This is a genomic window from Vibrio sp. Vb0667 (assembly GCF_033391095.1).
Window position 1 is genome coordinate 1 of the sequence record NZ_JAWPOL010000026.1, and the last position, 54,875, is coordinate 54,875.

The window sequence follows — 54,875 nt, forward strand, 5'->3', positions numbered from 1 at the left end:
GCGGGGTGGAGCAGCTTGGTAGCTCGTCGGGCTCATAACCCGAAGGTCGTCGGTTCAAATCCGGCCCCCGCAACCAAATACAAGACGATAGATTGAGTACTTATTTAGTATACAATTGTTAAGTCGTCTACGGATGCGCCGCTTGATTCAACGCCTGCTTCTCGCAACCAATCACATCGCTCTTTTCATAATGCTGCGAAGCATGAATCCCCAAAAGCTAAACTTTTATCCGCATCATATGATGTCGGACGATTTCGTTTGTGTTTAAAACACGATATGAATCGGCTGACGTACAGTATGATGAGGCTTCGCGTGTTTTATCTACTTTAATTAACAGAGTTATCCACATACGTCGTTCTGTGGATAAGTTGGTTGATAAAGTGTTTTTAGCTTGACTTTTTATGATGGGGAAGAAAGATCTTTTCTCTAAAATGAAGTTGAAACAACAAAGAAATACCAATTAAATCTTTGTTATATAAAGAAAAAATAAGTTTTTTGTCGGATCGAGTACGTTAAAATACGATCATTAACTGGTATTTTTTTGATCCTAGTCATTTCTCCGAGCTGTGTTTAACTTTTTTCTGTTAGCTTGTTTTTCTTGAATCTCAAATTTTTTTCCACATTACAAAATTGAGAACAAGGTCATGAATTGAACATGCAAAAGTACTTTCAATCTCTTGCATATAGACTACGCTCTATGCGTCTCTCGGCAGTCCCTTCTCGACTATCCTTATTAAGCGTTGCTTTTTCGTCTCTATAGATGAATTACTCTCAGTGGGGAGTTGATTCAGTTGCTCTGTCAAAGCCCATTTAATGTGCTCATCAAGTAATTTATTTTCACCTTGCCGACTTTCCAGCGCATCTATGATTCGCTGACTATATTCTGCATTACCAAGTGCGACAGCGATGTTACGTAGCCACTGTATATGACCAATACGACGGATAGCGGAGCCTTCCATATTTTTTAGAAAAGTCGCTTCATCCCAGTTAAACATGTCGACGAGGTCAGGGTTTTTGAAACTGTCACGACGGTGGAAATCATCTTGCTCCGTTATGTCGGCGTAGCGGTTCCATGGGCAAACCAATTGACAGTCGTCACAACCATAAATGCGGTTACCCATTGGCTTTCGAAACTCTTCAGGAATCACGCCATCGAACTCGATGGTGAGATAAGAGATACAACGCCTGGCATCGACAACTTTGTCTTCAACGATGGCTTGTGTTGGGCATGATGTAATGCATGCTTTGCATTTACCGCACTGATCAACGCTTGGCTCATCTACGGGTAGTGGTAAGTCGATAAGTAGTTCACCTAAAAAGAACCACGATCCACAGTCTTGATCTAAAATCAGGGAATGTTTCCCGGTCCAACCTAAGCCCGCTTTTTGGGCGAGAGGTCGCTCTAATATTGGTGCGGAATCAACGAAAGGTCGGTAACCATATTGACCAACCTCTTGTTCAATAAGTTTGCCGAGCTTATTTAGCTGCTTTCTGACGAGCTTGTGATAATCACGCCCTAGTGCGTAGCGGCTAATATAGGCATGACTTTTATTCGCGAGGTTTGAAGCGAATTGAGCCTCTGGTGGCAGATAGTCCATCCGGACGCTGATAACACGAACGGTTCCCGGGAGTAGCTCATGGGGTCTAGCACGCATCATGCCGTGACGAGCCATCCAATCCATTGAGCCGTGATAGCCTGCATCAAGCCATTTTTGTAGTGCTGCTTCATGTTCACTCAGATCAACGTCGCAGATCCCAACTTTTTGGAAGCCGAGTTCTTTTCCCCAAACTTTGATTTGTTGTGCGAGTTGTTCGTAGTTCATGTTAACCACCGGAATAAAGGGGGGCGGATCTTAACGGATCTCTGGCTTTGGTGCTACCCAGTTAGGTACGTTTTTGATGTTGTGAATACTGCTTATTGAAGTCATTTGCATATATTCTAAATCTAGGTCGATACTAAGATGATTAAGATACCGTTTATTGGATACTTTTTTCGCACATATGACATTTGAAAGCTTGTCTCTCAAAACCAACACGGTTTACTATTCCTGTTCTTTTGATTTTTATATAGTCAACGATCATTAGTTAGAGAAGCATCAATGAGCACGAAACAATTCAATTTAAAAGATGAGCATGAAACGGTTGCACTAGGCACCGCTCTGGCTCAGCTTTGTTCCCAGCAAACCACAATTTATCTGCATGGTGATTTGGGTGCAGGTAAAACAACCTTTAGTCGTGGTTTTGTCCGTGCTCTTGGTCATCAAGGTAACGTGAAAAGTCCAACTTATACTCTAGTCGAACCGTACCAGTTGGATCAGTGGCAAGTATATCACTTCGACCTTTATCGTCTTGCGGATCCTGAAGAGCTTGAGTTTATGGGGATTCGAGACTATTTCACAGACGATGCGATTTGCTTGGTTGAATGGCCTGAAAAAGGGCATGGCTTACTGCCACAACCGGATCTTGATGTAAACATTCGCTACCAAGGTGAGCAACGTGTAGCCGAACTAACAGCTAATAATGATTATGGTGTGCAGTTACTCAGTCGATTGGAGCTATGTTGAGTTTTTCAAATTTTAGAGTGGTGGCGACGTTTGTCGCCACTTTTCTCCTTCTCATCCCCAATTTAGCATTTGCTAACGTCGTTAAGAGTTTTCGAGTTTGGCCTTCACCTGATGAAACGCGTGTTGTCATCGATTTAGGCTCGGAAGCTGACTATTCCTATTTCTCTTTATCAGGGCCGGATCGCCTTGTCGTGGATTTAAAAAGCACGACGATGCAGGCCAAACTACCTGTTACTGTTACGGATAGCCCTGTTTTAAAACTGGTACGAAAAAGCTCGCCTCCAGAGAAGGGCACTTATCGTTTGGTGTTTGAACTAAAAAAGAGCGTTCAAGCGGAGTTATTTAAATTAAGCCCAACACCAGGTGGGCAGTATGGTCACCGCTTGGTGATTGATTTACCGCACGGTAAGAAGGCATCGACCTCTAAACCGAGTAAGCCAGCTGCGGCCAGCAAAGACATGAGCTCAGTTCAACGAGCTCAAGAAGTGTTAATTGTTATCGACCCTGGTCACGGTGGGGAAGACCCTGGCTCTATTGGCCCTTCACGTCGTAAGTACGAGAAAGATGCGGTATTGAGTATCTCAAGAAAAATTGCTGCTCAGCTCGATGCGACTCCTGGTATTAAAACGCGCATGACTCGTACGGGAGATTACTTTGTAAACTTAAACCGTCGTGTCGCGATTGCTCGTGAAAATGATGCACACTTACTGATCTCCATTCACGCTGATGCGTTTACCTCACCGAAGCCTCGCGGTGGTTCGGTCTTCGTACTAAATACTCGTCGTGCAAATACCGAAATTGCTCGTTGGGTCGAGAACCATGAGAAACAGTCTGAGTTATTGGGCGGCTCGGGTAATGCGTTCTTCACGAAGACAAAAGATCGTAACGTGAACCAAACTTTGTTGGACTTGCAGTTTAGTCATTCACAAAAAGAAGGCTATAAGCTGGCAACAGAAATCCTAGGTGAGATGGGACGTGTTGCGCACCTGCATAACACCAAACCGATCAACACCAGCCTTGCGGTTTTGCGCTCTCCACAGATTCCGTCTGTGCTAGTGGAAACGGGCTTTATTTCTAACCCAACAGAAGAGCGTTTACTGTTTCAACGAGCGCACCAAGATAAGTTAGCTCAGGCTATCACTAAGGCGGTCGTCAAGTACTTAAAAGATAACCCACCAGAGGGTACGGTGTTCTCGCCTTCAGCGAAGCCAATGGTACATATTGTAAAGCGTGGCGAGTCATTATCGGTGATCGCGAACAAATATGGGCTTAGCTCTAAAGCGCTGATGTCGGCAAACAACTTGAAGTCGACAGGCTTGGCAATTGGTCAGAAGCTCAACATTCCTTCTGCTGGTACGATTAAAGTGCCAAGTAAACCGATTACTGTTGAGACAGAAACCATTACGCACAAGGTTAAGTCTGGTGAGTTCTTAGGTAAGATTGCGAATCACTATAAAGTGAAGGTTTCAGATATCCGCCGAGAGAATAACTTGAAGTCAGATACCTTGTGGGTAGGGCAAAAGTTGAAGATAACGGTCGCGGTAAAAGATAAACCGATTCGTAAGCACAAGGTTTCTCGGGGTGAGTTCCTTGGCAAAATAGCGTCCAAATACGGCGTTAGCGTATCGAGCATTCGTAAAGCGAATAACTTACGCTCTGATCAGCTAGCGGTTGGGCAAGTCCTGATCATTCCAAACAAGTAGGTGAGCTTCTAACTCATTATGACGATTAAAATTTTGCCAGCCAGACTTGCAAACCAAATCGCCGCAGGGGAAGTGGTCGAAAGACCTGCTTCTGTGATTAAAGAGCTGGTTGAAAATAGTCTTGATTCTGGCGCAACTCGAATCGATATCGATATCGAGAAAGGAGGCGCAAAGCTGATTCGTGTTCGTGATAACGGAAAAGGTATCGCGAAAGATGAACTTGGCTTAGCGCTCAGTCGTCATGCGACATCTAAGATACATACCTTAGATGATCTCGAAGCTATTATGAGTCTAGGTTTTCGCGGTGAAGCGTTAGCCAGTATTAGCTCAGTCTCGCGTTTGACGCTCACGTCGCGTCCTGCGGCACAAGAAGAAGCCTGGAGTGCCTACTCCGAAGGGCGTGATATGCAGGTGAAGCTTAAGCCAGCAGCGCACCCGATTGGCACGACTGTTGAGGTGTTGGACTTATTTTTTAATACTCCAGCGCGTCGCAAGTTTCTTCGTACGGAGAAAACCGAATTTGCTCATATTGATGAGTTATTGAAACGTATTGCGTTAAGTCGCTTTGATGTCACCATCAATGTGCGTCATAACGGCAAGATCATCCGTCAATATCGCGCGGCGAAAAATCAGCTTCAAACCGAAAAGCGTATTGCTGCTGTCTGCGGTAATGCGTTTGTGCGGCATATGCTCAGAATCGAGCTTGAGCATCAAGGGTTAAAGCTACATGGGTGGATTACCACGCCAGAGGGAGCAAGGCAGCAAAGCGATTTACAATATTGCTATGTGAATGGCCGAATGATGCGTGACAAATTAATCAATCACGCGATTCGTCAAAGCTATGAAATGAGCTTAAAGCCAGATCAGTTCGCTGCGTATGTGCTCTTTATTGAGCTAGATCCGCACCAAGTAGATGTGAATGTTCACCCTGCTAAGCATGAAGTGCGTTTCCACCAAGCTCGTTTGGTGCATGATTTCATCTATCAAGCTTTGACGGATGCACTTTCACAAAGCGCCGTGATTGATAGACCACAGGTGAATGAATCGGCATTTCATCGCGTGGAACCGACTGAGTCCGAAGAGATTGAACATTCGCCAGAGCCTGAAAAAGTACAAGAGCCAGCATCTTCACCAGTACCAGAGCGGGTTTATCAAGCGATAGATAGTACACCGGCTTATCCTGGACGCAGTGATTATGAAGTGAAGCCTCGTAATAGCGGTCCTAGTGAAACCTCCGTGCGAGAGGCGCGCGTAGTGGAGTCATTCAAACGTAATGATTGGGTGGAATCCAAACCTGCACCAAAGCCAAGTCACAGTAAAGAGCGCCACGTAGAACCAGCGCCAACTAAACAAGAAGTACGCGCTTATCACGAGCTGTTGAAAACGCCAGAGTTTGAGGCTCAGGCAGTCACTCCAATAGCGCCCCAAACGATAACTTCGCACACATCAATGCCATCGATTACTGCATTAGGCAAAGCGCTGATGGTGGTCGATGAACAATTTGTTTTGATGAGCAGTGACAGTGGGGCGGCGTTAGTCTCGTTACCTAGAGCAGAATTTTATCGTGTAAAAGGCCAGCTTTCTCCAAGCGATGGTGCACTCAAGGCACAACCTCTGCTTGTTCCTCTATCTATTAAGTTAGAGGCCGAATTAGTGAGACTGGCCCAAGATTATCAACAAGATTTGGCATTGCTTGGTATTCAATTGAAAGCGAGAAACGAGCACGCCTTAATGGTGATGGGCGTCCCAGCTCCGCTGCGTCAACAAAACTTACAAAATTTAGTACCAGATCTGTTATCTTACGCGCAATCTTGTGTGAACGAAGGTATAGCAGCGGCTCAGATGCTGTCTGAGTTGATAGATTGGCTCGCATTACAGGTCACGACAGTGAAGAGTCACTATACTTTTTCTGAAGCCATTCAAATTATTGCGGAACTTGAACAGCTAAGACATGGTCAATTGCCATTAGAAGATACAAAATTCGTATCCGCTGTTGATTTCTCTGCCACGATAGCCAAATTAAAACCATGACAGATAAACTACCTTTGGCGCTATTTTTAATGGGGCCAACTGCATCAGGCAAAACTGAGCTGGCGATTCGTCTTCGTCAAAAATTTCCGGTTGAGATCATCAGTGTTGATTCTGCTTTGATCTACAAAGGGATGGATATCGGTACGGCGAAACCGGATGAAAAAGAGTTAAGTTTGGCGCCTCATCGCTTGATAGATATTTTGGATCCAAGTGAATCTTACTCTGCCGCCGACTTTCGTCGAGATGCATTGAAAGCGATGAATGATATTGTTGCAGAAGGAAAAATTCCACTTCTTGTGGGTGGAACAATGCTGTATTACAAGGCGTTACTTGAAGGTTTATCACCACTTCCTGCTGCAAATCCTGAAATTCGTCAGCAAATTGAACAAGAGGCATTGACTAAAGGTTGGTCAGTGTTGCACGATGAACTCAAAGAGGTTGATCCTGTGTCAGCCGCGAGAATCCATCCCAATGATCCCCAACGTTTATCTCGGGCATTGGAAGTTTTTCGCATTTCAGGTAAAACTTTGACTGAATTGACTCAAACGAAAGGTGAAAGCCTACCATACCGAGTCAAGCAGTTTGCAATAGCTCCCAAGGATAGGGCAGAACTTCACCGTCGGATTGAACTCCGTTTCGAGAAGATGATGGAAGCGGGCTTTGAAGAAGAAATGAAAGCGTTATATTCGCGAAAAGATCTTCACCCCGATCTTCCTTCCATACGATGCGTCGGTTACCGACAGATGTGGGAGTATTTAGATGGGGAGTGTACACGTGACGAAGCGGTATTTCGTGGCGTATGCGCGACTCGTCAATTGGCCAAGCGTCAAATCACCTGGTTACGCAGCTGGGATGATTTAACTTGGTTGGATAGCGAGAACATTGAACAGGCATTAGAAACGATGTCGGAAGCAATAGCATCTGATTGACATAGCTGTGTATAATGTGATCGTTTTTGCGTGAACGCACTCTCAAAGGATCTGTTGTTGGCGGTTTTTATACTATGCTGCTAATTACTTAGAGTGCATTTTTGATTCGTTTAGCTCAGATGCAAAAGCCGTATCTTTTGCATTGCACCACTAGCTAAATAATTACAACTACAAATTAAATAAGGAAAATAAAAATGGCTAAGGGGCAATCTCTACAAGACCCATTTCTAAACGCGCTACGTCGTGAGCGTATCCCGGTATCTATCTACCTTGTGAATGGTATTAAACTACAAGGTCAGATCGAATCATTCGATCAATTTGTGATCCTGCTGAAGAATACTGTTAACCAAATGGTGTACAAGCACGCGATCTCAACAGTTGTGCCGGCTCGTCCAGTGAGCCATCACAGCGGTGAACGTCCACAAGGTGAGCGTCCACAAGAGAAATCTGAAGATTAATTCTTCATCGAGTATTTTTAAAATAAGGAGTTGATTGCTTGTTTGACCGTTATGAATCCGGTGAGCGAGCCGTACTTGTTCATATCAACTTCACGCAAGAAGGTGAATGGGAAGATCTGGCTGAGTTCGAAATGCTGGTTTCTTCTGCTGGGGTAGAGGCGCTACAAGTGGTAACTGGTAGTCGTCAATCCCCACACCCGAAATACTATGTCGGAGAGGGTAAGGCCCAAGAGATTGCTACAGCGGTACAATCAACGGGTGCCGAAATTGTGATTTTTAATCACGCCCTCTCTCCTGCCCAAGAACGTAACCTCGAAGCACTGTGCCAATGTCGAGTTCTCGACCGCACTGGTCTTATTCTCGATATCTTTGCTCAACGAGCTCGAACACACGAAGGTAAGCTACAGGTAGAGCTGGCTCAACTTCGTCATATCTCTACTCGTTTGATTCGTGGTTGGACACACCTTGAAAGGCAGAAAGGTGGTATCGGTTTACGTGGCCCGGGTGAAACCCAGCTGGAAACCGACCGTCGCTTATTGCGTGACAGAATCAAAGCCATCCTGCGACGCTTAGACAAAGTAGCGAAGCAGCGTGAACAAGGGCGCCGCGCCCGAAATCGAGCTGAAATCCCAACGGTTTCACTTGTGGGTTACACCAACGCGGGTAAGTCGACACTCTTCAACCGTATTACAGAAGCTGGCGTGTACGCGGCTGATCAATTATTTGCTACTTTGGACCCGACTTTACGTAAGATAGAGTTAGCAGATGTTGGTCCTGCCATCTTGGCAGACACGGTTGGTTTTATTCGACATTTGCCACACGACTTGGTTGCGGCCTTCAAGGCAACCTTGCAGGAAACGCAAGAAGCTGACATTTTGTTACATGTTGTTGATGCCAGTGATGAGCGTTTTCGTGAGAATATTCAAGCTGTTCATGAAGTACTAGAAGAGATCGACGCGCATGAAGTGCCGACTCTGGTTGTCATGAACAAAATCGACAATCTAGATTCGCAGAAACCACGTATAGAACGAGACGAGGAAGGCGTACCTCGCGCAGTTTGGGTTTCAGCAATGGATGGGTTGGGCATTGATGTCCTGTTTGAGGCTCTGACGGAACGTCTGGCGTCACAAATGGTCGAGCATCAGTTGCGAATTCCTCCACAGTATCAAGGACGATTCCGTAGTACCTTCTTCCAAATGAAGTGTATTCAACGTGAGGAATATGACCAGGATGGTAACTTGTTGATCGATATTCGAATGCAGCAAGTAGATTGGTCTAGACTTGAAAAAAGAGAAGGGGCAGTTTTGACTGGCTTTATAGTCACTTAAAGGACTGCTACAGTATAACGTCATATCAAATGATGGAGCTTTCTAATGGCGTGGAATGAGCCTGGAAATAACAACGGCAACAATGGCCGCGATAATGACCCTTGGGGTAATAATAATCGTGGTGGCCAGCGTCCTGGTGGCCGAGATCAAGGTCCGCCAGATTTAGATGAAGTGTTCAACAAACTGAGTCAAAAGCTGGGCGGCAAGTTTGGTAAAAAAGGCGGCGGTGGTTCTCCAATCGGCGGCGGTGGTGGTAGTGCAATTGGCTTTGGCGTGATTGCTCTGATTGCTGTTGCAGTTTGGTTCTTCGCTGGTTTTTACACCATCGGTGAAGCAGAGCGTGGTGTTGTACTGCGTTTAGGTAAATACGATCGTATCGTAGACCCAGGTCTTAACTGGCGTCCTCGCTTTATTGATGAGTACGAAGCGGTAAACGTACAAGCGATTCGTTCACTACGTGCATCTGGTCTAATGCTGACCAAAGATGAAAACGTTGTAACAGTTGCGATGGATGTTCAGTACCGAGTGACTGACCCATACAAATACTTGTACCGTGTAACCAATGCAGACGACAGCTTGCGTCAAGCAACGGATTCTGCACTACGTGCAGTAATTGGTGACTCATTGATGGATAGCATTCTAACCAGTGGTCGTCAGCAAATTCGTCAAACTACGCAAGAAACACTGAACCAAATCATTGATAGCTATGATATGGGTCTGGTACTTGTTGATGTGAACTTCCAGTCTGCTCGTCCACCAGAGCAAGTGAAAGATGCGTTTGATGATGCAATCGCAGCACGTGAGGATGAAGAGCGTTTCATTCGTGAAGCTGAAGCATACAAGAACGAAATCTTGCCTAAGGCAACGGGTCGTGCAGAGCGTTTGAAGAAAGAAGCACAAGGTTACAATGAGCGTGTCACTAACGAGGCTCTTGGTCAGGTAGCACAGTTCGAAAAACTACTACCAGAATACCAAGCAGCGCCTGGTGTAACGCGTGATCGTCTGTACATTGACGCAATGGAAGAGGTGTACTCAAGCACTTCGAAAGTGTTGATTGACTCGGAATCAAGCGGCAATCTTCTTTACCTTCCAATCGATAAGTTGGCGGGACAAGAGGGCAAAGCAGATACCAAACGTAAATCGAAGTCATCTTCAACTTATGATCAAATTCAACTTGAGTCTGATCGTACACAAGAAGACACTTCGAACACGCAGTCTCGTTCAACAGGTTCACGTCAAGGGAGATACTAAGAATGCGTAAGTTAATGATCCCTGTACTGGTAATCGCACTGGCATTAATGTTGATGTCTTTGTTTGTGATTCCTGAAGGTGAGCGCGGTATCGTGGTTCGATTTGGTCGTGTCTTGAAAGACAACAACGACATCACTCGAATTTACGAGCCTGGTCTGCATTTCAAGATGCCTTTGTTTGACCGTGTGAAACAACTTGATGCACGTATCCAAACAATGGATGGCCGTGCAGACCGTTTCGTAACGTCTGAGAAAAAAGACGTTATCATTGATACCTACGTGAAGTGGCGTATTGAAGATTTTGGTCGCTACTACCTCGCGACTGGAGGTGGTAACTCGCTAACGGCAGAGGCACTACTTGAGCGTAAAGTGACGGACGTGCTTCGTTCTGAAATCGGTGCTCGTGAAATCAAACAGATCGTATCTGGTCCACGTAACGATGATGTGCTACCAGAAGACGCAAGTGCCGATGTTGTCGCAACTGAAGCGGCTCGTGAGGCGCTTGAGATTGATGGTGAACGCGACCTAATCATGTCTGAAGTATTGAAAGACACGCGCGAAAGCGCAATGAAAGACTTGGGTGTTCGTGTCGTTGATTTCCGAATGAAGAAAATCAACCTGCCTGATGAAATCAGTGAGTCTATCTACCGTCGTATGCGTGCGGAGCGTGAGTCTGTTGCTCGTAAGCACCGTTCTCAAGGTCGTGAAAAGGCGGAAGTTATTCGTGCTCAAGCAGAACTAGAAGTAGCAACTATTCTAGCTGAAGCTGATAAAACTGCGCGTGTGACACGAGGTGAAGCGGATGCTGAAGCTGCGAAGATTTATGCTGAAGCGTACAACAAAGACCCTGAGTTCTTTAGCTTCCTACGCTCGCTACGTGCGTATGAGAAGTCCTTCAGCTCTAAGAGCGATATTCTGGTGCTTGATCCGAAGAGTGAGTTCTTCCAATACATGAACCAGTCGAAGGGCAGCATGGAGAAATAATCTCCGCGTCTCATTGAAATAAAAGGCTCCTTAGGGAGCCTTTTTTGTATCTGATGCTAAGTGCTAGCTCATCATGATGGCGATGACGGATCCAGCAACTACTAGGCAGCCACCGATGCGTCGTAGCTGATGGTTGGGTTGTTCACTTAATTGAGCCACCATATTCCGCCAACCGTTAGGAGCAATCAGTGGCCCAATGCCTTCCACGATCAAGACGAGCCCAATCGCCAACCATATGGATTCAGACATAGCGCTTTCCAGTCGAATAGAGAAAGCTAAATACTATCAGTGATATGCTGATTTCAAAATGAACAAAGTGGCAAGATGACATTCTGGTAGTAACTCTGTGAACAAAAAATGACTGCAAGAAGCGTGATTCGGTGCTAGAATCCATTTTTAACTAGCAATCAGACTTGGAAAGATGGGAAATAACGTAGTCGTTCTAGGCACCCAATGGGGTGACGAAGGTAAAGGTAAAATCGTAGACCTTTTAACTGAAGATGCAAAATACGTGGTACGCTACCAAGGCGGTCACAACGCAGGTCACACTCTCGTAATTGACGGTGAAAAAACCGTTCTTCACTTAATTCCATCAGGTATCCTTCGCGATAACGTAAAATGTGTTATCGGTAACGGTGTTGTACTATCACCTGAAGCTCTACTTAAAGAAATGAAGCCTCTTGAAGAGCGCGGTATTCCAGTACGCGAGCGTCTTTTCATTTCTGAAGCATGTCCGCTAATTCTTCCTTACCACGTTGCAATGGACCAAGCTCGCGAAATCGCTCGCGGTAAAAAAGCTATCGGTACTACTGGTCGTGGTATCGGTCCAGCATACGAAGATAAAGTTGCTCGTCGCGGTCTACGCGTTGGCGACCTATTCGATATGGCGACTTTCGCAGAGAAGCTAAAAGAAGTCATGGAGTTCCATAACTTCCAACTAGTTAACTTCTACAAAGCGGAGCCAGTAAGCTACGAAGAAGTACTTGAGCAAGCTAAAGGCTACGCTGAACTACTAACGTCAATGGTTATCGACGTAACTGACGAACTAGACGCAGCACGTAAGCGCGGCGACAAGATCATGTTCGAAGGTGCACAAGGTACACTACTTGATATCGACCACGGTACTTACCCGTACGTAACGTCTTCTAACACGACTGCTGGTGGTGTTGCTGCAGGTTCTGGTTTTGGTCCTCGTCACATCGGTTACATCTTGGGTATCGCAAAAGCGTACTGTACTCGCGTTGGTGCTGGTCCATTCCCGACTGAACTATACGACGGTTTAGATAAGCAAGATCCTATTGGTAAGCACTTAGGTGAAGTTGGCCACGAGTTCGGTGCGACAACTGGTCGTCTACGTCGTACAGGTTGGTTCGATGCTGTTGCTATGCGTCGTGCAATCCAAATCAACTCTGTATCTGGTTTCTGTCTAACTAAACTAGACGTACTAGATGGTCTAGAAGAGTTAAAAATCTGTACTGGTTACAAGATGGAAGATGGCTCTGTGCTAGAAGTTTCTCCGATGGCTGCTGAAGCATTCGAAAAAGCAACGCCAATCTACGAAACAATGCCTGGTTGGTCTGAGAACACATTTGGTGCTAAGTCACTAGATGCTCTACCACAAGCCGCTCTTGACTACATCAAGCGTATTGAAGAGCTAACTGGCGTTCCAGTAGACATCATCTCTACAGGTCCTGACCGTAACGAAACTATCATCAAAGTTCACCCATTCGAAGCTTAATTGATAGCCGTTAAAGATTGCAAAAGCCGACCTTATGGTCGGCTTTTTTGTATCTGAACAAAAACAGCGTGACTCTCATATGGCAAGCTTTTGCCGCTGAGCCTAAATCAGAGGCAAAAATTGTCTAAAGCTTAGCTGTTTTTTGCCGATAAGGTTATCAAGCAGAGGAGATCCTTCACCGATCTTTGGTTTCTTAGATACCTTAAGGGTACGTTTATGAAGTTACGAACAGTGGCTGCTTCACTGTTGTTGACCTTGGTTGCTACCACAGTGAAAGCTAATGTTGCTGATGTGGGGGCACCAGTTCCGATCTATACCGAAGCAGAGCTGATAAAGCTTATTGAGCAAAATAAGCACTTACAACGTGTGCGCGCTGATAACTGCCAGCTGGTGGAGGATATCGTAGCTCGTGCGACTCGAATTAACTTACCCGCTTATGAGTTTCTATACGGAGATATGTTAGCTTGGGGTGTGTGTGTCGAGCAAGATGTCGAACTGGGTCTTTACTATATCGAAAATGCAGCGCATCAGGGGTTACCTGCTGCACTAGAGCAGATTGGCCGATACTATTCGCGTGGCACTTTAGTACAGCAAGATAAAGAACGTGCAATTCCATATTTGCGAGAAGCAGCGTCAATGGGAAACCTAAACGCGCGTATTCATCTGGCCGAGTTGCTTTTACGTGATTATGGCAGTCCACTCGATTACGAAGATGCGTATCGTTGGTTATATAACTCTGTCACAGCAGATAAGCGGCAGCATAAGCGCATAACTGTATTGAGAAACGGCCTTGAACAGCGTATGCCACAAAACGTTATTGCTCGAGCTAAACGGCGAGACACCTTTTGGTAACGCTTCAATATTGCAAACAACTTCATACAACAAAGCCCACGTCACGTGGGCTTTGTTGTTTTCCCGATAGTTGGTAGCGCTTAAACCACTTTGTGTGGACCGAAGCATTCGTAATGGAATTGCTCTTCTGGTACGCCAAGTTCTAATAGCTGTTTCGCTACGTGCTGCATAAATCCTACAGGACCACAGAAGTATACCTGCACTTTATCTTGCTTTAATGCAGCTTCAATTTCATACAGATTGACAAAGCCCGTGAAGTGGAAGTCTTCACCTAGCTTGTCTTCTGCCGTTGGTTGGTTATACCAAACGAGCGCGTTCATATTTTCTTTTTCTGCAACGAGTTGGTTTACGTGTTGCTTGAAAGCATGCTGTTGGCCATTTTCTGTTGCATGAACCCAAGTTACAGGTGCTTGATGTGCTGAGAGACTTTCTAGCATTGACAGCGTTGGAGTAAGTCCCACACCAGCAGAAATTAGAACAACGGGTGTTTGTGGTTCGGCATCCATAAAGAAATCACCGGCAGGGGCCGCAAGCTGCACTTTTTCGCCAATGTTCAGGCTATCGTGCAGGTAGTTCGACACTTTTCCGCCTTCTTCACGTTTTACTGAGATACGGTAGGTGTTCTCTTGGACCGCAGAAGACAGGCTATATTGGCGAATTTCTTGGTTTTCTAACTGTTCACTGTTGATGTAGATGCCAAGGTATTGTCCCGGTTTATACGGCGCCACTTTTTGGCCATCGGTTGGCTTGAACACAAAGCTGCAAATGTGTTCGCTCTCAATCTTTTTATCGACTAATTCAAATTCGCGTAGACCGCGCCAGCCGCCTTCCAAAGCTTCATTTTGTTGGTAAATTTGTTCTTCGCGCTGAATAAATACATTCGCAAGTACGCCGTAAGCCTCAGCCCAAGCATCCAACACTTCTTGACCTGGATTAAAAAGCTCATCGATTGTCGCAAGTAAATGCTTACCAACAATTTGGTACTGATCTTCTGTGATCAAAAAGCTCGTGTGCTTATGCGCAATTTTCTCTACTGCGCCAAGCAGAGCTGGCAAATTTTCAATATTGGCAGCATAGGCACAGATAGCGTTGAATAATGCTTCACGCTGATCGCCGTTACGCTGGTTACTCATGTTAAAAATATCTTTCAACTCAGGGTTATGAGTAAACATACGCTCGTAAAAGTGCGCGGTCAGTTTTGGTCCTGTTTCGGCGATGAGTGGTGCGGTCGCTTTGACGATCTCGATAGTTTGATTGCTGAGCATAAGGGCTTCCTACTTTAAGTTGTATTTATAATGCATGTTTAAAGTTGTATCTCAAATGTATCTTTCGATCAAGAAAAGATTTACACTTTTATCGATAGCTCAAGTTTGGGGTTTTAGCATCACCAGCGGGTTATTGAGTCGCACTTTGGGAGAGAATATGCAGTTAACTAGTTTCACTGATTATGCGTTGAGAACCTTAATTTTCTTGGCTTCGTTGCCGGAAGATGAGTTAACCAGCATTACCGAAGTGACGGATTTATTTGGTGTGTCGCGCAACCATATGGTTAAAGTTATCAATCGGTTAGGACAGTTGGGTTATGTCCATACCGTGCGCGGAAAAAACGGTGGTATCCGGCTGATGAAGCCAGCGTCTGAAATCACAGTCGGTGGTGTTGTGCGCGATTTAGAGCCGTTAGATTTAGTCAACTGTGGTGTGGATTTTTGCCATATTACCCCTGCTTGCCGCCTCAAAGATAAATTGGCGAAAGCAAAAAGTGCCTTCCTGGCGGAGTTGGATGATTGCACGATTGAATCCTTGCTCAGTGACAATTCTGAACTTTTGATCTTGCTGGCTCGTCCTTAACTCATTTGCATGCCTAGAGTCGATCTCGATCATTCTTTTTTCAAAGCAATTCTGTAGCTTATCGAGAGACTCAGATATACTAGCCATATACCTTCCTTGCTAGATAGGCGTGCCTATGTCAGACAATATTCCAAACGATCCTTTTGCAGATCGTGAATCCAAAAATTACGAAAATCCAATTCCAAGCCGAGAGTTTATCATCGAGTTTCTAGAGCAAGCGGGCGTTCCAATGAATCGTAACGACTTGTATGAGGCACTAAAGCTTGAGGGCGAAGAGCAATACGAAGGGTTGCGTCGTCGGCTACGTGCGATGGAGCGAGATGGCCAACTGGTGTTTACCCGCCGTCAGTGCTATGCATTGCCTGAAAAACTTGAAATGGTGAAAGGTTACGTGATTGGTCATCGTGATGGCCATGGTTGGGTACGTCCAGAAGGCAGCGTCGGCAAGGATGATGATATTCTGTTACCGCACCATCAGATGAAGAACATCATCCACGGTGATTTTGTCTTAGTGCAACCTACAGACAACAGCAAGCGCGGCCGCCGTGAAGGACGTTTGGTGCGTGTGCTAGAGGAGCGTAATGATCAAATCGTCGGTCGTTTCTTCCTTGAATATGGATACTCCTACGTTGTCCCAGATGACTCGCGTATCAGCCAAGATATCCTGATCCCAAATGAGCACAAAGCGGGTGCACGCATGGGTAACGTAGTCGTAATTGAAATTACTGATCGTGGCTCACGCTCACGCGGCATGATGGGTAAAGTGGTTGAAGTCCTTGGTGAAAACATGGCACCAGGTATGGAAACACAAATTGCGATTCGCACACACCAAATCCCTCACGAATGGCCAGAAGCCGTCGATAAACAAATCGAAAACTTAGGCGAAGAAGTACCAGAAGAAGCGAAAGTTGGTCGTGTGGATCTACGTGATTTGCCACTAGTGACCATTGACGGCGAAGACGCACGAGACTTTGATGATGCCGTTTACTGTGAAAAGAACAAAGAAGGTGGTTGGCGTTTATGGGTAGCGATTGCTGACGTCAGTTACTACGTTCGTCCTGACTCTGCGTTGGACAAAGAAGCGATAAATCGTGGTAACTCAGTATATTTCCCGTCGCAAGTTGTGCCGATGTTGCCAGAAGTACTATCGAACGGCCTATGTTCGCTCAACCCGCAAGTAGATCGCTTGTGTATGGTGTGCGAAATGACCATTTCCGATACAGGTAAGCTGTCTGGTTACAAGCATTACGAGGCGGTGATGAACTCGCACGCTCGTCTCACATATAGCAAAGTGAGCGCGATTCTAGAAGGGGATGAAGAACTACGTGAGCGCTACCAGCCGCTTGTTTCTCATCTAGAAGAGTTGCACAAGATGTACAAAGTGCTGAAAGAAGCACGAGATCAACGCGGTGCAATCGAATTTGAAACCGTTGAAACCAAATTTATTTTCAATGCGGAACGTAAAATCGAAAGCATTGAGCCAGTAATTCGTAATGACGCGCATAAGATCATCGAAGAATGTATGATTTTAGCCAACATTGCTTCGGCATCGCTGGTAGAAAAAGCGAAAGAGCCCGCGCTTTATCGTATCCACGAATCTCCAGGTGAATTACGCCTGCAAGGTTTCCGTGACTTCTTAAGTGAACTTGGTCTTGAGCTAAAAGGTGGTTTAGAGCCTTCACCAACGGACTATGCTGATCTCGCACGTCAAATCTCCGGGCGTCAAGATCAAGAGTTGATTCAGACCATGCTGCTACGCTCAATGAAGCAAGCGGTATACAACGCAGATAACGCGGGGCACTTTGGGTTGGCATTGAAACGCTATGCGCACTTTACGTCGCCAATTCGTCGTTACCCTGACTTGTTACTTCACCGTGCAATCAAGTATCTGATTGCTAAAGAAGAAGGTCGTAATCAAGATCGCTGGACACCAACAGGTGGCTATCATTACTCGTTTGACGACATGGATTTTTACGGCGAACAATGTTCGATGACAGAGCGCCGTGCTGATGATGCAACACGTGATGTTGCGGATTGGCTGAAGTGTGAATATATGCAAGACCACGTCGGTGACGAACTAGACGGTGTTATTGCTAATGTCACTAGCTTTGGCTTCTTTGTACGTTTAACGGATTTGCACATCGATGGTTTGGTACATATTTCTACCCTTGCGAACGACTACTATCAATTTGACCCGATTGGTCAACGACTTATTGGTGAAAGTTTCGGTAACATCTACCGCTTAGGTGATGCAGTAAAAGTAAAAGTACTGGCTGTTAACCTCGATGATAAGCAAATTGACTTTGAATTGGTCGAAACAAGTCGTAAGCTACGCGGCGAAGGTAAGACTGCGAAGAAACGCGCAGCGGAAGCAAAACGCAAAGCGAAAGATAAAAAACGCGCTGCGACTCGCTCTTCATCGAAAGAAGGTGGCGCGGCTCGTGCAATTCCTGCGATAGAGCCAACTAAACGCCCAGAAGAAACGGGCGCAACGAGTAAGCGTAATGGCCCAAAACGTGGTGACGCCGAAGGCAACGAGAAGCCTAAAGTGAAAAAAGCACGTAAAAAGAAGCCGCACAGTAAGCCGAAGAAAACCAAGCGCACTAAAAAAGAAGCGCAGTAGGTTGAAGCGCCAACTTAGTTCAAACTCGGTTGGCGCAGGCAATACGACCAGAACAACAGGTTAAACAATGAGTAACGAATTTATCTACGGCATTCACGCAGTGAAGGCGGTATTGGAGCGCGAACCAGAGCGTTTTATCGAGGCGTACGTTTTAAAAGGTCGTCAAGATGATCGCCTAATGCCAATCCTAAATGATCTTCAGGTTTGTGGTGTTTCTATTCAGCAGATGACACGTAAAACCTTGGATGACAAAGCACGCGGTACAAATCACCAAGGCATCATCGCTCGTGTGAAACCAGCGAAGCAGCTGAATGAGAACGATATTGATGACATCCTTGCAAAGCACGAATCACCACTGCTCTTAGTGTTAGACGGCGTGACCGATCCACACAATCTTGGTGCGTGTTTACGTAACGCAGATGCGGCAGGTGCTGCGGCGATCATCGTACCGAAAGATCGTTCTGCGCCAATGAATGCGACGGTAAGCAAAGTCGCTTGTGGTGCAGCTGAAGTCGTACCATTGATCCGAGTGACTAACTTGGCTCGTACTATGCGTACATTGCAAGAGAAAGGCATCTGGTTTGTTGGTACTGCGGGTGAAGCAACGCACGACATCTACCAAGCCAAACTGACTGGACCTCTTGCTATCGTAATGGGGGCTGAAGGTGACGGTATGCGTCGTCTGACTCGTGAAACCTGCGACGATTTGATTAAGATCCCAATGGCTGGTAGCGTTTCAAGCTTGAACGTATCTGTAGCATCCGGCATCTGTTTGTTTGAGGCAGTTCGTCAGCGTATTGCTGCAAAGTAACGACGAAACAAACAGTTACTGTAGAATCAGACATAATGATAAAAACAAAGGATGGGGTGCCATCCTTTGTCGTTTTCACCGATTTATAAATAAAAATCCTCAGGGAAGTTATGACTCAACAAGACATTAAATTCATCGCCTTCGATCTAGATGGTACTTTGCTTGATAGCGTGCCAGATCTAGCTGTCGCGGCAGACCAAGCAGTACAGGCGCTTGGCTTTCCATCGGTTTCAGAAGAACAAGTTCGTGATTACGTGGGTAACGGTGCAGACGTGCTTATTGGTCGCTCATTAAGCCAAAGCCTGACCATCAACCCGGAGCTGAGTGAAGAGCTTCGTGCTAAAGCGCGTGTATTGTTTGATGATTACTACGAGCAAAGCGGTCACAAGCTAAGTCATCTTTACCCAACGGTAAAAGAGACACTAGCAGAGCTGCACAAAGCGGGCTTTGTTATGGCGTTGGTGACTAACAAACCTTCAAAGTTTGTGCCTGACGTTTTGGAAAAGCACGACATCGCAAAATACTTCGTTGATGTCCTTGGCGGTGATGCATTCTCAGAGAAAAAACCAAACCCAGTAGCATTGAACTGGTTGATGGAAAAGCACCAAATCCAACCAAGTGAAATGCTGATGGTTGGCGACTCGAAAAACGACATTCTCGCAGCAAAGAATGCAGGCTGTGCCTCATTTGGTCTGACATATGGTTACAACCACGGTGAACCTATTTCAGCATCAAATCCAGATTTCGTCGCTGACAGTTTGGCAGAATTATTGGACGTTGTAGCGGTTTCTGCATAACGGCTACAAAAGAGCTTCCAAAATACTCGTTAATGAGTACACTGAGTAAACCGTGCACCTATTACTGCACGGTTTTTTTCATTTAATTAGATTAAGAAGTCAAAGGAATCATTCTAATGAGCAAACCCATTGTATTGAGTGGTGTTCAACCTTCAGGTGAACTAAGTATCGGTAACTACTTGGGTGCTCTACGTCAATGGCAGCAGATGCAAGACGATTATGATTGCCAATATTGTGTGGTAGACCTTCACGCGATTACGGTTCGTCAGGACCCTAAAGCGCTGCATGAAGCAACTCTAGACGCACTGGCAATTTGTCTGGCAGTTGGTGTTGACCCGAAGAAGAGCACGCTATTTGTTCAGTCACATGTACCAGAGCATGCTCAATTAGGTTGGCTTCTTAACTGCTACACTCAAATGGGTGAGCTGAGCCGTATGACTCAGTTTAAAGACAAATCGGCACGTTACGCGAATGACGTAAACGTCGGTCTATTTGACTACCCGGTGTTGATGGCGGCTGACATTTTGCTTTACGGTGCACACCAAGTACCTGTAGGCAGTGACCAGAAGCAACATCTAGAATTAGCGCGCGATATCGCAACGCGTTTCAACAATATTTACTCGCCAGAGCAGCCAATCTTCCAAGTTCCAGAGCCTTACATTCCGACAGTAAATGCGCGTGTAATGAGCCTTCAAGACGCAACGAAGAAGATGTCTAAATCTGATGACAACCGTAAGAACGTTATCACGCTGCTGGAAGAGCCTAAGTCGATCCTTAAGAAGATCAACAAAGCGCAAACCGATACCGAAACGCCACCAAGTATCCGTCATGATATCGAGAACAAGGCGGGCATTGCTAACCTAATGGGTCTGTACTCCGCGGCGACAGGCATGAGCTTCGAAGAGATTGAAGCGAAGTACCAAGGCGTAGAAATGTATGGCCCATTTAAGAAAGATGTTGGTGAGGCAGTTGTAGCAATGCTTGAGCCAATTCAAGCAGAATATCACCGTATTCGCGCTGATCGTGCTTACATGGACGAGGTAATGCAGCAAGGCGCTGAGAAAGCCTCGGCACGAGCGGCTGAAACGCTTAAGAAAGCATACGAAGCAGTAGGTTTTGTAGCTCGCCCATAGTTGCTAAGAACGAATACGAAAAGCTCCACTTTGGTGGAGCTTTTTTTATGCCTGTATTACTGAAATGGTGTGTCTTTCATACAGCGTTCCATGTCGTAATATTCAACACGTCCTCGAGCCCCTAGAAAGGCAGACTTCACAACCATGCCTCTATCAATGAAGTAACTAAGCTGTACGCATGATATATCGTAGCTGAGTTCTTTAATTCTCGCTGGAATCCAGTAGGTTCCTGGCGTTCTTAGACGCTGAGTAAAGGTAATAACACCCTCGTCACTGACTTCTAGCTCTTCAATACCATCCAGTTCATTTTTGGCTGATTCGATGATGTCTTGATTCGCCGTAGGTTGAAGTGGCTCACTGGCGGTCAACTGACACCCCGCTATCAAGCCAAGTAGGGAGAGAGCTAGCACACTGCGTTGAATTTTTTTCATTTGTCGTTCCTGGGTTTACAGCTAATGAGATCTTATTGTCTCGCGCAGGTGTTATATCTTTTGTGTATGTTTTTGGCTAGTGAGTAATGAAAAGTTATTGAATAAATCATGAAAACTTTGAAGTATGAGGGGCCTGTATAAGAGAGAACGAAGCGAGTAATAGATTCTTGGGCTTGAACAGTGATACAAGTGAAAATTAAAGCATTCTAAATTAGTGACTAATTATATTTTTTATTTGTAACAGGAACGGTTGGGTTAATAAGCAACTCAACAAGTGATGTATTTTCTACTCCTTAACATGAAGTGAAAAAGTAAACTGAGTAATCAATCTAAATTCTGATTTGTTTATCAATAGCGCTCTGTATTTATTACAAAAAATGTTTGAATGGGATGCTCTGGCATATTTTCTTATATTCACATGTGATTCATTTCACGGCTTTAATTGCTCATTCTTATTTATTTCATAAATAAACCTGATAGTAGACGCAAATGGCAGGCTCTAACCAGAGCTAAATTTGCATTTACATAAATATCAGGTATGACAATGGACACGTTAATCAAACCCTCAATACTCGCATTAACCATCGCCAGTGCACTTAGTGCAAACGCGAACGCAGAGATTATTATTTCCCAATACGTAGAAGGCGGCGCTTATAATAAAGCGGTAGAGATCGCTAATACGGATGATACTGCGGTGACACTCACTGGCTACGAGTTGGCGAAATCATCAAACGGTGGTGGTACTTGGGGCAGCACATTCGACCTTAGCCAAGTGACGATACAAGCTAACCAAGTGTATGTACTGGCGCATGGTGACGCGAGCGATACCATCAAAGCTATCGCCGATATCACAGATAAAAGCGTTGCGAACTTTAACGGTGACGACCCGATCGCACTGCTGAAAGATGGTGAAGTGCACGACATCATCGGTGTGATGGGTGACGTAGATTTTGGTAAAGACACCACATTAGTTCGTAACAGTGATGCACTAACCCCTTCTGCTACTTATGATGCATCTCAGTGGACGGCATTTGAGAAAGACAACATTGACGGCCTTGGTGAGCTAAATGCGACTGAGCCACCAGCACCATTCGCTTGTGAAGTCGACGGTCAGCAACCTAACTTCACTACCATCCAAGATATTCAAGGTGAAGGCGATACGTCTCCATTCATTGATGGTTACCCATACATTACTGACGAAGATCATTTCGTAACGGGTGTCGTGACTGCTGTTACCACTGGCCTAACCAAAGGTTTCTACCTACAAGCATTAGAAAGCGACAACAACGACAAGACCTCAGAAGGCTTGTTCATTCATACTGACGCGGCAGACACGGCGCTGAAAGCTGGTGACGTTGTTTGTGTGAAAGGTAAAGTTCAAGAGTATTACAGCAATACTCAGCTTGCTTCTGATGCTAACAGCTATGTGAAAACAGGCACCTCTGAAACCTCTCGAGTTACCGATCTTGTTATCAAAGAAGGTGAGACACTACGTGATGCGCTTGAGCGTCATGAAGGGATGCAAGTTGAGTTGACCTCGGCAAGTGACTTGTTTGTAACTCGCAACTTCTCTTACGACTACGATTCACGTCGTAACAATATGATGCTCTCTCATGAAGCGCCATTGTTAAAGCCGACTCAATTACACGCGGCAGAGAGCGATGCAGCCGTTGAGCTAGCAAAAGACAACGCAGCAAACCGCGTATACCTAGAATCAGATGGCAAAGCACCAAACGGCCAAATCCCATACTACCCAGATTTTGCTAAAGATGCAGACCAAGATGGCTCTTCAGAGCAGCACATTCGCCTTGGTTCTCGAGTAGAAGGTCTTCAGGGTGTCGTGGCTTACAGCTACAACGAATACCGCCTGATTGCGACCAATGAAGTCGATAACACCAACTTTGTGACTTCAGGTGAAGGCTTCGATGTGGCTCGTAAAGATGCCCCAGCGATTGCGGACTCAGATTTGCGTATTGCAAGCTTCAACGTACTGAACTACTTCAACTCCGTGGCTGACAGTGGCCATGAAAACCCAACCGGACAAAACCGTGGTGCGACTAATCTAGACGAATTCCTGATCCAGCAAGCGAAAATCGTTGCGGCGATGAACAAGATGGACGCTGACATCATTGGTTTGATGGAAGTCGAGAACAATGGCTTTGGTGATGGCAGTGCTATCCAAAACTTAGTTGATGCCCTAAATGCTGAGATTGATGACGCTGAAGATCATTACACGTATGTCGAAATCGAAGAGCAAGACAAATACCAAGACGAATACTTTGGCAGTGATGCGATCATGGTGGCGATTTTATATCGTGCTAACGCAGTAACGCCAAAAGACGCTGCAAAAGTGATCATCACGCCAGAGCAGCACATTGCAGAAAACACAATTACTCGTAAAGAGGGCACAGAAAGTAACCCTGCTTACGATAAGTACCAACGACACAGTCTACTTCAGACCTTTACGGTGAAAGAGACGGGTGAAGATTTGTCTATTGTCGTAAACCACTTTAAGTCGAAAGGCTCTGAGTGTATTGAAGAGTGGATTGCTGGTGTAGAAGATTCTGAGCCAGCGGACCTGCAAGGCAACTGTAACAACTTCCGCGTTTCTGCTGCGCACGCAGTGGGTGAAGCGTTGAAAGAGGTGAAAGGCGATGTATTGCTCATGGGCGATCTCAATGCTTATGGCATGGAAGACCCACTTCTGACACTGACTGATTACTCGAAAGAGAAATACGGCCGTGACATTTATACTGCTGCTTACACAACCATTGGTGATGGTGAACTTCAAGTAGAGAAGACCAAAATTGAAAAAGGTTACGGTCTGCACAACTTAAACACGTTGCTGCACGGCGCTGATACGTTTTCTTACACCTATTCGGGCGAGCTGGGTAATTTGGACCACGCATTGGCAAGCAGTAGCCTAGCGCAAAAAGTGGTAGCAATTGAAGATTGGCACATCAACTCACTAGAGAGTAACTTGTTCGAATACAGCAGCAAGTACACAGGTGATATGCCGAAGTACAAAGATGCGTTCTCTGCCTCTGACCACGATCCAGTGATCATCGCGATTGATTTACCAGATGATGACATCGATTTACCGAAAGCAGGTGACAACTTAGCCGTCGATGTCCGTTTACCACCAACGGCGGTTGTAGGTGATATTGTTACGGTGAACTTAACGCCATCCACACAAGCGGCTGCGGCAAGCAGCGATACGAAAGCTTACTCGGCTAGCCAAACCTTAGTTCAAGCTGATATTGATGCGCGTAGCGTGAATATTGAGTTTGAACAAACGCCAGAGCAAGGTAATTATCAGTTAGAAGAGAAAGTGACTGACTCGACAGGTAATATCGTGAAGTTTAGCTCTGTTCGTGATGTTTCAATGACGCAAACTGAAACTGGAACAGAAGGGTCGAAGGATTCAGATGGTGGTTCGTTTGGTTTTGGCGCGCTATTTGCGCTGCTAGGTCTCGGCTTATTCCGTCGTCGCCGCTAAGCGAATTTACTTCCTGACAAACAGTTCCTAAATAACTGTAAAGACCAAAGGCCAGCCTATGCTGGCCTTTATGTTCAGAAAAAATATAGAAATGGATAATCATATTGACGTATTAGTTACCAAGTTTGGGTATACTTTTTCAGCAGAGCAAAGGGTGAGACTACTAAATGGACATTAGCTATCGTCAGCTCAAAGCTTTTATCGCCTTGGCTGAGGAACAAAATTTTACTTATGCCGCTGAAAAGGTGCACATCACCCAGTCTGCGTTGAGCCAGATGATGAAAAAGCTGACCCAGCAACTTACCAGCGAACTCTATCAGCGCCAAGGCAGGAAAATCATCCTCACCGAAGCGGGCGAGCAGTTGTATCAGGAAGCGCGATTTATCGTTAATCGCTTGGATAAACTAGTTCAGCAAAACAAAGACCGCCAACACGGCTACAACAAGTCGCTGGTGGTTTCGTCGCTATATACGTTGTGTGCATCCTTAGCGCCGAAAACCCTCAATGACCTGAAAAAGCGCTATCCAGATTTTACTTTTCGCTTAATTGAAGAACGGGTTGATGACATTACCCATTCAGTACTACAAGGGCAGGCAGACATCGGCATCAACACCAATCCGAATCACCCAGAATTGAACTTTGATTTACTGTTTCGCGATTACCTGTGCTTTGTTTGCCGGCAAGACCATCCGCTCGCCGAGCATAAGCAAGTCAGTTGGGAACAAGCGCATCAATACGCGTCGATTGGTGTCAGCCCTGGGAACAGTTTACGCACACTTGCTGACGAAGCGTTTCAACGCATTGGTTTAACCTATGATCCGGAGTTGAGCGCTTCGCATACCTCAACACTATTAGGGATGATTTCCAGCGGACTAGGTTCGACGATTCTGTCTTCCACTATCGGTGAGTTGAGCAACAACGTGGAAGTTCGCTTTATTCCGATTGTTCAACCGGTTCAGTACCGCTCAGTAGGGCTCATTACACGTAAAGAAACTCATCGAGAGTTAGTCGATGAGTTCAGTTTGATTTTGAAAAAGCATGTCAGCGACTGGGGCTTTGCTGAGTTTATCCCCAGTCGTTAAGCGACGTTACATTGGCCCGACGGGTAAACCTGTCAGCATGTAAATCAGGAATAGCCCGCCCCAAACACTAAATAGCACCAGAGCGTATGGCACCATCATCGCGAGGAAAGTACCAAATTTCACTTGCGGGTTATATTTGGCGATCAGCGCCAGTACCATCGGAATATATGGATTGGTCGGTGAAATGATGTTGGTGGTGGAGTCGGCAATACGGTAGCCCATTTGCGTAATTTGCGGGTCTACGCCAAGTAACATAAAGAGTGGGATAAATACCGGGGCCATGATCGCCCATTGCGCCGAACCACTAAACACAATCATGTTCATCACGCCAGCAAGCATCATAAACAGCGCCATCATCGCCAGCTTTGGCATCTCGACAGACGAAATCCATTCCGCACCATTCACCGCAATAAAGATAGCTAAATTAGACCACTTAAACCAAGCAATGAACTGGGCAATCACAAATACCAAGACAATGTAGCCGCCAACGCCCTTGAGCGCTTTGGACATCAAGTCAGGAATATCACTGGCTTGTTTGATCGTACCCGCTTTGACGCCGTAAACCACCGCATTCATAAAGAAGAATGCCATGATGATCGGGATAATCCCTTTTAGGAAAGGTGAAGGTACCAAACCGCCGTCTGCATTACGCAGAGGTGAATCGGCTGGCAGCAGGGCGGCCAAAAGCAAAGCGATAAACACCAAAGACGCTGCTCCAGCCCATTTCAACGCACTCTTTTGCTTAGTGGTAATTTCAAAAGACGGTTCACTATCGGCGTGGTTGGTTGTCACTTTATGCGCGAATTTAGGCTCGATGTATTTGTCGGTGATGAGCGTCCCTGTGACGACTAAAATCGGAACGGAAAGCAACATAAAGTACCAGTTTGCTGCCGGGCTAACTTCGACGTGTTCAACGATGGCAGACGCTTCGGTTGAAATACCGGAAAGTAATACATCGGTGCCAGCAATAAATAGGTTGGCGGTAAACCCAGCCGCGACCGCGACAAAACCTGCGGCGATGCCGACAATTGGGTTGCGGTTGGTTGCCGCAAAAATCAGACCTGCGAGAGGGGGAACCAAAATGAACGCAGCGTCTGAGGCGAGGTTACCGATGATACCAGTGACGAAAATCGACGCGGTGACAAACTGACGCGGCGCGTTGAGCAATGATTGTTTGATTGCACTGTCGGCCAAGCCTACTTCTTGCAATAGCCCCACCGCTAGCATCATACATAAGACCAATCCGAGTGGTTTAAACGAGACGAAGTTATTCACCGTCGATTGCAGGATGTAAACCAGACCTTCACCACTGATTAGGCTCTTAACGTGCACTACTTCACCCGTAGATGGATGGGTCACGTCGCCGCCAATAAACGAGAATAGGCAAGAGAGCAGCATGACGCTGAGGCACAGGAAGATAAACAAATAGAAGGGATGAGGGACTTTATCGCCCAGTCGCTCAATGCGGTCGATCATTGACGCGCCTGAACTTGATTTTTGCGTAATTGCAGTCGACATTGTTAGAACACTCCTTTGTGTAAAAAGGGGAGTCACTTCCCCTCATTTGTTGTTATTGCTGTTCAATCAAATTGATAAAGTAAGCGGCGCCAATCGGCAGCAGCCGATCGTTAAAGTCGTAGGCTTTGTTGTGCAGGCCAACGCTGCATCCTTGCTCCTCAGTGCCGTTGCCGATAAAGCCGTAGCAACCCGGTACTTTGTTGAGGAAAAAGGCGAAGTCTTCGCTGGTTAGCATAGCTTCACAGCTTGGGTTAACGCGCTCAGCTCCAACGGTTTGAGCCGCTGCGTCGATCGCTCGCCGAGTTTCGTTTTCGGTGTTAACCGTCGGTGGGTGAGAAATTGGTCCGAGTTTAAATTCTGCTTGCATCCCGTGCGCCTTGGCGCTGTGAGCTACTAGTTGCTCGAGTCGTTCAACCAAGCTATCTCGTGTTTGTTGAGACAAAGTACGGAACGTACCGCTCATATGAGCTTGGTCGGCGATGGCGTTGGTTGTTTCTCCACAATGCAGCTGTGTGACCGAAACCACTAGTGGATCAAACGGGTCGTAGTTGCGGCTGACCATGCCTTGAATACCTTGGTAAATATGGGTCGCGACAAGTAATGGATCTTGGGTTGTGTGTGGTAAGCCAGCATGACCACTTTTTCCGTCGACAGTGACAAACAGACGGTCAGAGCTCGCCATTATTGGCCCCGTCTTAAATGCGAAATGCCCTTCAGGAATGCCCGGCATATTGTGCAGAGCGTAGCATTCGTCGATCGGGAAGCGCTCTAACACGCCGTCGGTGATCATGGTCTCGGCGCCACCGCGACCTTCTTCTGCCGGTTGGAATATCAGCACCGCTTTGCCTGCAAAGTTACGCGACTGGGCCAAGTAGCGCGCAGCGAGTAACAACATAGTGGTGTGACCGTCATGGCCACAAGCGTGCATTTTACCGTCGTGGCACGAACGGTGGGCAAATGTGTTGGCTTCATGGATGGGTAGCGCGTCCATGTCGGCGCGAAGACCGATGCTCTTTCCGTCCCCGAGCGAGCCGTGAATCACACCCACCACGCCCGTTTTGGCGAAATCAGTACAGATTTCATCGACGCCGTACTTTTCGAGCTCGGCAACCACTAACGCTTGAGTGTTATTTTCTTCAAAACCTAATTCTGGTTGTTTATGAATGGCATGACGGAGACTAATCGCGTCGGCTAACCAAGGTTCTAAGACTTCAATAATGTTCATACATCTCCCCTTTAATTGAGAATGATTTAACACTATTGAAACAATTCAAACAAACCGGATTACTACTGAAACTATTAGCGTTGCTAATAGTTGCTTGGAGAGAGGTTAAACTAAACGCCGCCCAATACTGAGCGGCTTAAATGACGATTACATCCCGTAGGTGAATGGTTTACCAAGCGGCAGCATGTCCTGATGCACTGGTGCTAATGCGCTCGCGTAATAGCTGAGCAGTTTCAAGGTGTATTGGGTGCGAGCGACAAAATCACTGTCATCGCTATTCGCATCTTGATCGATGAGTTTATCGCTGTTGCGCACAATGAGGTGGTCAGGCAAAAAGCACACGTGGTTATTTTTGCTGCCGGTCATGCGCAATTCGCTGATCGGGTAAACACCGTTGATACTCACGCTGACACTCACCAATAGTGCAGGTTTATGTGCCAGTTCGTTTGCTGTCGTCAGCAATAGGAAGTTTTTCAGCGCAGGGGTTGCCATCCCGTGCCATTCCGGTGTGATAAAGACAAACGCGTCAGACTCTTGCAGTTTTTGCGCGATTGGTGTCCAAACATCCCACTCTTGGATACCTTGCCAAACGCCTTCATTCCAAAATGGCAGGTTCAGTTCATGCAGGTCGAGGATCTCCACTTGGTCGAATTCTTGCAAACCGTGCTGTTTGAGAAAACGAGCTACGTTGAGACTTTGTGAATTTGCCCTTTGGCTGCCAGAGACAATCGTTAGTTTCATAATCATTTCCTTTTGAATTTTATATCTTGTTTATTGGAGTTATGCATTTGCAGCTTTAGGACTATGGGAGGCCAAAAAGATCGAAACCAGTATTGCTCCTGCACCTAACAATTGCAGTGGTGTGAGTATTTCATCTAAAAATACGTAGCCCAACACGCTCGCCGAGACGCTACTCAGAAATCCTAGAAACGCGACGTTTGTTGCAGGAAGACGCTCGATTCCTTTAAACCACAGTGCGTAAGCGAGTACCGCGCCCACTATGGTTAGGTAGCTGTATCCGGCCAAGTTTTTTAGCGAAATGGTCTCCGGTAGACCTTCAAACCATAGCGCTGCAGGTAATAAAAGGATGCCTCCGACGAGGAGTTGCCAGCCAGTGAACGCCAATGTCGACATATTCTCCGGACGTCCCCAGTATTTGGTGAGCACCACGCCACTTGCCATGCTTAATGTACCTAGTACCGCCAGAACAATTCCTTGCGCGCTGATCTGCACCGTTTCGTTGATGACGATAAGCGCTACACCAAGCACCCCGAAGATTGCTGCGATGCAGTGGCTCAAGGCGATCTTACTTTTTAATACCAGCCCACTGAGTAGCATCACGATGATCGGTTGGCTCGACATGACCAATGCCGCCGTTCCTCCGGGCAGGTAGCTCGCCGCAAAAAATAAACAGTAGAAAAACAGCCCGATGTTGAGCGTTCCAAGGCAAGCGAGTTTTCCCCACCATTGCTGGTTCGGAAAGCAGCGTGTATACGCGATGAGCAGTAATCCTGCAGGCAGTGCGCGTATCGCAGAAGCGAGCAGGGGACTGTCTGCGGGTAGCAACTCAGTAGTGACGATATAGGTGCTGCCCCAAACGGTGGGAGCAATCGCGGTGAGCAGTATTGCTTGAATCCTTTCTGCGCTGGTCATAATAACTCCTGTAAAAGTATCTTTCGTGAAAGATTGTTTTTTAAAAGTAATGGTGTTTTTTCTTTTGGTCAAGTATCTTTTTGAAAAGATTTTTAGTTAGTGATGATCGTGAGGATGATGTAATGGACGGTGTAGATAAGATTCTTCAGCAGTGGCAGCAAGCACGACCTGACTTAGATTGTTCTTCGATGGGCGTGGTTGGGCGAATTCGTCGCGCGGCAAACTTCTGGGAACAGGCCCATGGCCAAGTGTGCGGTGATGCTGGGATCAGCGCGATTGAGTTCGATATTCTGGCGACGTTAAGACGTAGCGTCGAACCCGTCACTCCGACAACGTTGTACAAAACGTTGATGATTTCGTCTGGTGCGGTAAGTACCCGATTAGAAGGCCTAGTACAAAAAGGTTGGGTGCACCGCGTAGCGAGCGAAAGCGACCGCAGAAGTAATCGAGTGACATTGACGGAAGACGGTGTTGCCTTTTTAGATCAGGTGCTTGAAGCGCATGTCGCGAGCATGGAACAGCACTTAACTTGTCTCGACTCTGAAGAAAGAAATGCGTTGGAAAGCCTGCTGAGTAAGTTCCTGCAAGCCGAGGTGGAATAACTGATCGTACTTGCGTTTAGATAAAAAGGCGGCACAATACTCGCTTTCAGGTTTCCACGATGTAGTCCCATGCTGTTAATTATCGATAATTATGATTCGTTTACCTACAACCTTTACCAATACTTCTGCGAGCTTGGTGCAGACGTAAAGGTGGTGCGTAACGATGAAATCGATATCCAAGGCATTGAGGCGCTCAACCCAACTCATTTGGTGATCTCGCCAGGGCCATGTACGCCGAACGAAGCAGGTATTTCACTGAAAGCGATAGAACACTTCGCTGGTAAGCTTCCAATATTGGGTGTTTGTCTTGGCCATCAAGCGATAGCGCAAGTGTTTGGGGGCAAAGTGGTACGTGCACGACAAGTGATGCACGGTAAGACCTCACCGATTCGTCACAACGGTCGTAGTGTGTTTAAAAATCTGAATAACCCACTCACGGTAACCCGTTATCACTCTCTTGTGGTGAAAAACGGTACTTTACCCGACGTGTTTGAACTGACTGCATGGACAGAACTGCCTGACGGAAGCATGGATGAAATAATGGGTTACCAACATAAAACCTTGCCAATTGATGCGGTGCAGTTCCACCCAGAATCAATCAAAACTGAGCAAGGTCACGAGTTGCTTGCGAACTTTTTAGCACGCAAAACGATCTGATCGCGATCACTTTTCTTAACAAATCATTCATCTTTTTGCTGAGGTGAGCGGATTGCAAAACTATGCGATTCTCTCGAGTCTCTTTGTCTATTCATGTCTTTTTAAACCTTCTATCCCCTGTATTACATAACATTTATAAAAAATCACTTCTCTATTTTACTTTCTTGATGCATAAATAGTCATAAGCAGTGATTAATGGAAGTTGCTTTCGAGAACGAAAAGAATAAATCACTATTGAAATGGTTAATTAAATGTAAATACAATGCCGCAATAGCTTAAATGCAAAACATTATTTGCTGGCAAAGAGAGCCGGTTAAATTCGCTTATCTGCTACGCATGCGGTATCAAGAAGGAATGTGCAATGACAACGGAAATTAAAGTAGAGCGCGGTTTATTCGATGAGGTAATGGTACCTTGCTATAACCCGATGGAAATGATCCCTGTTAAAGGTGAAGGTTCACGTGTTTGGGATCAGGAAGGTAATGAATACATCGACTTTGCTGGTGGTATTGCAGTGAGCTGTCTTGGCCATTGTCATCCAGTAATGGTAAACGCACTAACAGAGCAAGCTAACAAGCTTTGGCACTTAAGTAACGTTATGACGAACGAACCAGCCCTTCGCCTGGCGAAAAAGCTAACAGAAGTGAGTTTTGCTGAGCGTGTGTTCTTTGCTAACTCTGGCGCAGAAGCAAACGAAGCCGCTTTGAAGCTGGCACGTCGTTATGCTGCAGACGTTCATGGCACTGAGAAATCTGAAATCATTGCATTCAAACAAGGTTTCCACGGTCGTACATTCTTTACCGTAACGGTTGGTGGCCAAGCGGCATACTCTGACGGCTTCGGTCCTAAGCCAGGCGACGTGACACACCTTCCTTACAACGATATCGAAGCTTTACAAGCACACATGTCTGATCGTACTTGTGCGGTCATGATGGAGCCACTACAAGGTGAAGGCGGCATCGTGCCACCAACGCCTGAGTTCGCTCAAGCGGTTCGCGAGCTGTGTGACAAACACAACGCCTTACTGATCTTCGATGAAGTGCAAACTGGTAATGGCCGTACAGGTAACTTCTACGCTTACCAAGGTTTAGGTATCACGCCAGATATTCTAAGTACTGCGAAATCACTTGGTGGCGGTTTCCCGATCGGTGCAATGCTAACGACAGCAAAATTGGCAGAGCACATGAAAGTGGGCACTCACGGTTCTACATATGGCGGTAACCCACTAGCGTGTGCGGTTGCAGAAGCGGTTGTAAATGAAGTTACTAAGCCAGAGGTGTTGGCTGGTGTGCTAGAACGCGAAGCAATGTTCCGTGAAGGTCTAGAGAAGATCAACGCGAAGTACAACATCTTCTCAGAAGTGCGCGGTCAAGGCCTATTACTTGGCGCTGCACTAAATGAAGAATGGCAAGGCCGTGCGCGTGACGTGCTGGTTGCTGCAGGTAAACAAGGTCTCATGGTATTGGTTGCGGGTGCCAATGTCGTACGTTTCACACCATCACTCGTTATCACACAACAAGAAATTGAAGAAGGCTTGGCGAAACTGGATAAAGCGATCGCGACTTTAGTTTAAGCGCGATATCAGTTTAAACGTCAACGCAGACACCCCCGTCAAGGATCTCTGATGGGGGAATTGTTCCTACAATATAGTTAGGATCTTCTTGCATCTGGAGGGAGTATTGATGCTAGTAGTTCGCCCTATCGCGATGTCGGATTACGACGCACTGCACACTTGTGCGGTGGAGTCTGGTCACGGATTTACATCTCTACCGGTTAACGAAGAACTGTTAACCAATCGAATCAAACATTCAGAGTACAGCTTTGGTAAGCCAGATGTGGCAGAACCAGGCGATGAAGGCTACCTGATGGTTGGCTTTGACTCTGAAACGGGTGAGGTTGCGGGTACCACCGGAATCGAAGCATCTATCGGCTGGGATGTCCCATTTTACTCATATCACATTAGTAAAGTCGTGCACTCGTCGCCAAAGCTTGGCGTTAACAACGTCGTTAAACTGCTTACTTTTGGTAATAACTACACGGGTAACAGCGAAATTTGTACCTTGTTCTTGCGTGAGAAATTCCGCCAAGGTCTGAATGGTCGTCTAATGTCGAAGTGTCGTTTCCTAATGATGGCAGAGCACCCAGAGCGCTTCTCTGAAACGATCTTTGCGGAGATGCGTGGCGTTTCAGACGACGAGGGTAATTCACCATTCTGGCAATGGCTTCAAGAGCATTTCTTCTCTATCGATTTCACGCTTGCAGATTACCTGACAGGTATCGGCAAGAAAGGCTTTATCGCCGACTTGATGCCGAAACTGCCTATTTACATCAACCTGCTCAGCCCAGAAGCGCAAGCCGTGATTGGTCAAGTACATGACAACACGCGTCCAGCGCTGAAGCTGCTTGAGCGTGAAGGTTTTACCAACCGAGGCTACGTCGACATCTTCGATGGTGGCCCAACGGTTGAGTGTGATCTGCGTAATATTGAGTCGGTACGTCATTCATTCCGTGCGCAAGTCAAAATCTCTGAACATTCCAGCACACAAGACTTCTTGATGTGTAATTCATCTTTCGAGAACTTCCGTGCGACAGTCACTAAGGCGGCGTATGACGCAGAGACACAGAGCGTAATGATCGCACCAGACGTTGCGGATGCACTTTCGGTTGAAGAAGGGGATTTCGTTCGCCTTCTTCCGCAGTAACAGACGACAGAATTTAAGGATAGAAACAATGACACATTGGATTGCAGGTGAATGGGTACAAGGTCAGGGTGAAGCATTTACGTCTCTGTCGCCGTACAACCAAGAAGTGATCTGGCAAGGCAAAGGTGCAACGGCAGAGCAGGTGAACCAGGCGGTATCTGCAGCGCGTGAAGCGTTTATTGACTGGAAAAAGCGTCCATTTTCAGAGCGTGAGGCAATCGTGTTGGCTTTTGCGGAGAAAGTAAAAGAGAACAGCGAAAAAATCGCCGAAGTGATTGCCAAAGAAACTGGTAAGCCGATTTGGGAAACGCGCACTGAAGCAGCAGCCATGGCAGGTAAAATTGCCATTTCGACTCGCGCTTATCATGACCGTACTGGTGAGGCGAGCCGTGAAGCAGCAGGCAACCAAATCGTATTGCGCCACCGCCCATTGGGCGTGATGGCGGTGTTTGGTCCTTACAACTTCCCAGGCCACCTACCAAATGGTCACATTGTGCCAGCGCTACTGGCTGGTAACACGGTAGTCTTCAAACCGTCTGAGCAAACGCCATGGACGGGTGAATTGGCAATGAAGCTATGGGAAGAAGCCGGTCTGCCGAAAGGCGTGATTAACCTTGTTCAAGGCGCGAAAGAAACTGGTATCGCCCTCGCTGACGCTAAAGGCATTGATGGCGTACTGTTTACGGGTAGCGCGAATACGGGGCATGTATTACACCGTCAATTTGCTGGTCAACCGGGCAAGATGCTCGCACTAGAAATGGGTGGTAATAACCCGATGGTGATCTCTGATAAATATGGTGATTTGGATGCCACGGTTTACACCATCATCCAGTCAGCGTTTATCAGTGCTGGGCAGCGTTGTACGTGTGCTCGTCGTTTGTATGTGCCATTGGGTGAAAAAGGCGATGCGCTTATCACTAAGCTCGTCGAAGCGACACGCAATATTCGCGTAGACCAACCATTTGCAGAACCTGCGCCATTTATGGGACCGCAAATTTCGGTCGCGGCAGCCAAGTTTATTCTTGATGCACAAGCTAATCTACAGTCTCTTGGCGGTGAAAGCTTGATTGAAGCGAAAGCAGGAGAGGCGGCGTTTGTTTCTCCTGGCATCATTGATGTAACGAACATTGCTGAGTTACCAGATGAAGAATACTTCGGCCCACTTCTGCAAGTGGTGCGTTACGAAGGGTTAGACAAAGCCGTGGCGCTAGCAAACGATACGCGCTTTGGCTTATCTGCTGGTTTGGTCTCAACCGACGACCAAGAATGGGAATACTTCGTTGACCACATTCGTGCAGGTATCGTGAACCGTAACCGCCAGCTCACTGGTGCAAGTGGTGATGCGCCATTTGGTGGTCCGGGAGCGTCGGGTAACTTGCGCCCAAGCGCTTACTACGCAGCAGATTACTGTGCGTACCCAATGGCATCAATGGAAGGTCAAGAGACTGTCTTGCCTGCAACATTGAGTCCAGGTGTAGCGCTATAAGTTTTAATAATAGAGTCGCAACTATGCATTGCGGCTCACCTTGCCGGCGCATCATTTAGGTATGGGTTGTAGTGATCGTTGGCAGAACACGAAAAGTGAGCAAAGACTCGGAAAAGCGTGTTGACTGACTGGCATTTACCGTCACAGGTTGATGGTTGCTCGTTCATTATTCTGGACAACTTTTGTTGTGAACGAGCAGCCAACTTCCGCTTACCTTTAAACTCTACATCTCGTAACAAGGAGTCGTTATGACGCCCGATGTGTTATTTGAATCGCTATGGCAAGATTACATTCAACGTCTTTGCCCTTCGGCTGCTAAAGTGCATCAGCTGCTTCAAGAAGATGAGCCTCTGATTAATGATCATATAGCTTTACGTACCTTCAATATCGCGCCTCTTGGTATTGAAACTCTAGCTAAGCCATTTGTAGCTATTGGTTACAAGGCGTGTGGTGATTACGTTTTCGAAAGCAAAAAGCTGGTTGCTAAGCACTATGAGCACCCAGATCCGAAGCAACCTAAAGTATTTATTAGTGAGCTAAAAGTTGAAGAGTGCTCGTCTGAGCTACAAGAGATTGTGAAAAATTTGGTGGCACAAGTCGATGCTGACAAGCTGAACGATAGCGCATTCTTACATGGTGGACGCTTGTGGGATTTAAGCTTTGCTGATTACCAAACGTTGGCTAAAGAAAGTGAGTACGCATCTTGGCTTGCGGCGCATGGTTACGGAGCAAACCACTTCACGGTGAGCGTTAACCAGCTCAATGAATATGAAGAAGTGAAGCAGGTAAACGATCATCTGCGTACCGCTGGGTTTACCATTAATGAAAATGGTGGTGAAGTGAAGGGCACTCCTGAGGTGTTGCTAGAGCAGTCATCGACCATGGCAGATAAAGTAGCGGTTCGTTTTAGCGAAGGCACTGAAATTATCCCTGGCGGGTTTTATGAATTTGCTAAGCGCTATCCGATGGAAAATGGTGATTTGTACCCAGGTTTCGTGGCCGCTTCAGCTGACAAAATCTTTGAAAGCACGAATGGCTAAGTTTTAGGGTTAACCTGTTAAGCTTACTCATTAGTGTTCGCTGCACCCTATCTCATTTGGTCATGAGTAAATAAAAAGCCACCAATGTTGCCATTGGTGGCTTTTATAATTTTGTTCGTGTCACTCTAGTTCGAGATTAACGAGTACCGTAAACCACGATGGTTTTACCGTGAGCAGAGATTAGGTTCTGCTCTTCTAGCATCTTCAAGATACGACCTACTGTCTCACGAGAACAGCCAACAATTTGACCGATTTCTTGACGAGTGATCTTGATTTGCATGCCGTCTGGATGAGTCATTGCGTCTGGTTGTTTTGCAAGGTTCAGAAGCGTCTGAGCGATACGACCAGTTACGTCTAGGAACGCCAGGTCACCCACTTTTTGGCTAGTTACTTGAAGACGACGAGCCATCTGCGCAGAAAGACGCATTAGGATGTCTGGGTTTACTTGGATAAGCTGACGGAACTTCTTGAAAGAAATTTCAGCAACTTCACAAGGAGATTTAGCACGAACCCAAGCTGTGCGCTCTTGGTCTTCCTCGAATAGACCAAGTTCACCAATAAAGTCTCCTTGGTTTAGGTAAGAAAGGATCATCTCCTTACCTTCTTCGTCTTTGATAAGAACCGCAACAGAACCTTTAACGATGTAGTACAAAGTTTCTGCCTTTTCGCCCGCGTGAATTAGCGTGCTCTTTGAAGGGTACTTATGAATATGACAGTGTGAAAGAAACCACTCTAATGTTGGGTCGGTTTGAGGTTTACCTAGAACCATAATATCTCACTTCCTCTGCAGGGTACGCTTGCGCTATCCATATTTTAGCTAAGCCTGAATTAGGCCTACTAGAATAAGAGCACTTTTTATATGCTGCAAGCTCTCTTGTGTTTCGGTAAGAAATAGTATCCTTTTTCGAAAACGATTTCTTGATTTTAATCGTGCCATGATTGAGATTTTGTAAGCAAAACTGTGCACATGATCACGGTATGAAAAGTAAACATCTTCGCAGGCAGGTTTTTAGCCAATTTTCCCTGTTTCGATGAGCTGTTGTAGGATAGGCCGAACTATGAGCTCCATTGCAAAGCTCATCTTACCGCCGGGTACGACAATCGTGTTGTGGCGTGACATGAATGAGCCATCAATCATGGCCAGCAGATATGGGAAGTCGACATTCTTGATACCGCGTAGGCGAATCACCACAAAACTCTCATCCAAACTAGGGATGCCTTTTGCATTAAGTGGGTTGGAAGTATCAACGGTCGGTACGCGCTGGAAGTTGATGTGAGTACGAGAAAACTGCGGAGTGATATAGTTGAGGTAATCGTCCATGGATCGCACGATTGAGTCCATTACCGCTTCACGCGAATGGCCGCGATCGCGAGTGTCACGTACGAATTTTTGTATCCACTCTAAGTTCACAATCGGCACCATGCCGATTAAGAAATCCACATGTTGAGCAACATTAACATCGCCATCGACCACGCCACCATGTAACCCTTCATAAAACAGCACGTCGCTGTTTTCGGGTAAGTCTTGCCACGGTGTAAACGTGCCTGGCATTTGATTGTAGGGAACCGCTTCGTCAAACGTGTGCAGATAACGGCGCACGCTGCCAGTGCCGTCATGCCCGAACTTACGGAAAAACTCTTCTAATCCCGGGAAGTCATTAGCTTGTGGGCCAAAGTAGCTAATGTGTCGACCTTGCTCGCGGGCTTTGCGAATTTCGATGTCCATTTCTGGGCGAGTAAAGCGATGGAAGCTATCGCCTTCAACCCATGCGGGTTTAACGTTCATCATATTGAACATTTTACGGAAGGCTTCAGATGTAGTGGTCGTGCCGGCACCGGACGAACCAGTAACCGCAATAATTGGGTGTTTAGCTGACATGACAAACCTTGTCGAAAATTACTTACCTGTAATGTGCAGTAGAGTTACTACTGCACGGTCGATATCCCACTATAGCACGTAACAATACCTTAGCACGTAACAATACCTTGTCATCGAGTGGGATACGGTAAAATGTGAAGGGTCTAAAATTTTGTTTTATGCTGAATATCGACGGTTTCGTGTAGCTCAGAGAACACGATAACCGCTTCACCTTTTTCCAATTGAGCTTTAACTTGATCAATTTTGTCTTGCAAAGAAACCTCGACGGTTCCGTAATCCGTTCCTTCGCGTAAGACGAATTCACGAATTAAGTTTTCCAATGTTTCCGGCGCAATGTCTTGCCATGGAATGATCATAAATACCTCTAACTTTTATGATGAGCGGCTAGTTTACTGCGTTCGTTGCTTGGATACAGCAGAAAGGTAATCTGCGGCGATACTTTCGTAATACGCAGGCAGCGCTTCCTCCAACCAAAACTTAGGTTTTAACGCCGTTCCTGTCAGGAAGCCAACATGGCCGCCGTGCTCAAAGAGACGGTAATCAATGTTATCTGGCAGAACAAACTTCGGGATCACATCGTCGGTCATGAACGGATCGTCTTTGGCATGGATGATCAGTGTCGGTAGCGTGATTTGCTGTAGTTTACTTAAGCCAGAGCATTGGTCGTAATAATCTTGTGCGTCTTTAAAGCCGTGCAGTGGTGCCGTGATCAAATCATCGAATTCATACAATCGTGTGACACGTTTTATTGAGTTGTAAGACAAAGCGAGCTCGCCATGCAACAAGTGATGTTTTTGCAACGCGTTGCGTTTGAGTGAAGAGAGTAGGTAACGGCGATACACTTTCGAAAAGCCTTGTTCAATACGGTTTGCACACGCTGCTAGGTCTAAAGGCGCTGAGATAATAGTCGCTGCATTCAAAATAGGGTGGTCTTTATATTGGGCTAAATAATTCGCCAACATGTTACCGCCAAGAGAAATACCAACCGCAACTTTGGGGTGATCAGGAAAACGTTGTTCAAGGTGCTCTAGGAAGTAACGAGCATCCGTCACTTCACCCGAATGGTAAGCTCGTGCTTTTTTGTTTGGTTTACCGCTGCAGCCACGAAAATGCATCATCACCGACAGCCATCCAGATTGAGCAAATGCATTCATTAACCCATTGGCATAAGGGCTATAGAAGCACCCCTCTAACCCATGAAATAAAACAAAAATCGGCTTTTTTTGTGCAGGCTCTTGGGTTGGGTCCTCGCTCCACGCGAGATCGAGAAAGTCGCCATCGGATGTATCGAGGGTTTGCCAAATCGGCGTAAACAACGCTTTTTTGCGAATAAAACGCGGCAAAAGCGTTTGGAGATGCGGGTTTTTGATCCCGGCGGCTGCGAAAAATTGTGTCATACCTAACTGCTCTTATGCGGTCCTTCGGTGTCCGTTGAAGAACTTATTAATATAATCCTTTATAAAGATTATAGGTATTCTACAGATTTATGGGCGTTTTGGTGGTTGAATGTTTGGCACCGGCATAGCAAAGGCTTGCTGCAAATGCTCCCCACCGAGTTGACGACAGTATCTCAACGTCAGTGGGTCACCATCATTTTTGAGTAGTGCAAGTGAGTTAATGCAGTCCACCAAATCCGCTTGTTGCTGCTTTTCTAGTTGCAGCTCAAACTGCAAGGTCTCACGATACAAAGCGTCATTGACTTGAGACTTAAGGTGGCGACGAAGGTCGCGAAAGGAGTGAAGTAAAGTTTCGCTCCTACCTAGACAGTCTTGCACCAAGGGCCAGTCTTTTTCTTGGAAAATGAGTTGCTGCTCATCGAGCCATCTGAGCAGCAGGAGTAGGTTCACGTTACCGTGGTAGTTGTTCTGTAATGATAAACACGCCTCTTTCACTTCTCGCACACCATAAAATTGCAGACTAAACTGCCAAAGGTGTTCTAGGGTGAGTGTGTATTCAGCGTGTTGATTACTCATTGATTAAACTCTAGCTCCATCTGCTCCAACGTTTCTTGAGCAGACATCCATTCCATTTCAATTTCTTCGAGCTCAGCTTTACTGGAAGCTTGAAGTGCCAGCACTTGGTTAAGTTTAGCTTTATTTTCGGCCGCATACAGTGAGTTGTCCGCCAATTGTTCTTCAGCTTCGGCCAGTGCAGCACCTAACTTATCCATTTTATTTTCTAGTTGTGTCAGCGTTTTGCGAATTGGCGCTGTCTGTTTTCGAAACTCTGCATCGCGACGTTTTTGCTCTTTCTTCGCAGCTGCGCTGTTGGCCGTATCTTTGCTTGGCTGCGCAGCCTGCGCTTCTTTGCGTTCCGCTCTTTGTTGTTCGGTTAACCATTTATAATAGTCATTTAAATCACCGTCGAACGGAGCAACTTGTCGATCATGCACTAAATACAAGTCATCGGTCGTAGCGCGCAGTAAATAGCGGTCGTGCGAAACAATCACCATCGCACCTTCGAATGTTTGCAGTGCCATCGTAAGTGCTTGGCGCATGTCCAAGTCTAAGTGGTTGGTCGGTTCATCAAGTAGCAACAGGTTTGGCTTTTGCCACACAATTAAAGCCAATACCAAACGGGCTTTTTCGCCACCAGAAAACGGCGCAACTTTTTCTAGTGCTTTGTCACCTTGGAAGCCAAAGCTACCTAGGTAATCACGTAGCTGCTGTTCGGTTTGATCGGGTGCGATTTGCATCATGTGTTGCAGCGGCGTTTCTTCAGGATGAAGCGTTTCTAACTGGTGCTGAGCGAAGTAACCAATTTTCACGCCTTGTGAGTAAGTTAGGTCACCACCTTGCGCGTTAAGTTCACCAGAGAGCAGCTTGATTAAGGTCGATTTACCCGCACCATTACGGCCGAGTAGACCAATACGACTGCCAGGAACCAAGTTTAAGCGGATCTTCTCTAAGATGAGGTTGTCACCGTAACCTGCAGATACTTCATCCATCATCATGATTGGGTTTGGCAGCGCAGCTGGCTCACGGAATTGAAAGCTAAATGGGTTATCGAATTGAGCTGGCAGTACTTTTTCCATGCGCTCCAAAGCTTTGATACGGCTTTGGGCTTGGCGTGCTTTTGATGCTTTGTAACGGAAGCGGTCGATGTAGCTTTGCATGTGCGACATCTGCTTCTGTTGCTTTTCAAACATCGCTTGTTGCAGCACCATCTTTTGTGCGCGTTGGTTTTCGAATGACGAGTAGTTACCCGTGTATTCGTTCAGCTGCTGATTCTCGATGTGAATGATGCGACCAACAATTGGATCAAGGAAGTCACGGTCGTGCGAGATCAGAATCAGCGTGCCAGGGTAGTTTTGTAGCCAACGCTCTAACCACATTACCGCGTCCAAATCCAAGTGGTTGGTTGGTTCGTCGAGTAGCAGTAGATCAGAACGACACAATAGCGCTTGAGCCAAGTTAAGACGCATACGCCAACCACCCGAGAATTGGGTCAAACTCCAACTCATTTGCTCTTGGCTGAACCCTAAACCATCGAGCAGTTCTGCCGCGCGAGCGCGAATGCTGTAACCACCAATGGTTTCAATTTTACCGTGTATCTCGGCAACTAGGGTTCCGTTGTCTTGTGTTTCTGCTTCAGCTAACTGCTTTTCGAGAGCGCGGTATTCGCGATCACCATCAATGACGTATTCCAGTGCAGTGCGCTCTAGCGCAGGCGTTTCCTGTGCGACCCAGGCCAACTCCCAATGTTGAGGTTGGCTAAATGAGCCTGCATCAATTGACAGTTCATCTTTCAGTAGGGCAAACAGCGTTGATTTACCGCAGCCGTTTTTGCCCACAAGACCGACTTTATCGCCAGGGTGAATAGTCGCAGATGCTTGGTCTAAAAGAGGTTTACCGCCACGCAGTAACTGAATATCAGAGAAGGTAATCATAAAGTTTTCATTCACTTTGCGCAGTGCGCGTTGCTTGGTTACATAGCGAAGTGGTTTCAATCGTTTTTAAAGCCACTTGGGTATATATCTAGCGGTGAATAGTAGGGGTATTGACCGGAAAAGTCGATTGATTCGCTTTAATTGCATTATGCTGTACAAAAAAGTATAACAATTTGATAACGGATAAAAATAACCACAAGGACGACCATTTGGCTGTTGCACCGTCTATTCTCCCAAAAGTTCTGGTCATTTATGCTCATCCAGAGCCACATAACTCGATTGCCAATCAAGTGATGATAAAAAAAGCTCAGTCGCTTGATCACGTCACTGTGCACGATCTTTACGGTGTTTACCCTGATTTCTTTATTGATGTGAATTACGAACATGAGTTGTTGCTCGCTCACGATGTGATCGTATTTCACCACCCACTTTATATGTATTCATGTCCAGCCCTATTAAAAGAGTGGCTAGACCGAGTGTTAGGTAAAGGCTTTGCGTTTGGCGGAGGTGCGGCGCTAGAAGGAAAATACTGGCGCAGTGTCATTACAACAGGTGGTAAAGAAGAAGCCTTCAGCGCGAAGGGGTACAACAAATACCCACTTGAGCAAATCTTGCAACCGTTTGAACTGACGGCAGCCCTATGCCAGATGCACTGGATTGAACCACTGGTGTTGTATTGGTCAAGAAATGTTTCAGATATTGAACGCTACGAACATGCCGAGTTATACCGTGGATGGCTGAGTAACCCACTTGAAAACTGGCAAGCGGCAGATCGAGGAGGTCAGTATGGCGATCACCAGTGAGTTTCTTCAAAGCAGTGTGGTCTTTCTTTCGGCTGCGGTTATTGCGGTGCCGATTGCTCAGCGCCTTGGGCTTGGCTCGGTTTTAGGTTATTTACTCGCTGGTGTGTTGATTGGCCCATGGGGGCTTGGCTTAATTAGCGACGTTGATGCCATTTTGCATTTTGCCGAGCTTGGGGTTGTGTTGTTACTGTTTTTGATAGGGCTGGAATTAAACCCTAAAAAATTGTGGCAGATGCGAGGGCCGATTTTAGGTTTAGGCGGTGCGCAGGTTGTGGTCACGACCGCCGTGATTGGTAGTGTCGTCAGTATGTTTGGCGTAAGCATGCAAGTGAGTTTGGTGATCGGGATGGGGTTGGCGCTGTCCTCGACGGCGATTGCGCTTAAAGTCATTGAAGAGCAAGGGCTTAATGGTACCGAAACGGGGCAATCTGGTTTTGCGGTGCTGCTCTTTCAAGATATTGCAGTGATCCCGATGCTGGCGATGTTGCCCTTGCTAGCAGGCGGGCATAGTGGTGGAAGTTGGTTGGATGTCTTCACTATTTTAGGCAGTGTGGTAGCACTGTTGATTGGAGGTCACTTTTTACTACGTCCGCTATTTCGTTTTGTCGTGATGAGCGGCGTTCGTGAGCTCTTTACCGTTGCTGCACTTTTAGTCGTGCTTGGCATTTCGGTCGTGATGCAAAAGCTTGGCCTTTCGATGGCATTGGGGACTTTTTTAGCAGGCGTTTTGCTGGCAGAGAGTGAGTATCGCCATGAGCTGGAAATCGCTATCGAGCCATTTAAAGGTCTGTTGTTGGGGTTATTCTTTATTGCGGTGGGCATGGCGGTAAACTTGGGGTTATTGGCATTACACCCTTTAGAGATTCTCGGTGCGGTGGTGGCTTTGGTCGTGGTTAAGGGTTTGGTTTTGTATGCATTGGCGAGAGCTGCCCGTGTCGGAGCCAAAGCGAGAAGCCGTATGGCTGCAATTTTGAGCCAAGGCGGTGAGTTTGCCTTTGTCATATTTACCGCGGCGAGCCAAGAGGGCATTTTGTCCAAAGAGCAAGTGGCGTTTCTGTTGGTGGTGGTCAGTCTATCCATGGTGACGACTCCTCTTTTGCTGATGGGACAAAAGAAGTGGTTTGCTCATACCCTGAATCAAGAAGAAGAGGGCATGACCACGAAAGTCGTGGATCGCCGACCACGCGTTATCATTGCAGGCTTTGGACGTTTCGGTCAGATCGTCGGACGTTTAATGTATGCCAATAAAATCAAAGTGACAGTATTAGAAAGTGATGCCAGCCAAATCCACCTATTACGTAAGTATGGTTACAAAGTGTTTTATGGCGATGCTACACAAATTGACCTATTGAGGGCTGCTGGCGCTGATAAAGCGGAAGCATTGATTATTTGTACTGATTCACCTGATGAGGTGATGGCCATCGTGGACATTTGTCGCGTGCACTTCCCGAAACTTAAGTTGTTAGCCCGAGCAAGAAGCCGTGTCGAGGCTTACCAGTTAATGAGTCATGGTGTAGAGAATTACTCTCGTGAAACATTTTTAGGGGCGCTAGATCTCGGTCGCCAAGCGCTCGTAGAACTGGGTATGCATCCTTATCAAGCAAAGCGGGCAGAAGCACATTTTCGCAAGTTAGATAATGCTATGCTTAAGGACTTATTGCCTCAACACAATGAAGATAAGAAATTAGCTCAAAGAGCGAAAGAGGCCCGCAAAGAGCTAGAAGAAATATTTGGTCGTGAAATGGAGAGCGACCATCAGTCACCTAATCATTGGAAGTAGTACTTGAGCCAAGACTCAAGCTAAGGAAATAGCGTGAAAATCAAGAAACGTTTTATTGCCGGCGCTAGCTGCCCAAATTGCAGCCAGCAAGATACCCTGCGCTGGTGGATTGAAAATAACATCGAATTAGTTGAGTGTGTCGAGTGTGAGTTTACAGAGCAGCGTAAACCACAATCTGTAGAGAAAAATAAACACTCAGATCAGGAAATGATCGGAATTTTTAAGCCGGAGTAATTGAACTTCGATAATTGATCCCCATAATACACCCAGATATCTCAGTACTTAACCCCATTCAGGTTAAGTCAATTAATCTCCCTGGAGTTAGTATGAAAATTGAAAAGAACGTTGTTGCAAGCCTTGCATACAAAGTAATGATGGAAGACGGTGTCGTTGTTGATCAATCAACAGCAGAAGCACCTCTAGATTACCTTCACGGTCACAACAACCTAATCACAGGTCTTGAAAAAGAACTTGAAGGTAAAGTGGCTGGCGACAAGTTCTCAGTAACGGTAGCTCCTGAAGAAGCTTACGGTGAGCACAACGATGCGCTAGTACAGCGCGTTCCTGCGGACGTGTTCCAAGGCGTTGAGCAAATCGAAGTGGGCATGCGCTTCCTAGCTGACACTGACCAAGGTCCAATCCCTGTTGAAGTAACAGAAGTTGACGGCAACGAAGTGGTTGTTGACGGTAACCATATGTTAGCTGGTCAAACACTAACTTTCGAAGTAGAAGTTATGTCTACACGTGAAGCAACAGCAGAAGAGATCGAACACGGTCACATCCACCAAGGTGGTGGCTGTTGTGGTGGTCACGATCATGACCACGATCACGAAGAAGAAGGCGGCTGCTGTGGCGGCGGTAGCTGTGGTTCTCACTAATCATAAGCTCCTTCACTAGATAATCTTATCTAGCAAAGCTTTGAAAAGCGCAAGTTGAGTTTTCAACTTGCGCTTTTTGTTTATCTAAGGTGTAGTGCCAACCATACAAGGAATAACAGTTGGACAAAGTGATGACGAAACCTTTCTCGATTGCCATTCATGGTGGTGCGGGCACCATCTTGCGTGAACAGATGAGCGATGAGCTGCAACAATCCATCTTGGCGGATTTAGAAGCTGCGGTAAAAGCGGGACATCAAATTCTAGACACGGGCGGTGAAGCCTTAGATGCCGTCGTAGCGGCAGTGAAAGTATTGGAAGACTCTCCTAACTTTAATGCGGGTAAAGGCTCAGTGCTGACCAACAACGAAATGGTTGAAATGGACGCTTCTGTGATGGATGGGCGAAACCTTGCAGCAGGCGCGGTCGCTGGGGTTCGTCATATCAGAAACCCAATTGAGCTCGCTCGTGACGTGATGCGAAACAGCAATCATGTGCTGTTGGTGGGTGAGGGCGCAGAGAAGTTTGCTTTTGAGCAAGGCCATGAGTATACCGAGCAAGATTACTTCTTTACTGATCGCCGTTATGAGCAGTTGCTGTCTATGCGTGAGAAAGGACTGTTTGCTTTGTCGGAATCTCGTTACCCAGATGACCGTAAGCACGGTACGGTTGGTGCGGTAGCGTTAGATCAACAAGGCAACTTAGCCGCTGCCACCAGTACGGGTGGCGTGACGAATAAGAAATACAACCGAGTCGGAGATTCGGCTCTTATTGGTTGTGGTACGGTGGCCGAAAATGGCGTCGTGGCAGTTTCCACTACGGGTGTCGGCGAGTTCTTTATTCGTAAACGTGTTGCGGAAGACGTTGCAGCACGTATGCGTTACTTACAAGAAGATATTCATACGGCTTGTGAACACATTATCCAAGGTGATCTCAAACAGATGGGCGGAGAGGGCGGTTTGATTGCCATTGATGCTAAAGGTGAGATGCACTTTGCGATGAACAGTTCTGGCATGTACCGAGCAGGCATTAATACGCAAGGCGAGCTGAGCGTTAAAATCTACGCCGACGAATAGCTTCCTCTTGAGTACCTTCTTAAGTAATTAATACAACAAAGCCCAGAACATGTTCTGGGCTTTATGCTATTTGAGCCTGCATTTTAATAATGCGGTGGTGGGGTTTCTTCTGACGGATCGGCTAAATTCGACGAGTCCATATTTTTTACTTTACCTACCACATATTTCATCTGATCGAGCATCTTGGTAATTTGCAGTTGTTGCTGCGATAAAGCTCCGTTCAGATCTTCAATAGTCTGTTCTTGGAACGCAAGCTGACATTCTAAGTCATTAATGCGTGCTTCCAATTGCTGAATGATTTTTTCTGTCATGATCCGTTCTCTAACTGCCAAGCTTGGGCAATACCTGCTGAAGTAGCAGTAATTACGCGTTGTTTTGAATCAAAGGCTGCATCATACACGACCGCACGGGGAGGGCGAGTGTCTTTTTTGGGCTCCACTTCAAATCCACTCATTCGTTTTCCGGTTTGAGTATCCCATATCGACACACGGCCAGAAGGGCTTCCTGTGACTAGTTGAGTCCCGTCGTCAGAAAATCGTGCGGTAGAGAAAATTAATTGGCGTGACCAACTGCTCAACTGTGTGACTTCTTGTCCAGTTTTTAAATTCCAAACAATCGCTTGGTTTCCGCCATCAGATGTCATTGCTAATTTTCCATCTCTTTGCAGGGCCACGCGAACAATTCGTTGTTCATGTTCGAAGGTTCGTAGTACTTGTCCGGTTTCGGTATCCCACAGATACGCTTTATAGTCATTACCTCCGGTTAGGGCGAAGCGCCCATTAGGAGAAATGGCCACGGAATTGACTTTTTCACGATGCGCAAGGAACTCCATGCGACGCCCGGTGACTAAGTTGACATAAATTGCTTTACCGTTGGATAACCCAAGCAGAACTTGTTCACCATTACTGGTGATATCAACGTCGCGAATGAGCGCATCAGAGATAGACCAAAGGCCTTCGGATTGCGTCCAGCCTAGGTCCCAAACTGCGAAGTTCATTTGGCTTGCTGTAATTGCGTAGCGACCATTGTCAGATATGCGGATATGGGAAACCACATTGGCATCGGCATCGAGTTCACCCAGGTTGGCTAGTTGTTCATTTTGCTCTAGGTCCCACAACATCAAATGACGTTGTTGAGAATAGAGCAGAGCAAACCGTCCATCTCTGCTAAGTGCGAAGCTCGTCGCACCTTGAGGTTCTATCGGCCAACGCTGCACTTCACGCTCGGCGAAAAAGCAACCATTTAACGTGGTGATGACAATTAAATATAGGAATAAATGAGAAATTCTTTGCATCACATCTAATAATCCGGTTTGTGTCTTAAGACATATAGCTAGTATATTGGTATAACGATTGTCTTCACTAGTCTCATAGAAGATTTGTGCACAACAACCAATGGCAGAGCCATTATTGGGAGAATTTAATGAAATCAGTTTTAAAAGTGTCGCTACTTGCTGCAACAGTTATGCTAGCGGTAGGTTGTCAGAAAGAAGAAACTAAAACAGAAACCGCACCTCAAGCAGAACAAGTTCAAGCAGAAACCGGTAAAGCGGTTCACTTTAAAACCGACGACGACAAAGCGGCATACGCAATCGGTGTTTCATTTGCTAACTACCTAAGCACAAGCATCGACAAGCCAAGCGAAATCGGCATTAATCTTAACAAAGATTTGGTACTAAAAGGTATCGAAGACGTCTTCAAAGGCAATGCTGAATTGAATGAAGAAGAAACACGTGCAGCACTAGAATCTCTAGACAAGCGTGTTGCAGAAAAGATGCAAGCACAAGCGGCTGAGAAAGCAGCTGAAGCGAAAAAAGCTGGCGATGATTTCCGAGCTGAGTTTGAGAAGCAAGAAGGCGTAGTGAAGACAGATACAGGTCTTCTATACCAAGTAATGACACCAGCTGAAGGTGAGAAGCCAAAAGACACTGATACGGTTCAAGTACACTACAAAGGTACTCTGATCGACGGTACTCAGTTCGACAGCTCATACGATCGTGGTGAACCTGCAACGTTCCCACTTAACCGTGTAATCCCTGGTTGGACAGAGGGTGTTCAGCTAATGCCTGTGGGTTCTAAATTCAAATTCGTTATCCCGCCAGAGCTCGCATACGGTGACCAAGACACACCAAGCATTCCTGCTAACTCAACGCTAGTATTTGAAGTTGAGCTGCTAAAAGTTGAGAACGACAACGCAGAGCAATAACAATAAGCTGCGATAAGTTATTGAAAAAGGTCCGTTTAACGGGCCTTTTTTGTTCTAGGTCACTAGTTGGTGAGTTTGCTAGGTTGCTTTTCAAATTTTCTGATAAACTTACACCAATTTGTTGATTTTTCGCTCGAAGGCTTATGACAACTACAGAAACAATAAACGCGGAGATGTTGCTCGAAATGGAATCCGTTAACGTGATGCCGTTTACCGAGCACGACAAAATCATTTTAAGATCTTATGAGGCGGTCGTGGATGGTATCGCCAGCCTGATAGGTCCATTTTGTGAAATCGTTCTTCACTCTCTAGAAGACTTAAATACCTCTGCAATTAAAATCGCTAACGGTGAAAACACGGGGCGCCAAGTCGGCTCACCAATCACCGATTTAGCGCTTAAGATGCTAAAAGACATCGAAGGCTCGGAGCGCAACTTCTCACGTTCGTACTTTACCCGTGCAAAAGGTGGCGTGTTGATGAAGTCGATTACTGTCGCCATTCGTAATGGCGAAAATCGCGTGATTGGTTTGTTGTGTATCAACGTCAACTTGGATGCGCCTTTCTCGCAAGTCCTTCAGTCTTTCATGCCGACGCAAGAAGCGAAAGAAGCGGCTTCCTCGGTCAACTTTGCTAGTGACGTAGAAGAGCTGGTGGACCAAACTGTTGAACGCACCATCGAAGAGATCAATGCGGATAAATCCGTGTCTAACAACACCAAAAATCGCCAGATCGTGATGGAGTTGTACGACAAAGGTATCTTCGATATTAAAGATGCCATCAACCGTGTCGCGGATCGCCTTAATATTTCAAAACACACCGTTTACTTGTACATTCGTCAACGTAAAACCGAGGATGATGAAAGGTGAGTAAACTGACTTACACGTTAGTGGTGAATGGTCCCGTTTATGGCAGCCAGTCAGCGCGCAGTGCTTATCAGTTCGCCAAAGCGGTGATAGAGCAAGGCCATCAGCTAGTGAGCGTCTTCTTTTATCAAGATGGTGTGACTAATGGTACTGCTTTGAGTGTGCCAGCCAACGATGAATTTGATCTCAATAAGGCGTGGCAGTCTTTGGCTAAAGAACATGGTGTTCGCCTAGAAACTTGTGTCGCGGCCGCTTTGCGTCGCGGGATTGTAAGTGAAGAAGAAGCGAATCAACATGGTTTGGTTCAGAACAATCTAGCCGATGGTTTTGAACAAGCAGGCTTAGGTAGCCTAGCTGAAGCGATGTTAACCCAAGACAGAGTGGTACAGTTTTGAGTCAGTTAACTTATCTATTTCGTAGTGCGCCACATGGCTGTGCAGCTGGTCGTGAAGGTGTGGATGCACTGTTAGCTGCGTCGGCTTACTGTGAAGATATCAGCGTCATTTTCATGGGTGACGGGGTATACCAGCTTCTACTCGGACAAGACCCCAACAATATTTTGAGTAAAGATTACGCGCCGATGTTAAAGCTTTTCGATTTATACGACATCGAACAAGTCTTTGTGTGTTCAGAGTCGTTAACCCAGCGAGGTTTGGCGCAAGCGGATTTAGTCATTGAAGCCCAAGCGTTAAGCTCAGAACAGCTCAAAGATAAGTTACAACACGCTGGCAAGCTACTGTCTTTTTGAGGAAGTTATGTTACACATCATAAAAACAGTCTCTGCTCTAGAAGACGCTATGCCTTTATGCAGTGAACAGGATGACATCTTACTTATAGAAGATGCAGTGTACGCTGCTAACTCGCAACATAAAGCATTTTCCCACCTAAACAACCGCAGCGTATTTGTGTTAGAGAGCGATACTCAAGCTCGCGGTATTGCAAATCGTATCAGTCCGTCGCTGACGATTGTGAATTACTCAGGCTTCGTTGAACTAACAGCAAAACAGGATAAATCCCTAACTTGGGATTGAACAAGATTTGCTGTCGACAAAGCTTTACGGATGAATTGTTCTAATTGAACAAAAAAGATCCGTATATTTCTTGACACACCTCTCACTGCTGCATAGAATTTTGCGTCCCTAACTGCATTGGCAGTTGGGGATAGATTTTTCACAAAGCTTACTTTCAAGTAAATCAGGAGCTAGTTAATGGCAACTATTAACCAGTTGGTACGTAAGCCACGTGCAAAGCAAGTTGTTAAAAGCAACGTGCCTGCACTAGAAGCGTGCCCACAAAAACGTGGTGTATGTACTCGTGTTTACACTACTACACCTAAAAAACCTAACTCAGCACTTCGTAAAGTTTGTCGTGTACGTCTGACAAACGGCTTCGAAGTTACATCGTACATCGGCGGTGAAGGTCACAACCTTCAAGAGCACTCAGTTGTTCTAATCCGTGGTGGTCGTGTTAAAGACCTTCCAGGTGTGCGTTACCACACTGTTCGCGGCGCACTAGACTGTGCTGGCGTAAATGACCGTAAACAAGGTCGTTCTAAGTACGGTGTGAAGCGTCCTAAGTCTTAATGGATTCCGTTAAGTAAGGCCAAACACTAAATTATTTTTAATTTTTTGAAAAAACTGAAAAGTTTTGGATAAAACCTGAAGAAGACAACGGAGATAAATCCATGCCACGTCGTCGCGTCATTGGTCAGCGTAAGATCCTTCCAGATCCAAAATTCAAATCTGAATTGCTGGCAAAATTCGTTAACATCCTAATGGTTGACGGTAAAAAATCTACTGCAGAGAAAATCGTTTACACTGCACTAGATGCTATGGCTGAAAAGTCTGGTAAAGACCACTTAGCTATTTTTGAAGAAGCTCTTGAAAACGTTCGCCCAGCGGTAGAGGTTAAATCTCGCCGTGTTGGTGGTTCAACTTACCAAGTACCTGTAGAAGTACGTCCGGTTCGCCGTAACGCACTTGCTATGCGTTGGTTGGTTGAAGCTGCGCGCAAGCGTGGTGAAAAATCTATGGCTCAACGCCTAGCTGCTGAAATGCTAGACGCGTCTGAGAACAAAGGTACTGCGGTTAAGAAACGTGAAGACGTTCACCGCATGGCTGACGCAAACAAAGCGTTCGCTCATTACCGTTGGTAATACCTTCTGTGCTGCGAGGTTCTCTCGCAGCACTTTTCTATACTCTAAGGTACACCTTAGTAAGAGGATACAATCGTGGCTCGTAAAACTCCTATTGAGCTCTACCGTAATATCGGTATCTGTGCTCACGTAGATGCAGGAAAAACAACCACAACTGAGCGTATTCTGTTCTACACTGGCCTTTCTCACAAAATCGGCGAAGTTCACGATGGTGCAGCAACCATGGACTGGATGGAGCAGGAGCAGGAGCGTGGTATCACTATCACATCCGCTGCGACTACTACATTCTGGCGTGGTATGGAAGCACAGTTCCCTGAGCATCGCGTAAACATCATTGATACCCCTGGACACGTTGACTTTACTATCGAAGTAGAGCGTTCTCTTCGTGTACTTGATGGTGCTGTGGTTGTGTTCTGTGGCTCATCTGGTGTTGAACCTCAGTCTGAAACTGTATGGCGTCAAGCAGACAAATACCACGTTCCACGTTTGGTATTTGTAAACAAGATGGACCGTGCGGGCGCAGACTTCCTACGCGTTGTGAACCAAATTAAGAATCGTCTTGGTGCGACTCCTGTTCCAATCCAGCTGAACGTTGGTGCGGAAGATGAGTTCAGAGGTGTCATCGACCTTATCAAGATGAAAATGATCAACTGGAATGATGCCGATCAAGGCACTTCGTTTACTTACGAAGACATCCCAGCTGACATGATTGAACTTGCTGAAGAGTGGCGCAACCACATGGTTGAATCCGCTGCTGAAGCTAGCGAAGAGCTGATGGACAAGTACCTTGAAGAAGGTGAATTGACTGAAGCTGAGCTCAAACAAGCTCTACGTACTCGCACACTAAATAACGAAATCGTACTGGCTACTTGTGGTAGTGCGTTTAAGAACAAAGGTGTTCAAGCGGTACTGGATGCAGTAGTTGAGTTCTTGCCATCGCCTGTTGACGTACCTGCAATTAAAGGTGTCGACGAAAGAGAAAATGAAGTTGAGCGTCATGCTGACGACAACGAACCTTTCTCAGCGCTAGCGTTTAAGATTGCGACTGACCCATTCGTGGGCACGCTAACTTTCATGCGTGTTTACTCCGGTGTTGTAAACTCGGGTGACGCTGTTTACAACTCAGTAAAAGAGAAGAAAGAGCGTTTCGGTCGTATCGTTCAGATGCATGCGAATAAGCGTGAAGAAGTGAAAGAAGTTCGCGCTGGTGATATTGCAGCTGCTATCGGTCTGAAAGACGTAACAACAGGTGACACACTGTGTGATCAGAACCACAAAGTGATTCTAGAACGCATGGAGTTCCCTGAACCAGTTATTCAGATTGCTGTAGAGCCTCGTTCTAAGGCAGACCAAGAGAAAATGGCTATCGCGCTAGGTAAACTAGCTGCGGAAGATCCATCATTCCGCGTGGAAACGGACGACGAATCAGGTCAGACTCTGATCTCAGGTATGGGTGAACTTCACCTAGACATTATCGTTGATCGTATGAAGCGTGAATTCAGCGTTGATTGTAACGTTGGTAAACCTCAGGTTGCTTACCGTGAAACCATTCGTGGTAAAGCGGAAGTTGAAGGTAAGTTTGTTCGTCAATCAGGTGGTCGTGGTCAATACGGTCATGTTTGGGTCAAACTTGAGCCTTCTGAGCCTGGTGAAGGTTTCGTATTCGTAGACGAAATCGTGGGCGGTGTGATTCCTAAGGAATACATCAGTTCGGTATCGAAAGGTATCGAAGAGCAAATGAATAGTGGTGTTCTAGCGGGTTACCCTGTACTAGATATTAAAGCTACACTATTTGATGGTTCTTACCACGATGTAGACTCAAGCGAGATGGCGTTTAAGATCGCTGGCTCGATGGCATTCAAGAAAGGTGCACTAGAAGCACAACCTGTGATTCTAGAACCTATGATGAATGTCGAAGTAACCACTCCGGAAGACTGGATGGGTGACGTTGTTGGTGACCTAAACCGTCGTCGCGGTATCATTGAAGGCATGGACGAAGGTGTGGCTGGTCTTAAGATCATCCGTGCTCAAGTACCACTATCCGAAATGTTCGGTTACGCAACTGATCTACGTTCTGCAACTCAAGGCCGTGCGTCTTACTCTATGGAGTTTCACGAGTACGCTGAAGTGCCGAAAAACTTCGCAGATAAAATTATTGCAGAGCGTGGTTACTAATTGACGATTGAACTGCAAAAAGTTTACGACTTTTTGCGAGATCAGGGCGTCCAAATATTGCGCTAACGGGCGTTGGCGCATAAAATAACAATTTCTGGCGCGTCGTCGATCAATAATGATCACGACGAATCATAACTAGGAAGGAACACGATCGTGTCTAAAGAAAAATTTGAACGTACGAAACCGCACGTTAACGTTGGTACTATCGGCCACGTTGACCACGGTAAAACA

At 46.2% G+C, this 54,875-nt stretch carries 52 protein-coding genes; 36 read left to right on the forward strand and 16 right to left on the reverse strand.

Annotated features, from left to right (window positions below; all coding sequences use genetic code 11):
• Window positions 1-695 precede the first annotated feature (695 nt).
• Window positions 696-1,823 carry a tRNA epoxyqueuosine(34) reductase QueG gene (gene queG, locus R8269_RS18490; protein ID WP_005381370.1) on the reverse strand — a complete coding sequence of 376 codons (1,128 nt, stop codon included), beginning with the start codon at window positions 1,821-1,823 and terminating at the stop codon, window positions 696-698.
• A gap of 276 nt (window positions 1,824-2,099) precedes the next feature.
• Here queG and tsaE point away from each other — a divergent pair, with 276 nt between their 5' ends.
• The 8 genes from tsaE (at window position 2,100) to hflC (ending at window position 11,247) form a co-directional block, all read left to right on the forward strand.
• Window positions 2,100-2,564, forward strand: coding sequence for a tRNA (adenosine(37)-N6)-threonylcarbamoyltransferase complex ATPase subunit type 1 TsaE (gene tsaE, locus R8269_RS18495; protein WP_005381372.1), 465 nt, complete (start codon window positions 2,100-2,102; stop codon window positions 2,562-2,564).
• Window positions 2,558-4,267, forward strand: coding sequence for an N-acetylmuramoyl-L-alanine amidase (locus R8269_RS18500; RefSeq protein WP_005381374.1), 1,710 nt, complete (start codon window positions 2,558-2,560; stop codon window positions 4,265-4,267). Before tsaE ends, R8269_RS18500 begins: the two co-directional genes overlap by 7 nt.
• Window positions 4,268-4,285: 18 nt before the next feature.
• Window positions 4,286-6,298, forward strand: a complete 2,013-nt coding sequence (mutL, locus tag R8269_RS18505) for a DNA mismatch repair endonuclease MutL (RefSeq protein ID WP_318222610.1) — start codon at window positions 4,286-4,288, stop codon at window positions 6,296-6,298.
• Window positions 6,295-7,227: a tRNA (adenosine(37)-N6)-dimethylallyltransferase MiaA gene (miaA, locus tag R8269_RS18510; protein WP_256901431.1), complete on the forward strand. Its 933-nt coding sequence runs from the start codon at window positions 6,295-6,297 to the stop codon at window positions 7,225-7,227. Before mutL ends, miaA begins: the two co-directional genes overlap by 4 nt.
• A 194-nt stretch (window positions 7,228-7,421) precedes the next feature.
• On the forward strand, window positions 7,422-7,685 hold the full coding sequence (gene hfq / locus R8269_RS18515; RefSeq protein ID WP_005381379.1) for an RNA chaperone Hfq: 264 nt from the start codon (window positions 7,422-7,424) through the stop codon (window positions 7,683-7,685).
• Window positions 7,686-7,723: 38 nt separating this feature from the next.
• Window positions 7,724-9,013: a ribosome rescue GTPase HflX gene (gene hflX, locus R8269_RS18520; protein ID WP_005381380.1), complete on the forward strand. Its 1,290-nt coding sequence runs from the start codon at window positions 7,724-7,726 to the stop codon at window positions 9,011-9,013.
• Between the two features lie 45 nt (window positions 9,014-9,058).
• Window positions 9,059-10,264, forward strand: coding sequence for an FtsH protease activity modulator HflK (gene hflK / locus R8269_RS18525; RefSeq protein WP_017633728.1), 1,206 nt, complete (start codon window positions 9,059-9,061; stop codon window positions 10,262-10,264).
• 2 nt (window positions 10,265-10,266) lie between these two features.
• Window positions 10,267-11,247: a protease modulator HflC gene (gene hflC / locus R8269_RS18530; RefSeq protein ID WP_005381382.1), complete on the forward strand. Its 981-nt coding sequence runs from the start codon at window positions 10,267-10,269 to the stop codon at window positions 11,245-11,247.
• Between the two features lie 63 nt (window positions 11,248-11,310).
• On the opposite strand, the gene R8269_RS18535 is transcribed toward hflC, so the two are convergent.
• Window positions 11,311-11,496 carry a DUF2065 domain-containing protein gene (locus R8269_RS18535; RefSeq protein WP_170890889.1) on the reverse strand — a complete coding sequence of 62 codons (186 nt, stop codon included), beginning with the start codon at window positions 11,494-11,496 and terminating at the stop codon, window positions 11,311-11,313.
• Between the two features lie 172 nt (window positions 11,497-11,668).
• Here R8269_RS18535 and R8269_RS18540 point away from each other — a divergent pair, with 172 nt between their 5' ends.
• A complete protein-coding gene (locus R8269_RS18540; RefSeq protein ID WP_005381385.1) occupies window positions 11,669-12,985 on the forward strand; it encodes an adenylosuccinate synthase in 1,317 nt (438 codons plus the stop codon).
• 216 nt (window positions 12,986-13,201) lie between these two features.
• Window positions 13,202-13,837 carry a flagellar protein MotX gene (motX, locus tag R8269_RS18545; RefSeq protein ID WP_005381388.1) on the forward strand — a complete coding sequence of 212 codons (636 nt, stop codon included), beginning with the start codon at window positions 13,202-13,204 and terminating at the stop codon, window positions 13,835-13,837.
• Window positions 13,838-13,917: 80 nt separating this feature from the next.
• Here the strand turns inward: motX and hmpA are convergent, their stop codons facing one another.
• A complete protein-coding gene (hmpA, locus tag R8269_RS18550; protein WP_256901432.1) occupies window positions 13,918-15,102 on the reverse strand; it encodes an NO-inducible flavohemoprotein in 1,185 nt (394 codons plus the stop codon).
• Between the two features lie 157 nt (window positions 15,103-15,259).
• Between hmpA and nsrR the strand changes: the two genes are divergently transcribed.
• The 5 genes from nsrR to trpS all read left to right on the forward strand — a co-directional run bounded on the left by nsrR (window position 15,260) and on the right by trpS (window position 21,049).
• Window positions 15,260-15,685, forward strand: a complete 426-nt coding sequence (nsrR, locus tag R8269_RS18555; protein ID WP_005381392.1) for a nitric oxide-sensing transcriptional repressor NsrR — start codon at window positions 15,260-15,262, stop codon at window positions 15,683-15,685.
• Between the two features lie 115 nt (window positions 15,686-15,800).
• Window positions 15,801-18,308 carry a ribonuclease R gene (gene rnr / locus R8269_RS18560; protein WP_256901433.1) on the forward strand — a complete coding sequence of 836 codons (2,508 nt, stop codon included), beginning with the start codon at window positions 15,801-15,803 and terminating at the stop codon, window positions 18,306-18,308.
• A gap of 67 nt (window positions 18,309-18,375) precedes the next feature.
• Window positions 18,376-19,119 carry a 23S rRNA (guanosine(2251)-2'-O)-methyltransferase RlmB gene (gene rlmB, locus R8269_RS18565; RefSeq protein ID WP_256901434.1) on the forward strand — a complete coding sequence of 248 codons (744 nt, stop codon included), beginning with the start codon at window positions 18,376-18,378 and terminating at the stop codon, window positions 19,117-19,119.
• A gap of 110 nt (window positions 19,120-19,229) precedes the next feature.
• Entirely contained in the window at window positions 19,230-19,916 is a 687-nt protein-coding gene (locus R8269_RS18570) for a phosphoglycolate phosphatase (RefSeq protein ID WP_213871900.1), read from the forward strand.
• 116 nt (window positions 19,917-20,032) lie between these two features.
• Complete coding sequence (gene trpS, locus R8269_RS18575) at window positions 20,033-21,049, forward strand: tryptophan--tRNA ligase (RefSeq protein WP_005381398.1); 1,017 nt, start codon at window positions 20,033-20,035, stop codon at window positions 21,047-21,049.
• Between the two features lie 56 nt (window positions 21,050-21,105).
• On the opposite strand, the gene R8269_RS18580 is transcribed toward trpS, so the two are convergent.
• Entirely contained in the window at window positions 21,106-21,480 is a 375-nt protein-coding gene (locus R8269_RS18580; RefSeq protein WP_005381401.1) for a hypothetical protein, read from the reverse strand.
• 544 nt (window positions 21,481-22,024) lie between these two features.
• On the opposite strand from R8269_RS18580, the gene R8269_RS18585 reads away from it, so the two are divergent.
• Window positions 22,025-24,979, forward strand: coding sequence for an ExeM/NucH family extracellular endonuclease (locus R8269_RS18585; RefSeq protein WP_262652078.1), 2,955 nt, complete (start codon window positions 22,025-22,027; stop codon window positions 24,977-24,979).
• A gap of 167 nt (window positions 24,980-25,146) precedes the next feature.
• Entirely contained in the window at window positions 25,147-26,061 is a 915-nt protein-coding gene (locus R8269_RS18590; protein WP_005381405.1) for a LysR family transcriptional regulator, read from the forward strand.
• A 6-nt stretch (window positions 26,062-26,067) separates the two neighbouring features.
• Here R8269_RS18590 and R8269_RS18595 read toward each other — a convergent pair whose 3' ends face one another.
• The 4 genes from R8269_RS18595 to R8269_RS18610 all read right to left on the reverse strand — a co-directional run bounded on the left by R8269_RS18595 (window position 26,068) and on the right by R8269_RS18610 (window position 30,457).
• The gene (locus tag R8269_RS18595) at window positions 26,068-27,579 is read right to left on the reverse strand and encodes an AbgT family transporter (protein ID WP_318222611.1); all 1,512 of its coding nucleotides are present in this window, start codon (window positions 27,577-27,579) and stop codon (window positions 26,068-26,070) included.
• Window positions 27,580-27,631: 52 nt separating this feature from the next.
• Complete coding sequence (locus R8269_RS18600) at window positions 27,632-28,804, reverse strand: M20 aminoacylase family protein (RefSeq protein WP_005381411.1); 1,173 nt, start codon at window positions 28,802-28,804, stop codon at window positions 27,632-27,634.
• 147 nt (window positions 28,805-28,951) lie between these two features.
• On the reverse strand, window positions 28,952-29,545 hold the full coding sequence (locus R8269_RS18605; protein ID WP_005381413.1) for an NADPH-dependent FMN reductase: 594 nt from the start codon (window positions 29,543-29,545) through the stop codon (window positions 28,952-28,954).
• Between the two features lie 39 nt (window positions 29,546-29,584).
• Complete coding sequence (locus R8269_RS18610) at window positions 29,585-30,457, reverse strand: EamA family transporter (protein ID WP_005381415.1); 873 nt, start codon at window positions 30,455-30,457, stop codon at window positions 29,585-29,587.
• A 122-nt stretch (window positions 30,458-30,579) separates the two neighbouring features.
• On the opposite strand from R8269_RS18610, the gene R8269_RS18615 reads away from it, so the two are divergent.
• The 6 genes from R8269_RS18615 (at window position 30,580) to R8269_RS18640 (ending at window position 36,944) form a co-directional block, all read left to right on the forward strand.
• Window positions 30,580-31,059 (forward strand): MarR family winged helix-turn-helix transcriptional regulator, encoded by a 480-nt coding sequence (locus R8269_RS18615; RefSeq protein WP_005381417.1) that lies wholly within the window; start codon window positions 30,580-30,582, stop codon window positions 31,057-31,059.
• A 69-nt stretch (window positions 31,060-31,128) separates the two neighbouring features.
• Entirely contained in the window at window positions 31,129-31,716 is a 588-nt protein-coding gene (locus R8269_RS18620; protein ID WP_005381418.1) for an aminodeoxychorismate/anthranilate synthase component II, read from the forward strand.
• 361 nt (window positions 31,717-32,077) lie between these two features.
• Window positions 32,078-33,289, forward strand: coding sequence for an aspartate aminotransferase family protein (locus R8269_RS18625; protein WP_005381420.1), 1,212 nt, complete (start codon window positions 32,078-32,080; stop codon window positions 33,287-33,289).
• A 109-nt stretch (window positions 33,290-33,398) separates the two neighbouring features.
• Window positions 33,399-34,418 carry an arginine N-succinyltransferase gene (gene astA / locus R8269_RS18630; protein WP_005381422.1) on the forward strand — a complete coding sequence of 340 codons (1,020 nt, stop codon included), beginning with the start codon at window positions 33,399-33,401 and terminating at the stop codon, window positions 34,416-34,418.
• Window positions 34,419-34,446: 28 nt separating this feature from the next.
• Window positions 34,447-35,904, forward strand: a complete 1,458-nt coding sequence (gene astD / locus R8269_RS18635; RefSeq protein ID WP_258476756.1) for a succinylglutamate-semialdehyde dehydrogenase — start codon at window positions 34,447-34,449, stop codon at window positions 35,902-35,904.
• A 248-nt stretch (window positions 35,905-36,152) separates the two neighbouring features.
• A complete protein-coding gene (locus tag R8269_RS18640) occupies window positions 36,153-36,944 on the forward strand; it encodes a DUF1338 domain-containing protein (RefSeq protein WP_005381426.1) in 792 nt (263 codons plus the stop codon).
• Window positions 36,945-37,080: 136 nt separating this feature from the next.
• Here the strand turns inward: R8269_RS18640 and crp are convergent, their stop codons facing one another.
• The 6 genes from crp to R8269_RS18670 all read right to left on the reverse strand — a co-directional run bounded on the left by crp (window position 37,081) and on the right by R8269_RS18670 (window position 42,712).
• Complete coding sequence (gene crp / locus R8269_RS18645; RefSeq protein WP_005381432.1) at window positions 37,081-37,713, reverse strand: cAMP-activated global transcriptional regulator CRP; 633 nt, start codon at window positions 37,711-37,713, stop codon at window positions 37,081-37,083.
• A 240-nt stretch (window positions 37,714-37,953) separates the two neighbouring features.
• Window positions 37,954-38,823: a phosphoribulokinase gene (locus tag R8269_RS18650; RefSeq protein WP_005381434.1), complete on the reverse strand. Its 870-nt coding sequence runs from the start codon at window positions 38,821-38,823 to the stop codon at window positions 37,954-37,956.
• 143 nt (window positions 38,824-38,966) lie between these two features.
• Window positions 38,967-39,179, reverse strand: coding sequence for a YheU family protein (locus tag R8269_RS18655; RefSeq protein WP_005382815.1), 213 nt, complete (start codon window positions 39,177-39,179; stop codon window positions 38,967-38,969).
• 33 nt (window positions 39,180-39,212) lie between these two features.
• Window positions 39,213-40,220, reverse strand: coding sequence for a hydrolase (locus tag R8269_RS18660; protein WP_017821747.1), 1,008 nt, complete (start codon window positions 40,218-40,220; stop codon window positions 39,213-39,215).
• Window positions 40,221-40,307: 87 nt separating this feature from the next.
• Window positions 40,308-40,796, reverse strand: coding sequence for a TIGR02444 family protein (locus R8269_RS18665; RefSeq protein WP_005382813.1), 489 nt, complete (start codon window positions 40,794-40,796; stop codon window positions 40,308-40,310).
• Complete coding sequence (locus R8269_RS18670; RefSeq protein WP_042523641.1) at window positions 40,793-42,712, reverse strand: ABC transporter ATP-binding protein; 1,920 nt, start codon at window positions 42,710-42,712, stop codon at window positions 40,793-40,795. The genes R8269_RS18665 and R8269_RS18670 overlap by 4 nt, the downstream gene beginning before the upstream one ends.
• 209 nt (window positions 42,713-42,921) lie before the next feature.
• On the opposite strand from R8269_RS18670, the gene kefG reads away from it, so the two are divergent.
• The 5 genes from kefG (at window position 42,922) to R8269_RS18695 (ending at window position 47,246) form a co-directional block, all read left to right on the forward strand.
• Window positions 42,922-43,515: a glutathione-regulated potassium-efflux system ancillary protein KefG gene (gene kefG, locus R8269_RS18675; protein WP_005381444.1), complete on the forward strand. Its 594-nt coding sequence runs from the start codon at window positions 42,922-42,924 to the stop codon at window positions 43,513-43,515.
• The gene (gene kefB, locus R8269_RS18680) at window positions 43,499-45,295 is read left to right on the forward strand and encodes a glutathione-regulated potassium-efflux system protein KefB (RefSeq protein ID WP_017633740.1); all 1,797 of its coding nucleotides are present in this window, start codon (window positions 43,499-43,501) and stop codon (window positions 45,293-45,295) included. Before kefG ends, kefB begins: the two co-directional genes overlap by 17 nt.
• Before the next feature lie 33 nt (window positions 45,296-45,328).
• Window positions 45,329-45,529 carry a YheV family putative zinc ribbon protein gene (locus R8269_RS18685; protein ID WP_005381449.1) on the forward strand — a complete coding sequence of 67 codons (201 nt, stop codon included), beginning with the start codon at window positions 45,329-45,331 and terminating at the stop codon, window positions 45,527-45,529.
• A gap of 92 nt (window positions 45,530-45,621) precedes the next feature.
• Entirely contained in the window at window positions 45,622-46,173 is a 552-nt protein-coding gene (gene slyD / locus R8269_RS18690; protein WP_005381451.1) for a peptidylprolyl isomerase, read from the forward strand.
• 131 nt (window positions 46,174-46,304) lie between these two features.
• Window positions 46,305-47,246 (forward strand): isoaspartyl peptidase/L-asparaginase family protein, encoded by a 942-nt coding sequence (locus R8269_RS18695; protein ID WP_031812779.1) that lies wholly within the window; start codon window positions 46,305-46,307, stop codon window positions 47,244-47,246.
• Between the two features lie 83 nt (window positions 47,247-47,329).
• On the opposite strand, the gene R8269_RS18700 is transcribed toward R8269_RS18695, so the two are convergent.
• Together R8269_RS18700 and R8269_RS18705 are read right to left on the reverse strand one after the other, a co-directional pair.
• Entirely contained in the window at window positions 47,330-47,557 is a 228-nt protein-coding gene (locus R8269_RS18700; protein WP_005381455.1) for a SlyX family protein, read from the reverse strand.
• Window positions 47,554-48,540: a WD40 repeat domain-containing protein gene (locus R8269_RS18705; protein ID WP_065274920.1), complete on the reverse strand. Its 987-nt coding sequence runs from the start codon at window positions 48,538-48,540 to the stop codon at window positions 47,554-47,556. Before R8269_RS18705 ends, R8269_RS18700 begins: the two co-directional genes overlap by 4 nt.
• A 128-nt stretch (window positions 48,541-48,668) precedes the next feature.
• On the opposite strand from R8269_RS18705, the gene fkpA reads away from it, so the two are divergent.
• The 8 genes from fkpA to fusA all read left to right on the forward strand — a co-directional run bounded on the left by fkpA (window position 48,669) and on the right by fusA (window position 54,644).
• Entirely contained in the window at window positions 48,669-49,451 is a 783-nt protein-coding gene (fkpA, locus tag R8269_RS18710; RefSeq protein WP_017821751.1) for an FKBP-type peptidyl-prolyl cis-trans isomerase, read from the forward strand.
• Window positions 49,452-49,594: 143 nt separating this feature from the next.
• Window positions 49,595-50,317, forward strand: a complete 723-nt coding sequence (locus R8269_RS18715; RefSeq protein ID WP_005382804.1) for a transcriptional regulator — start codon at window positions 49,595-49,597, stop codon at window positions 50,315-50,317.
• Window positions 50,314-50,709: a sulfurtransferase complex subunit TusD gene (gene tusD / locus R8269_RS18720; protein WP_017821752.1), complete on the forward strand. Its 396-nt coding sequence runs from the start codon at window positions 50,314-50,316 to the stop codon at window positions 50,707-50,709. The genes R8269_RS18715 and tusD overlap by 4 nt, the downstream gene beginning before the upstream one ends.
• On the forward strand, window positions 50,706-51,062 hold the full coding sequence (tusC, locus tag R8269_RS18725; RefSeq protein ID WP_054702275.1) for a sulfurtransferase complex subunit TusC: 357 nt from the start codon (window positions 50,706-50,708) through the stop codon (window positions 51,060-51,062). Before tusD ends, tusC begins: the two co-directional genes overlap by 4 nt.
• 7 nt (window positions 51,063-51,069) lie before the next feature.
• Complete coding sequence (gene tusB / locus R8269_RS18730) at window positions 51,070-51,345, forward strand: sulfurtransferase complex subunit TusB (protein ID WP_258476755.1); 276 nt, start codon at window positions 51,070-51,072, stop codon at window positions 51,343-51,345.
• 177 nt (window positions 51,346-51,522) lie between these two features.
• Window positions 51,523-51,897, forward strand: a complete 375-nt coding sequence (gene rpsL, locus R8269_RS18735; protein ID WP_004399892.1) for a 30S ribosomal protein S12 — start codon at window positions 51,523-51,525, stop codon at window positions 51,895-51,897.
• Between the two features lie 101 nt (window positions 51,898-51,998).
• Window positions 51,999-52,469, forward strand: a complete 471-nt coding sequence (gene rpsG, locus R8269_RS18740) for a 30S ribosomal protein S7 (protein ID WP_005382796.1) — start codon at window positions 51,999-52,001, stop codon at window positions 52,467-52,469.
• 75 nt (window positions 52,470-52,544) lie between these two features.
• Complete coding sequence (gene fusA, locus R8269_RS18745; RefSeq protein ID WP_005382794.1) at window positions 52,545-54,644, forward strand: elongation factor G; 2,100 nt, start codon at window positions 52,545-52,547, stop codon at window positions 54,642-54,644.
• The last annotated feature ends 231 nt before the right edge of the window (window positions 54,645-54,875 follow it).

Coding starts and splice junctions, on each gene's coding strand:
- tsaE (WP_005381372.1), top strand. CDS start 2,100: ATGAGCACGAAACAATTCAATTTAAAAGATGAGCATGAAACGGTTGCA.
- R8269_RS18670 (WP_042523641.1), bottom strand. CDS start 42,712: ATGATTACCTTCTCTGATATTCAGTTACTGCGTGGCGGTAAACCTCTT.
- queG (WP_005381370.1), bottom strand. CDS start 1,823: ATGAACTACGAACAACTCGCACAACAAATCAAAGTTTGGGGAAAAGAA.
- R8269_RS18700 (WP_005381455.1), bottom strand. CDS start 47,557: ATGACAGAAAAAATCATTCAGCAATTGGAAGCACGCATTAATGACTTA.
- kefB (WP_017633740.1), top strand. CDS start 43,499: ATGGCGATCACCAGTGAGTTTCTTCAAAGCAGTGTGGTCTTTCTTTCG.
- R8269_RS18665 (WP_005382813.1), bottom strand. CDS start 40,796: ATGAGTAATCAACACGCTGAATACACACTCACCCTAGAACACCTTTGG.
- R8269_RS18585 (WP_262652078.1), top strand. CDS start 22,025: ATGGACACGTTAATCAAACCCTCAATACTCGCATTAACCATCGCCAGT.
- R8269_RS18660 (WP_017821747.1), bottom strand. CDS start 40,220: ATGACACAATTTTTCGCAGCCGCCGGGATCAAAAACCCGCATCTCCAA.
- hfq (WP_005381379.1), top strand. CDS start 7,422: ATGGCTAAGGGGCAATCTCTACAAGACCCATTTCTAAACGCGCTACGT.
- R8269_RS18625 (WP_005381420.1), top strand. CDS start 32,078: ATGACAACGGAAATTAAAGTAGAGCGCGGTTTATTCGATGAGGTAATG.
- R8269_RS18580 (WP_005381401.1), bottom strand. CDS start 21,480: ATGAAAAAAATTCAACGCAGTGTGCTAGCTCTCTCCCTACTTGGCTTG.
- fkpA (WP_017821751.1), top strand. CDS start 48,669: ATGAAATCAGTTTTAAAAGTGTCGCTACTTGCTGCAACAGTTATGCTA.
- rpsG (WP_005382796.1), top strand. CDS start 51,999: ATGCCACGTCGTCGCGTCATTGGTCAGCGTAAGATCCTTCCAGATCCA.
- crp (WP_005381432.1), bottom strand. CDS start 37,713: ATGGTTCTAGGTAAACCTCAAACCGACCCAACATTAGAGTGGTTTCTT.
- rpsL (WP_004399892.1), top strand. CDS start 51,523: ATGGCAACTATTAACCAGTTGGTACGTAAGCCACGTGCAAAGCAAGTT.
- mutL (WP_318222610.1), top strand. CDS start 4,286: ATGACGATTAAAATTTTGCCAGCCAGACTTGCAAACCAAATCGCCGCA.
- R8269_RS18610 (WP_005381415.1), bottom strand. CDS start 30,457: ATGACCAGCGCAGAAAGGATTCAAGCAATACTGCTCACCGCGATTGCT.
- R8269_RS18500 (WP_005381374.1), top strand. CDS start 2,558: ATGTTGAGTTTTTCAAATTTTAGAGTGGTGGCGACGTTTGTCGCCACT.
- R8269_RS18605 (WP_005381413.1), bottom strand. CDS start 29,545: ATGAAACTAACGATTGTCTCTGGCAGCCAAAGGGCAAATTCACAAAGT.
- rnr (WP_256901433.1), top strand. CDS start 15,801: ATGTCAGACAATATTCCAAACGATCCTTTTGCAGATCGTGAATCCAAA.
- R8269_RS18650 (WP_005381434.1), bottom strand. CDS start 38,823: ATGTCAGCTAAACACCCAATTATTGCGGTTACTGGTTCGTCCGGTGCC.
- astD (WP_258476756.1), top strand. CDS start 34,447: ATGACACATTGGATTGCAGGTGAATGGGTACAAGGTCAGGGTGAAGCA.
- R8269_RS18695 (WP_031812779.1), top strand. CDS start 46,305: ATGACGAAACCTTTCTCGATTGCCATTCATGGTGGTGCGGGCACCATC.
- hflK (WP_017633728.1), top strand. CDS start 9,059: ATGGCGTGGAATGAGCCTGGAAATAACAACGGCAACAATGGCCGCGAT.
- astA (WP_005381422.1), top strand. CDS start 33,399: ATGCTAGTAGTTCGCCCTATCGCGATGTCGGATTACGACGCACTGCAC.
- R8269_RS18715 (WP_005382804.1), top strand. CDS start 49,595: ATGACAACTACAGAAACAATAAACGCGGAGATGTTGCTCGAAATGGAA.
- hmpA (WP_256901432.1), bottom strand. CDS start 15,102: ATGCTCAGCAATCAAACTATCGAGATCGTCAAAGCGACCGCACCACTC.
- R8269_RS18620 (WP_005381418.1), top strand. CDS start 31,129: ATGCTGTTAATTATCGATAATTATGATTCGTTTACCTACAACCTTTAC.
- R8269_RS18535 (WP_170890889.1), bottom strand. CDS start 11,496: ATGTCTGAATCCATATGGTTGGCGATTGGGCTCGTCTTGATCGTGGAA.
- rlmB (WP_256901434.1), top strand. CDS start 18,376: ATGAGTAACGAATTTATCTACGGCATTCACGCAGTGAAGGCGGTATTG.
- trpS (WP_005381398.1), top strand. CDS start 20,033: ATGAGCAAACCCATTGTATTGAGTGGTGTTCAACCTTCAGGTGAACTA.
- motX (WP_005381388.1), top strand. CDS start 13,202: ATGAAGTTACGAACAGTGGCTGCTTCACTGTTGTTGACCTTGGTTGCT.
- R8269_RS18590 (WP_005381405.1), top strand. CDS start 25,147: ATGGACATTAGCTATCGTCAGCTCAAAGCTTTTATCGCCTTGGCTGAG.
- hflC (WP_005381382.1), top strand. CDS start 10,267: ATGCGTAAGTTAATGATCCCTGTACTGGTAATCGCACTGGCATTAATG.
- R8269_RS18595 (WP_318222611.1), bottom strand. CDS start 27,579: ATGTCGACTGCAATTACGCAAAAATCAAGTTCAGGCGCGTCAATGATC.
- R8269_RS18600 (WP_005381411.1), bottom strand. CDS start 28,804: ATGAACATTATTGAAGTCTTAGAACCTTGGTTAGCCGACGCGATTAGT.
- R8269_RS18640 (WP_005381426.1), top strand. CDS start 36,153: ATGACGCCCGATGTGTTATTTGAATCGCTATGGCAAGATTACATTCAA.
- tusB (WP_258476755.1), top strand. CDS start 51,070: ATGTTACACATCATAAAAACAGTCTCTGCTCTAGAAGACGCTATGCCT.
- R8269_RS18570 (WP_213871900.1), top strand. CDS start 19,230: ATGACTCAACAAGACATTAAATTCATCGCCTTCGATCTAGATGGTACT.
- R8269_RS18615 (WP_005381417.1), top strand. CDS start 30,580: ATGGACGGTGTAGATAAGATTCTTCAGCAGTGGCAGCAAGCACGACCT.
- nsrR (WP_005381392.1), top strand. CDS start 15,260: ATGCAGTTAACTAGTTTCACTGATTATGCGTTGAGAACCTTAATTTTC.
- miaA (WP_256901431.1), top strand. CDS start 6,295: ATGACAGATAAACTACCTTTGGCGCTATTTTTAATGGGGCCAACTGCA.
- slyD (WP_005381451.1), top strand. CDS start 45,622: ATGAAAATTGAAAAGAACGTTGTTGCAAGCCTTGCATACAAAGTAATG.
- R8269_RS18705 (WP_065274920.1), bottom strand. CDS start 48,540: ATGCAAAGAATTTCTCATTTATTCCTATATTTAATTGTCATCACCACG.
- R8269_RS18540 (WP_005381385.1), top strand. CDS start 11,669: ATGGGAAATAACGTAGTCGTTCTAGGCACCCAATGGGGTGACGAAGGT.
- R8269_RS18655 (WP_005382815.1), bottom strand. CDS start 39,179: ATGATCATTCCATGGCAAGACATTGCGCCGGAAACATTGGAAAACTTA.